Origin of the sequence: Hydrogenophaga palleronii NBRC 102513 (assembly GCF_001571225.1) — a bacterium.
In the GTDB taxonomy this organism is placed as follows: domain Bacteria; phylum Pseudomonadota; class Gammaproteobacteria; order Burkholderiales; family Burkholderiaceae_C; genus Hydrogenophaga; species Hydrogenophaga palleronii.
The window spans coordinates 1-41298 of record NZ_BCTJ01000032.1; the positions used below are offsets into that span (position 1 = coordinate 1).

Annotated in this window: 37 protein-coding genes; 23 read left to right on the plus strand and 14 right to left on the minus strand. The window is 67.1% G+C overall.

Annotation, left to right across the window (positions count from 1 at the left end; genetic code table 11):
• Positions 1-16: 16 nt before the first annotated feature.
• The 6 genes from HPA01S_RS17950 to HPA01S_RS17975 all read right to left on the minus strand — a co-directional run bounded on the left by HPA01S_RS17950 (position 17) and on the right by HPA01S_RS17975 (position 6607).
• Entirely contained in the window at positions 17-1150 is a 1134-nt protein-coding gene (locus HPA01S_RS17950) for an ABC transporter substrate-binding protein (RefSeq protein WP_066272148.1), read from the minus strand.
• Between the two features lie 62 nt (positions 1151-1212).
• Entirely contained in the window at positions 1213-1632 is a 420-nt protein-coding gene (locus HPA01S_RS17955; RefSeq protein WP_066272149.1) for an acyl-CoA thioesterase, read from the minus strand.
• Positions 1633-1696: 64 nt separating this feature from the next.
• On the minus strand, positions 1697-2461 hold the full coding sequence (locus HPA01S_RS17960) for an SDR family NAD(P)-dependent oxidoreductase (RefSeq protein WP_066272150.1): 765 nt from the start codon (positions 2459-2461) through the stop codon (positions 1697-1699).
• Positions 2462-2585: 124 nt separating this feature from the next.
• Positions 2586-3833 carry a thiolase family protein gene (locus HPA01S_RS17965; protein WP_066272151.1) on the minus strand — a complete coding sequence of 416 codons (1248 nt, stop codon included), beginning with the start codon at positions 3831-3833 and terminating at the stop codon, positions 2586-2588.
• A 12-nt stretch (positions 3834-3845) separates the two neighbouring features.
• Entirely contained in the window at positions 3846-5714 is a 1869-nt protein-coding gene (locus HPA01S_RS17970) for a feruloyl-CoA synthase (RefSeq protein ID WP_066272152.1), read from the minus strand.
• Between the two features lie 104 nt (positions 5715-5818).
• Positions 5819-6607: a crotonase/enoyl-CoA hydratase family protein gene (locus HPA01S_RS17975; RefSeq protein WP_066272153.1), complete on the minus strand. Its 789-nt coding sequence runs from the start codon at positions 6605-6607 to the stop codon at positions 5819-5821.
• Between the two features lie 149 nt (positions 6608-6756).
• Between HPA01S_RS17975 and HPA01S_RS17980 the strand changes: the two genes are divergently transcribed.
• Both HPA01S_RS17980 and HPA01S_RS17985 read left to right on the plus strand, forming a co-directional pair.
• Positions 6757-7620 (plus strand): amidohydrolase family protein, encoded by an 864-nt coding sequence (locus HPA01S_RS17980; protein ID WP_066272154.1) that lies wholly within the window; start codon positions 6757-6759, stop codon positions 7618-7620.
• An 85-nt stretch (positions 7621-7705) separates the two neighbouring features.
• Positions 7706-9547, plus strand: coding sequence for an AMP-binding protein (locus HPA01S_RS17985; RefSeq protein ID WP_066272155.1), 1842 nt, complete (start codon positions 7706-7708; stop codon positions 9545-9547).
• Between the two features lie 38 nt (positions 9548-9585).
• Here HPA01S_RS17985 and HPA01S_RS17990 read toward each other — a convergent pair whose 3' ends face one another.
• Complete coding sequence (locus HPA01S_RS17990) at positions 9586-10197, minus strand: 2-hydroxychromene-2-carboxylate isomerase (RefSeq protein ID WP_066272156.1); 612 nt, start codon at positions 10195-10197, stop codon at positions 9586-9588.
• Positions 10198-10420: 223 nt separating this feature from the next.
• Here HPA01S_RS17990 and HPA01S_RS17995 point away from each other — a divergent pair, with 223 nt between their 5' ends.
• Complete coding sequence (locus tag HPA01S_RS17995; RefSeq protein WP_066272157.1) at positions 10421-11461, plus strand: TRAP transporter substrate-binding protein; 1041 nt, start codon at positions 10421-10423, stop codon at positions 11459-11461.
• Positions 11462-11614: 153 nt separating this feature from the next.
• On the opposite strand, the gene HPA01S_RS18000 is transcribed toward HPA01S_RS17995, so the two are convergent.
• Entirely contained in the window at positions 11615-12742 is a 1128-nt protein-coding gene (locus HPA01S_RS18000) for a 5-methyltetrahydropteroyltriglutamate--homocysteine S-methyltransferase (protein ID WP_066272158.1), read from the minus strand.
• A 162-nt stretch (positions 12743-12904) separates the two neighbouring features.
• Here HPA01S_RS18000 and HPA01S_RS18005 point away from each other — a divergent pair, with 162 nt between their 5' ends.
• From HPA01S_RS18005 to HPA01S_RS18030, 6 genes are all read left to right on the plus strand, one after another.
• On the plus strand, positions 12905-13732 hold the full coding sequence (locus tag HPA01S_RS18005; RefSeq protein ID WP_084360800.1) for a GntR family transcriptional regulator: 828 nt from the start codon (positions 12905-12907) through the stop codon (positions 13730-13732).
• 184 nt (positions 13733-13916) lie between these two features.
• Entirely contained in the window at positions 13917-14954 is a 1038-nt protein-coding gene (locus HPA01S_RS18010; protein ID WP_066272159.1) for a TRAP transporter substrate-binding protein, read from the plus strand.
• 110 nt (positions 14955-15064) lie between these two features.
• Entirely contained in the window at positions 15065-15541 is a 477-nt protein-coding gene (locus HPA01S_RS18015; RefSeq protein ID WP_066272160.1) for a TRAP transporter small permease, read from the plus strand.
• On the plus strand, positions 15538-16857 hold the full coding sequence (locus HPA01S_RS18020; RefSeq protein ID WP_066272161.1) for a TRAP transporter large permease: 1320 nt from the start codon (positions 15538-15540) through the stop codon (positions 16855-16857). The genes HPA01S_RS18015 and HPA01S_RS18020 overlap by 4 nt, the downstream gene beginning before the upstream one ends.
• An 8-nt stretch (positions 16858-16865) precedes the next feature.
• The gene (locus HPA01S_RS18025) at positions 16866-17855 is read left to right on the plus strand and encodes a tripartite tricarboxylate transporter substrate binding protein (protein ID WP_066272162.1); all 990 of its coding nucleotides are present in this window, start codon (positions 16866-16868) and stop codon (positions 17853-17855) included.
• Positions 17856-17990: 135 nt separating this feature from the next.
• A complete protein-coding gene (locus HPA01S_RS18030; RefSeq protein WP_066272163.1) occupies positions 17991-18944 on the plus strand; it encodes an AEC family transporter in 954 nt (317 codons plus the stop codon).
• A gap of 36 nt (positions 18945-18980) precedes the next feature.
• On the opposite strand, the gene HPA01S_RS18035 is transcribed toward HPA01S_RS18030, so the two are convergent.
• Entirely contained in the window at positions 18981-19874 is an 894-nt protein-coding gene (locus HPA01S_RS18035; protein WP_066272164.1) for a LysR substrate-binding domain-containing protein, read from the minus strand.
• 126 nt (positions 19875-20000) lie between these two features.
• Between HPA01S_RS18035 and HPA01S_RS18040 the strand changes: the two genes are divergently transcribed.
• The 12 genes from HPA01S_RS18040 (at position 20001) to HPA01S_RS18095 (ending at position 30346) form a co-directional block, all read left to right on the plus strand.
• The gene (locus HPA01S_RS18040; RefSeq protein WP_245638698.1) at positions 20001-20714 is read left to right on the plus strand and encodes a substrate-binding domain-containing protein; all 714 of its coding nucleotides are present in this window, start codon (positions 20001-20003) and stop codon (positions 20712-20714) included.
• 56 nt (positions 20715-20770) lie between these two features.
• Positions 20771-21805, plus strand: a complete 1035-nt coding sequence (locus tag HPA01S_RS18045) for an amidohydrolase family protein (protein WP_066272166.1) — start codon at positions 20771-20773, stop codon at positions 21803-21805.
• Between the two features lie 134 nt (positions 21806-21939).
• On the plus strand, positions 21940-22623 hold the full coding sequence (gene ligK, locus HPA01S_RS18050; protein WP_066272167.1) for a 4-carboxy-4-hydroxy-2-oxoadipate aldolase/oxaloacetate decarboxylase: 684 nt from the start codon (positions 21940-21942) through the stop codon (positions 22621-22623).
• Between the two features lie 121 nt (positions 22624-22744).
• Positions 22745-23677 (plus strand): amidohydrolase family protein, encoded by a 933-nt coding sequence (locus HPA01S_RS18055; protein WP_066272168.1) that lies wholly within the window; start codon positions 22745-22747, stop codon positions 23675-23677.
• A 4-nt stretch (positions 23678-23681) separates the two neighbouring features.
• The gene (gene ligA / locus HPA01S_RS18060) at positions 23682-24107 is read left to right on the plus strand and encodes a protocatechuate 4,5-dioxygenase subunit alpha (protein ID WP_066272169.1); all 426 of its coding nucleotides are present in this window, start codon (positions 23682-23684) and stop codon (positions 24105-24107) included.
• A 2-nt stretch (positions 24108-24109) separates the two neighbouring features.
• The gene (locus HPA01S_RS18065; RefSeq protein WP_066272170.1) at positions 24110-24976 is read left to right on the plus strand and encodes a class III extradiol dioxygenase subunit beta; all 867 of its coding nucleotides are present in this window, start codon (positions 24110-24112) and stop codon (positions 24974-24976) included.
• A 1-nt stretch (position 24977) separates the two neighbouring features.
• On the plus strand, positions 24978-25934 hold the full coding sequence (locus HPA01S_RS18070) for a Gfo/Idh/MocA family oxidoreductase (protein WP_066272171.1): 957 nt from the start codon (positions 24978-24980) through the stop codon (positions 25932-25934).
• 145 nt (positions 25935-26079) lie between these two features.
• Entirely contained in the window at positions 26080-27081 is a 1002-nt protein-coding gene (locus tag HPA01S_RS18075; protein ID WP_066272172.1) for an aldo/keto reductase, read from the plus strand.
• A 330-nt stretch (positions 27082-27411) separates the two neighbouring features.
• Positions 27412-27879, plus strand: a complete 468-nt coding sequence (locus HPA01S_RS18080) for a Spy/CpxP family protein refolding chaperone (RefSeq protein WP_066272173.1) — start codon at positions 27412-27414, stop codon at positions 27877-27879.
• A gap of 14 nt (positions 27880-27893) precedes the next feature.
• Entirely contained in the window at positions 27894-28190 is a 297-nt protein-coding gene (locus HPA01S_RS18085; RefSeq protein WP_066272183.1) for a hypothetical protein, read from the plus strand.
• A 24-nt stretch (positions 28191-28214) separates the two neighbouring features.
• Complete coding sequence (locus tag HPA01S_RS18090) at positions 28215-28922, plus strand: response regulator transcription factor (RefSeq protein WP_066272174.1); 708 nt, start codon at positions 28215-28217, stop codon at positions 28920-28922.
• A complete protein-coding gene (locus tag HPA01S_RS18095; RefSeq protein ID WP_084360801.1) occupies positions 28919-30346 on the plus strand; it encodes a sensor histidine kinase in 1428 nt (475 codons plus the stop codon). Before HPA01S_RS18090 ends, HPA01S_RS18095 begins: the two co-directional genes overlap by 4 nt.
• Before the next feature lie 68 nt (positions 30347-30414).
• Here the strand turns inward: HPA01S_RS18095 and rpoD are convergent, their stop codons facing one another.
• From rpoD to HPA01S_RS18115, 4 genes are all read right to left on the minus strand, one after another.
• A complete protein-coding gene (gene rpoD, locus HPA01S_RS18100; RefSeq protein WP_066272175.1) occupies positions 30415-32763 on the minus strand; it encodes an RNA polymerase sigma factor RpoD in 2349 nt (782 codons plus the stop codon).
• Positions 32764-33081: 318 nt separating this feature from the next.
• Positions 33082-35106, minus strand: a complete 2025-nt coding sequence (gene dnaG, locus HPA01S_RS18105) for a DNA primase (protein WP_066272176.1) — start codon at positions 35104-35106, stop codon at positions 33082-33084.
• Between the two features lie 116 nt (positions 35107-35222).
• Entirely contained in the window at positions 35223-37025 is a 1803-nt protein-coding gene (locus HPA01S_RS18110) for a gamma-glutamyltransferase family protein (protein ID WP_066272177.1), read from the minus strand.
• 123 nt (positions 37026-37148) lie between these two features.
• Positions 37149-37907, minus strand: a complete 759-nt coding sequence (locus tag HPA01S_RS18115) for a 3-hydroxyacyl-CoA dehydrogenase (protein WP_066272178.1) — start codon at positions 37905-37907, stop codon at positions 37149-37151.
• Positions 37908-38052: 145 nt separating this feature from the next.
• On the opposite strand from HPA01S_RS18115, the gene ppk2 reads away from it, so the two are divergent.
• The gene (gene ppk2, locus HPA01S_RS18120) at positions 38053-38973 is read left to right on the plus strand and encodes a polyphosphate kinase 2 (RefSeq protein ID WP_066272179.1); all 921 of its coding nucleotides are present in this window, start codon (positions 38053-38055) and stop codon (positions 38971-38973) included.
• 217 nt (positions 38974-39190) lie between these two features.
• Here the strand turns inward: ppk2 and HPA01S_RS18125 are convergent, their stop codons facing one another.
• On the minus strand, positions 39191-40243 hold the full coding sequence (locus tag HPA01S_RS18125; RefSeq protein WP_066272180.1) for an extracellular solute-binding protein: 1053 nt from the start codon (positions 40241-40243) through the stop codon (positions 39191-39193).
• 162 nt (positions 40244-40405) lie between these two features.
• On the opposite strand from HPA01S_RS18125, the gene HPA01S_RS18130 reads away from it, so the two are divergent.
• Positions 40406-41298, plus strand: an 893-nt coding sequence (locus HPA01S_RS18130) for a patatin-like phospholipase family protein (RefSeq protein ID WP_066272181.1), incomplete at its 3' end; no start/stop codon positions are given.

Here is a 41298-nt window from a genome sequence, read left to right on the forward strand (position 1 = left end):
CAGGGGGAGTTCCGAATCACTCCACCTTGAACTTGCCGTCCACGACCTTGAGCATCACACCGGTTTCGTTGGTGTAGCCCCAGTGGTCGTCCTTGGTCCAGTTCATCACGCCGTGCGAGAACACGGTGCGGCCCATGGTTTCGAACGCGTCACGCAGACCGGCGCGGAACTCGGGCGTGCCGGGCTTGCCGTTCTTGAGTGCAATCGGCACCGCCTTGTTCATCGCAATCGCAGCGTCGTAGGCGTGGCCGGCGAACTGGTTGCGCATGCCGGGGCCCACCAGCTTTTCGTAGTTGGTGACGAAGTCCATGGCCAGCTTCTTGGACGGGTGGCTGTCTGGCAGCTGTTCGGCGATCACGGCCGGGCCGGACACCACGAACGAGCCTTCCACGTCCTTGCCACCGATGCGCACCAGGTCGGGCGTGGCCGCGGCGTGCGTCTGGTAGATCTTGCCCTTGTAGCCGCGTTCGACGATGGCCTTGTGCGGCATGGCAGCGCCAGAGCCGGTGGCCACCACCAGCATCGCATCGGGGTTGGCGGACGTGAGCTTGAGCGCCTGCGGCGTCACGCTGGTGTCGCTGCGGGCGAAGCGCTCTGCTGCCACGACTTTCATGCCGGCCTTCTCGGCCTGGGGCGTGATGGCCTTGAGCCACAGTTCGCCGTAGGCGTCGGTGTAGCCGAGGAAGCCGATGGTCTTGATGCCTTGCTTCTTCATGTGCTCGACCATGGCGTGGGCCATCACGTCGTTGCCCTGTGGCAGGCGGAACAGCCACTGGTCGGCACCGGGCGGCACGCCCACGGGCGAAGCGGCCAGTTGCACCGTCTTGGCTTCGGCAGCCACAGGGGCGATGGCCGCGGCCACCGGGGTCAGGGTCGAGCCGATGATCAGGTCGACCTTGTCGTCGGTCACCAGGCGGCGTGCGTTGGCCGCGCCCTTGCCCGGATCGCTTGCGTCGTCCAGGATGATCAGGTTGACCTTCTCACCGCCAATGGTCTGCGGGAACAGCTTGAACTGGTTCTGCATCGGGATGCCGAGGCCGGAGCCCGGGCCGGTGAGCGAGAGGATCACGCCCACGTTGATGTCGGCCAGGGCCGCGGTGCTGGCCAGGGCCGTGACGGCGACGGCGACTAGGGTTTTCACTTTTTTCATGGAAGGTCTCCTTCTTGGGGTGGTGGTGAAACGGACGGGGAACAGGGGTGGGAAAGCCGGCTTCAGGTGCACAGCGCCTTGATGTCTTCAGGCACGGGAATGGCCTTGATGCGGTCGGGTGCCTCGGGCGGGTGGATCACGAAGGCGCGCGTCTCACTGCCTTCGCACAACACGTCGTCGCCGCGCTTCACCACATGCCGGTGCATGAAGACCTTCTCGCGCCATTCGGTCACGCTGGTGTGGATCTGCAGGCGCTCGCCGTAGGTGGCCGGGCGCATGAACTTGGTGTGGATCTCCAGCAGCGGCGTACCGACGATGCCGCGCGTCTTCACCAGCTCGCGCCAGGGCGGCACACCGCACTTGACGAAGAAGTTCAGCGAAGAAGCGTCCATCCATTTGGAGAAGTTCGGGAAGAACACGATGCCTGCGGGATCGCAGTCACCGAACATCACTTCCACTTCGTAAATCACGGTCTTGGTCATCGATAAAAACGGTCGGAGAAAAATGTCTGGTCGGGAGATGCCGGGGTGGCACGGAGAGACGGTTTTATCGGGGCGCCATGCGAAGTGCGCCGTCCAGGCGGATCACTTCACCGTTCAGGTGCGTGTTGCTGACGATATGCGCCGCGAGCTGCGCGAACTCTTCGGGTTTTCCCAGGCGCGGCGGGAACGGAATGCTCGCGGCCAGCGAGGCCTGCACGGGTTCGGGCAACTGCTTCATCAGCGGCGTGGCAAACAGGCCGGGGGCGATGGTGCAGACGCGGATGCCGTGCTGCGCCAGGTCACGCGCCATCGGCAGCGTCATGCCCACCAGCCCGCCCTTGGACGCGCTGTAGGCCTGCTGGCCCACCTGGCCGTCGAACGCGGCCACGCTGGCGGTGAACATCATCACGCCGCGCTCGCCGTCTTCCAGCGGATCGAGCTTGGCGCAGGCGGCAGCGAACAGGCGGCTGGCGTTGTAGGTGCCGATCAGGTTGACGTTGATGACCTTGGCGAAATCTTCCAGCGGCGCGGGGTTGCCGTCCTTGCCGACCACGCGCTTGGCGGTGCCGATGCCGGCGATGTTCATCAGGATGCGAGCCGGGCCGTGCGCTGCCGCGGCCTGGTCGAGCGCGTTCTGCAGGCTGTCGGTGTCGGTGATGTCGCAACGCACCGCGACGCCGCCAATGTCGGCCGCCACGCGTTGTGCGTTGTCCAGGTTGACGTCGAGCACGGCGACCTTGGCGCCCAGGCGGGCCAGTTCGCGCGCGGTGGCTTCACCGAGACCGGAGCCACCACCGGTGACGAGGGCTGCTTGTCCTTGGATGTTCATGCTTGCTTCCTTGTTGGGACAGAAAAAATGGCGTGCGTGTGCGTCGGAAACACCGCGAAACCGGCTTTGCCGGGCCGCTGGTGTTGCCCCTTTGAGGGGGTGGCGCGAAGCGACGCGGGGGTGTTCATGCTGCGGGGTTTTCGATCAGCAATGCCATGCCTTGGCCACCGCCCACGCAGGCGCTGGAGATGCCGTAACGCTGGCCGCTGCGCTGCAGTTCGCGCGCCAGCGTGAGCGTGAGGCGCACGCCGGTGGCTGCCAGCGGGTGGCCCAGTGCGATGGCGCCGCCGTTGACGTTCAGACGCGCCAGGTCCATGCCGAGTTCACGCGCCACCGCCAGGGTTTGTGCCCCTTGCGCTTCGTTCACTTCGAAGCGAGCGATGTCGCTCAGCTGCAGGCCGGCGCGCTCCAGCAGCAGGCGGATCGCCGGCGCCGGGCCGATGCCCATGATCTCGGGCGGCACGCCCACGGCCGCCGCCGCCACCACGCGCGCCAGCGGTTTCTTGCCGTTCGCCTTCGCGTAGCTGCCAGAGGCCACCACGCAGGCCGCGGCCGCATCGACCAGTGCCGAGCTGTTGCCACCGGTCTGCACGCCGCCGTCGAACACCGCGCGCAGCCTGGCCAGCACCTCCACCGGTGAGATGCGCGGGTGGGTGTCGGTGGCCACTTCGGTGGTCTTGCCCTGCAGCTTGATGCCGCGTGGCTTGTAGCCCGCGAGCTCGAATTTTTCGCTGATCACCGGCACGATCTCGCCCGCCAGGAAGCCGCTCTCCTGTGCCGCCACGGCCTTGGCGAACGAGGCCGAGGCGAACGCATCCACCTCTTCGCGGGTGATGCCGTACTTGGCCGCCAGGTTTTCGGCGGTCTGGATCATGTTGATGCCGGCCGCCGGGTCTTTCAGGGCTTCCCACATGTAGTCCTTGAAGCCGACCGGCGCGCCCAGCTTGAAGCCGGTGCGGTGGTCGAAGGCGGCGATGGGGTTGCGCGTCATGTTCTCCGTGCCCACCACCAGCGCGGCGTCGCAGGCGCCGCCCTGGATGTGCTCACCGGCCTGGCGGAACAGCTCGAAGCCGGTGCCGCAGATGCGCTGCGCCATGATGGCCGGCACCTCCACCGGCACGCCGGCGTACAGGCCGATGTGGCGCGGCAGGAAGAACTGGTCGAAGTCGCCCGGCGCCATGTTGCCGGTGACCACCGAGCCGATGTGTTCGCCCGGCACGCCGGCGCGGGCCAGCGCTTCGCGCGCGGCCTTGATGCCCAGGTCGGTGGGCGAGATGTGGCCCAGCGCGCCGCAGTAGTCCACCATCGGCGTGCGCACGCCGTCCAGCAGCCAGACGTCGTTGAACGCGTTGAAGAATCCTCGGGAAGCCATGTGATCTCGTCTTTACTGTGGTTTCAGGATGGCGTGCAGCGTGTCGTCGTGCAGGTGCGCCACGGTCTCGGCCCGGTGCGCCAGCACCGCGCGCTGGTTGATGGAGCCCTTGTCGGTGATCTCGCCACGGTCGATGGTGGGCGCGTCGGCCAGCAGGCACAGGCGTGCGATGCGGCTGGCGCTGCCGGTGGAGGTCTTTGCCAGGTCGTTCACCACGCACTGGAAGTGCGCCAGCACCGGCGCGCTGTTGAGCACGTCGTGCAGCGAGGCGTCGGCGGGCAGGCCGCTGAGCGAGCGCACCGCGCCGGTGGGGAACACCATGGCGCCGACTTCCTTCATGTTCAGGCCGGTGATCACCACGTCCTGGATGTAGGGTGCGCCGGCCGCGATGATCTTCGCGCGCATCGGGCCCACGCTCACGAAGGTGCCGGTGGCGAGCTTGAAGTCTTCGGCAATGCGGCCGTCGAACTTCAGGCCCTGGTGGATGTCGGTCTCGTCGATCCACTTCACCGCGTCGCCGGTCTTGAAGAAACCTTCCTCGTCGAACGAGTCGGCGGTTTCTTCCGGCATGCGCCAGTAACCCGGCGTGATGTTCGGACCCTTGTAGCGCACCTCCGTCTTGCCGTCGGTGTCCACCAGTTTGAGCACCAGGCCCGGCGTGGGCAGGCCCAGGTCGCCGGCCTTCACGTTCGGGCTGGTGACGAAGATGCCGAAGGGGCCGGACTCGGTCATGCCCAGGCCGGTGCCCATCACGATGCGCTCGCCGACTTCCTGCTCCTGCACCGCGTGCAGCGCGTCCCACACCGGCTGCGCCAGCGCGGCACCGGCGTAGAAGAACATCTTCACGCGCGACAGCAGCATCTTGCGCAGGGCCTCGTCGGTCTTCATCGCGTTGGCGATGGCCTCGAAACCGGTGGGCACGTTGAAGTACACCGTGGGCGCGATCTCGCGCAGGTTGCGCAGCGTCTCGGCCATCAGCGCGGGCGTGGGCTTGCCGTCGTCGATGTAGAGCGTTCCGCCGTGGTACAGCACCATGCCGACATTGTGGTTGCCGCCGAAGGTGTGGTTCCAGGGCAGCCAGTCCACCAGCACCAGCGGGCTCTCGGCCAGCACCGGCATCGACTCTGTCATCTGCTGCTGGTTGGCACACCACATGTGCTGCGTGTTGATCACCGCCTTGGGCATCTTGGTCGAGCCCGAGGTGAAGAGGAACTTGGTGATGGTGTCCGGGCCGGTGGCGGCCATCGCGGCGTCCACGGCGGGCGTGGGTTCGGTGGCCAGCAGCGCAGCGAACGAGGTGGTGGCGCGGCCGGGCACCGTGCCTTCGGTGGTCACCAGCTCCACGTCGGGTGCCAGGGTGGCGAGCATGGCGCGGCTGTAGCGGTGCGCGTCGGCGGCGAACACCAGGCCGGGCGTGAGCGTCTTCACCACGTGGTGCAGCTTGTCGAAGTCCTGGCTCACCAGCGAGTAGGCGGGCGAGGTCGGGCAGTAGGCGATGCCGGCGTAGACGCAGCCCAGCGCCAGCAGCGCGTGCTCGATGTCGTTCTCGCTCAGGATCAGCACCGGGCGCTCGGCCGACAGGCCGCGGTTCAGCAGGCCCTGGCCGATGCGGCGCGCCGCATCCAGCGCCTGCGCGAATGTGACGTGGCGCCAGTCTCCGGTCGTGCCGTCGGCATTTTTCTCGCGGCGCGCGAACAGCGTCTGCTCGGGGCGCGTCTGAGCCCAATGCACCAGGCGGTCGGTGATGCGCGCGGGAAACGCGGGCAGCTCCTGCTGCGCGCTCAGGTAATGCACACCGGCGTCGCCGTCGCGCAGGGTGGCGCGGGTCACACCGAACGTCAGGGGCCGGTAACGGGCGGCCGTGGTGGGGTTCTGGCTCATGTCTCTCTCGGGCGGTTCTTCGTTATCAATCTGTCTCGTCGGCGCACGTGCCTGCATCCCCCCAGCGAGGGGTGATGCGGAAGGCGGCGCGGTGGGGAGCGACCTCAGTCGCTCTTCACCTTGTTCGCGCGGCCTTCCAGGAAGGCGCGCACGCGCTCCTTGGCCTCCGGGGCGTTCTGTGCGATGGCCGCCATCAGCGCTTCGGTGAAGAAGCCCTGGTCGGCCGGTTGTTCGGCGATGCGCGGCAGCGCGTGCATCAGCGCGTAGTTGGTGAGTGGTGCGTTGCCGGCGATGCGCGTGGCCAGCTCCAGCGCCTTCTCCAGCGCGGTGCCTTCGGGCACCAGGTACTGCGCCAGGCCGATGCGCTCGCCTTCTTCGGCTTTGTAGACGCGGCCGGTGAACATCATGTCGGCCATGCGCGCGGCGCCGATCAGGCGCGGGATGCGCACCGAACCGCCACCGCCCACGAAGATGCCGCGCGAGCCTTCGGGCAGCGCGAAGAACGCGCTGCTGTCGGCCACGCGGATGTGGCAGGCGCTGGCCAGTTCGAGGCCACCACCCACCACCGCGCCATGCAGCGCAGCGACCACGGGCACCGGGCCGTGCTGCACGCATTCCAGCGCCGCGTGCCACATGCGGGAGTGGTGCAGGCCCTGGCCGGCGTCGCGCTCCTGCAGTTCGGACAGATCCAGGCCGGCGCAGAAGTGGTCGCCCGAGCCGTGGATCACCGCCGCACGCACGGTGTTGGGCAGGCCCTGGAACACGTCGCGCAAGGCGAGAATGAGGCCGTCGTTGAGCGCATTGCGCTTGGCGGGCCGGGTGAGGGTGATCACGGCGATCTCGGAGGAAGCGCCTTGCAGTTTCAGGCTGATGTCGGTGGATGGTAGGTGCATGAAGGTTCTCGCTGGATCGGCCTGAAGTCGGGTCAGTGTGCTTGAAGTGTGCTCGTATTATTGTTATAAACAATAACCAAAAACAAGCGCGCTGATCGAAAACAGCCCCCGTGTTTACCCTAGGGACCGACCCCAACCCCGGAGACAAGATGGACCACAAGAACCTGATCGCGATCGACATCCACACCCACGCCGAGGTGAGCTGCCGCAACCCCTTCGACAACTACGGCGAAGAGTACGACCGCGCCGCCGACAAGTTCTTCGGCAGCAACCGCCGCCCCACCATTGCCGAGACCGTCGCCTACTACCGCGAGCACAAGCTCGGCCTGGTGATGTTCACGGTGGACAGCGAATCCAAGCTGGGCCGCCGGCGCATTCCCAACGAAGAGATCGCGCAGGCCGCGCGCGAGAACAGCGACATGATGATCGCCTTCGCCAGCATCGACCCGCACAAAGGCAAGATGGGTGCACGTGAAGCGGAGCGCCTCATCCAGGAAGAGGGCATCAAGGGCTTCAAGTTCCACCCCACGGTGCAGGGCTACCACCCCTACGACAAGATGGCCTGGCCGATCTACGAGGTGATCAACGCGCACAAGCTGCCGGCGATCTTCCACACCGGCCACAGCGGCATCGGTTCGGGCATGCGCTGCGGTGGCGGCTTGCGGCTGGAGTACAGCAACCCGATGCACCTGGACGACGTGGCGATCGACTTCCCTGACATGCAGATCGTCATGGCGCACCCCAGCTTCCCGTGGCAGGACGAGGCGCTCAGCGTGGCCACGCACAAGCCCAACGTCTGGATCGACCTCTCGGGCTGGAGCCCGAAGTACTTTCCGAAGCAGCTGGTGCAGTACGCCAACACCCTGCTGAAAGACCGCGTGCTGTTCGGCAGCGACTACCCGCTGATCACCCCCGAGCGCTGGATGAAGGACTTCGAGGTCGCCGGCTTCAAGCCCGAGGTGATGCCCGGCATCCTGAAGGGCAACGCGGTTCGCCTGCTGGGCCTGGAATGATCGTGCCCCCGTTCAGGGGGTGTTGCCTCTGCCCCGGCAAGGCCGGGTCCGGGGCATCTGCTAGGTTGCTTGTGACGGAGACGCCATGCTGACCGCCTTCACATCGCTGGCCGACATCGAGCGGCTCGAACAGACGCCGCGTGAGCAGACCGCGCCGCACCGCAGCCCCTACGCGCTGATCCGCGCGGCGGCCGGGCGCTTTCCCGAGCGCGAGGCCTTCACTTTCTTGCCCGACGCCGCGCTGGACAGCGCACCGCGCCGCGTGCGCTACCGCGAGCTGCTGGTCGACATCCACCGCGCGGCCAACCTGTTCCGCTCGCTCGGTGTCGGCCCGGACGATGCCGTGGCACTGCTGGCGCCGAACACACCCGAAGCGCACCTGGTGCTGTGGGGCGCTCAGCTCGCGGGCCGCGTGTGCCCGATCAACTACCTGCTGCAGCCCGATCACATCGCCGCGCTGCTCAAGGCATCCAACGCCAAACTGCTGGTGGCCCTGGGCCCCAATGGCGAACTCGCGGTGTGGCCGGTGGCCGAGCAGGTGGTGCAGCACCATGCGGTGCCGCTGCTGCAGATCCGCGTGGGCGACAGCGTGGCGCCCGGCGTGCCGGTGCTGCAGGATCTGCTGGCCGGGCAGCCTGACATGCTCACGTTTGAGCCCGACCTCGCGCCCGAACGCGTGGTGGCCCTGTTCCACACCGGCGGCACCACGGGTGCGCCCAAGCTGGCGCAGCACACCCAGGGCAACGAAGCCCACACGGCCTGGTTCGCGCACGCCTTCTACGACATCGACGAACACGCGGTCGAGATCAACGGCTTTCCGTTGTTCCATGTGGCCGGTGCTTTTGTTTACGGCCTGTCGCTGCTGGCCATCGGCGCGCGCCAGGTGCTGCCCACCCTCAGCGGCATGCGCAACAGCGGTTTCGTGCAGCGCTATTGGCATTTCTGCGAACGCGAGCAGGTGACGCACCTGGCCTGTGTGCCCACCGTGCTGGCCGCCCTGATGGCGGTGCCGGTGGATGCCGACATCCGCCGCGTGCGCGCCGCCTACACTGGTGGCTCACCGCTGCCGTCCGAACTGGCGGCGCGTTTCGAAGCCGCCACCGGCATCGCGGTGCGCAACATCCTGGGCATGACCGAATGTGCCGGCCTGGTGAGCATCGAGCCCTTACGTGGCCCGCGCACACCCGGTTCCGCCGGCCTGCGTCTGCCCTACACCGAGGTGCATGCCGTGCCCTGGCGCGACGGTGAAGCGGTGCTGGCGCAACGCTGCGCCGCCGGCGAGACCGGTGTGCTGGTGCTGCGTGGCCCGCACGTGAGCCCGGGCTACACCGACGCCGCGCGCAACGCCGGCCTGTTCGAGCAGGGCTGGATCGTCACCGGCGACCTCGGCCATCTCGACGAGGCCGGCCGCATCCACATCACCGGCCGCGCCAAGGACGTGATCATCCGCGGCTCGCACAACATCGATCCCGGCCTGGTGGAAGACGCCTTTCTCGCCCACCCGGCCGTGGCCCTGTGCGCGGTGGTGGCCGAGCCCGACGCCTATGCCGGCGAGCTGCCGGTGGCCTTTGTAGCGCTCAAGCCCGGCCACACCATCGGCGCGGACGATTTACTCGCCGCCGTGGCGCCGCAGGTTTACGAGCGGCCGGCCACGCCGAAGCGGGTGGTGCTGCTCGACACGCTGCCCATGACCGCGATCGGCAAGGTCTTCAAGCCCGAGCTGCGGTTGCGTGCCATCGAGATCAAGCTGGCCGAGGCCTTGCGCGAATGGGCACCCGGCGTGCCGGCGCGTGTGCAGGCGCTGGAGCGCGGCGGCCGGCAGACCGCGCTGATCACCGTCAGCGGGCCGCCTGATGAGGCGCTGCGGGAACGGCTGATGAAGGGCCTGGCCGCGATGGCGGTGCAGACCGAGCTGCGCTTCGAGTGAGGAACGCGGCCGCGCGGGGCGGCCGTTGCCGGTTTCCGTTACCAGCCGCCGCGCGTGAGCCAGCGGTCCACTTGCTCGAGCTTGTCCACGCCCCAGAAGGGTTCACCGTCCACCACCACGGTGGGCGAGCCGAACACACCGGCCTCCAGCGAGGCATTCACCATCGCGCGCAGCAGCGCCGCCGCTTCGTCGCCCGCGGCGGCCTCGGCCACTGCGTCGGCCGACAGGCCGGCAGGCAGTGTGAGGCCGCGCAGCGAAGCCGGGTCGCCCAGGTCCCGGCCTTCGCCCCAGTAGGCGGTGTAGATCGCGTGCGCCAGGGCCGCCGCGTGCGCCGGGTGGTGTTGTTTGACCCAGGCAAAGGCGCGCGCGCAGGGCAGGGGGTTCATCACCGGGTCGCCCGGCTGGCGCGCCATCACCAGGCCGTGTTCGCGGACGTAGCGGTGCACGTCGCGTTCGCTGTACGGGCCCTTGAGCGGTGTGTCCAGCAGGGGCTTGAGGCCCATCACCTTCATCACCGACACGCCCAGCAGCATCACGTTCCAGTCGACCGTGCGGCCGTGCCGCGCCGCCAGCGCCTCGATGCGCAGCGAGGCGAAGTACCCGTAGGGCGAGATGAAGTCGAAATGGAAGCGAAGCGGCGCAGGCGTCATGCCGGCATGGTACCCACCCGCCGTGGCGAGACTGTGTTGGTGCGCCGGAGTTTCATAACAACGCGGCATAGCTGTAAGTGTGCAAACAGGCTGGCGCGGGCACGCGGGCCGGGGCACAGTGCGTGCCTTGTGTCTGACGTGACACATGCCACGGTGTGCCCCTCTGTGCGGGCCAAACGCACCGAAGCCAGCTTTCCCCCCTTCTCACGACAGGAGTTTCTCCATGACTTTCCTCCGACGCCGCAAAGCCATCGTGGCGATGGCCGCCCTCGGTGCCGCTTCCCTGGCCGGCAACGCCCTGGCCCAGCAGACCGTGACGCTGCGCCTGCACCAGTTCCTGCCGCCCACGGCGACGATCCCGGCGCGTGCCCTCGTGCCCTGGGCCAAGAAGGTGGAAGCCGAGTCGGGTGGCCGCATCAAGGTGCAGCTGTTCCACGCCATGTCCATGGGTGGCTCGCCACCGCAGCTGTTTGACCAGGCGCGCGACGGCGTGGTCGATCTGACCTGGACCGTGCTGGGCTACACCCCGGGCCGTTTCAACAAGGCCGAAGTGTTCGAGCTGCCCTTCATGAGCGGCCAGGCCGAGCCGGCTTCGCGCGCCTTCCACGAGTACGTGGAGAAGTTCGCCGCCGACGAATTCAAGGACGTCAAGTTGCTGGCTGCCCACACGCACGGCCCCGGCCTGTTCCACACCAAGACGCCGGTGGCGGGCCTGGAAAGCCTCAAGGGCAAGAAGATCCGCGGCGGTTCGCGCGTGATCAACAACATGCTGCTCAAGCTCGGCGCCACGCCCGTGGGTATGCCGGTGCCGGCCGTGACCGAGGCCATCACCAAGGGCGTGCTGGACGGTACGACCATTCCCTGGGAAGTGACGCCTTCGCTGAAGATCGCCGACCTGGTGAAGAACCACACCACCTTCGCCGGCCCCACCGGCCTGTTCACCCAGACCTTTGCGCTGGTGATGAACCGCAACAGCTACGAGAAGCTGCCGGCCGACCTGAAGAAGGTCATCGACGCCAACTCGGGCGTGGAAACCGCAGCCTTCTTCGGCCGCGCCATGGACGAGGGCGACAAGGTGGGCCTGGAGGTGGCGAAGAAAGCCGGCAACAGCATCGTGACGCTGGACGCCGCCGAAACCCAGCGCTGGAAGACCACCGCCGCCGCAGTGGAAGCCGACTGGGTGAAGGAAGTGCAGGGCAAGAACATCGACGGCACCAAGCTGGTGGCCGAAGCGCGTGCGCTGATCGCCAAGCACAACAAGTAATTCAAGCTCGCGTTGAATGGCTTGCAGGCCGCCCGTTTTCGGGCGGCCTTTTTTGTGGGCGCCTGCGGGACGGGCGGGCGCCTTCGCAGGCCTGGGCCGTGGTTCAGGCCTGAACCGCGGCGACCGAAAAGCCGGCGGGGAAAGCGGAGGGACTCAGCCCCAGACTTCCTGCGCCGTCTCCACCACCAGGGCCAGCTTCTTGCGCTGGTCTTCCACGGCGATGTTGTTGCCGTGCACCGTGCTGGAGAAGCCGCACTGGGGCGACAGGCAGAGCTGGTCGAGCGGCGCGTACTTGGCCGCTTCTTCGATGCGGCGCTTGAGCGCGTCCTTGGTTTCGAGCTGGCCGAACTTGGTGGTCACCAGGCCCAGCACCACGATCTTGTCTTTCGACAGATAACGCAGCGGGCGGAAGTCGCCCGAGCGGTCGTCGTCGTACTCGAGGAAGAAGGCGTCCAGCTTCATCTCGGACAGCAGCGCCTCGGCCACCGGCTCGTAGTTGCCGGCCGCAGCGTGCGTGCTCTTGAAGTTGCCGCGGCACAGGTGCATGGCCAGGGTCATGCCGGCCGGTTTGTGTGCCACCACCTTGTTGATGAAGCTGGCGTAGCGGTGTGGCAGCTCGTTCGGGTCGTCGCCGCGCTGGCGAGCCGCTTCGCGCATGCGCTCGTCGCACAGGTAGGCCATGTTGGTGTCGTCCATCTGCACATAGGTGCAGCCGGCGTCGGCCAGGCTTTGCAGCTCGTCGCCATAGGCCTTGGCCACGTCGTCGTAGAACGCCGGGTCCAGATCGGGGTAAGCCTCCTTGCTGATGCCGGCGCGACCGCCGCGAAAGTGCAGCATGGTGGGCGAGGGGATGGTCACCTTGGGCGTGGCCGCCTTCAGGCCCAGGGCTTCCACTTGCGCCTTCAGGTATTGGAAGTCGGCCAGCTGGATGTTCTTGGCGTGGCGCACCTTGTCGATCACGCGGATCACCGGCGGCGCCAGCTCTTCGGTGCCGTCGGGTTTGACGATGGTCACCGGAATGTCGGTCTTCACACCACCGAGCTGCTCCAGGAAGTCGATGTGGAAGTAGGTGCGGCGGAACTCGCCGTCGGTTATGGCCTGCAGGCCCACGTCGGCCTGGAACTTCACGATCTCGGTGATGGCCCGGTCTTCCACCGCGCGCAACTGCTCCGCCGTGATGGCGCCTTTGGCCTTTTGCTCACGGGCTTCGAGCAGGTAGGCCGGACGCAGAAAACTGCCGACGTGGTCGGCGCGGAACGGGGCATGGGAGCGCAAGGTCATTGACGTGATCCTGTGGTGTTGGGAGAGAGGAGATGGCGGGCGTCTGGCCGCGGGCAGAGCCGCACTGTGCCAGCCTTTAATGGATACAGAAACTTATGGAAAACCCGAAATCGGGTCTGATTCTATTGAAGTCAGCCGGTTTCTGTATACATTGGCCCACCCATGAGCCCACAAGCCTTGCCCGCCACCGCCACCGCCACCGCCACCACGGACCGCCTCGCCCCGAACGCGGCCGTGCGCGCGGAAACGGGCGGTGGTGGCGAAAGCGTGCAGGTGCGGGCGCTGCTGCGGCTGCGCGAACTCATCCTGTCGGGTGAACTGGCCGGTGGTTCGCGCATCGCCGAACTGGCCATCGTCGAACGCCTGGGCGTTTCCCGCACGCCGGTGCGTGCCGCGCTGGCGCGGCTGGAGCAGGAGGGCCTGCTGGCCCCCTTGCCGCACGGTGGCTATGTGGTGCAGACCTTTTCCGAGCGCGACATCGCCGACGCCATCGAACTGCGTGGCACGCTCGAAGGCCTGCTGGCGCGCCTGGCGGCCGAGCGCGGTGTGTCGGCGGCGGTGCTGGCCGAGGCGCACGACTGCCTGCAGCAGCTCGACACCGTGCTGGCCGCGCACGCGCTCGACGACGAAGGCTTCTCGGCCTACGTCCTGCTCAACAGCCGCTTCCATGCCCTGATCTGGGCCATGGCCGAAAGCCCGACCATCAGCCGCCAGTTGGAGAAGGTGCTGAGCCTGCCATTTGCCTCGCCCTCGGGTTTCGTGGTGATGCAGGCGCACTCGCAGCGCGCGCGCGACATGCTGGTGGTGGCGCAGGACCAGCACCGCCAGGTGCTCGACGCCATCGAACAACGCGAAGGCGCGCGTGCAGAGGCCCTGCTGCGCGAACACTCGCGGTTGGCGCAACGCAACCTGCGCGAGGTGCTTGCCGGTGCTGCCACGGTGCACGCGCCGGGCGCGATGCCAGCCATCAAACTCATCCGCCGCCCCTGAACCGCTGGTGAGGTAACACGGAATTATCAAAAAACGGCATAACTGAAAGTGGGTTATTTGACTGGCGGCCAGACCGACAGCCATGCACAGTGTGGGTACAACTTCTTATAGCCAGCCGGATTCGGAGTGCGCCCACATGCTCCCGGGCCGGCAAAAAAACGTACAAACGTACTGGAGACATAGCATGAGATTCATCCAACGCCGCACCTTGCTGGCCCTGGGTGCCGTGGCCGCCGCCTCGCTGGCTGGCAACGCACTGGCCCAGCAGACCGTCACCCTGCGCCTGCACCAGATGCTGCCGCCGCAGGCCACCATCCCGGCGCGTGCGCTGGTGCCCTGGGCGCAGAAGGTCGAAGCCGAATCGGGTGGCCGCATCAAGGTGCAGCTGTTCCATGCCATGTCGCTCGGTGGCTCGCCACCGCAGCTGTTCGACCAGGCCCGTGACGGCGTGGTGGACCTGACCTGGACCGTGCTGGGCTACACGCCGGGCCGCTTCAACAGGTCAGAGGTGTTTGAGCTGCCGTTCATGAGCGGCTCGGCCGAAGAATCGTCGCGCGCCTTCCAGGAGTACGTGGAGAAGTTCGCCGCCGACGAGTTCAAGGACGTCAAGGTGATCGCGGTCCACACCCACGGCCCCGGGCTGTTCCACACCAAGTCCCCGGTGACCGGGCTGGAGAGCCTGCGTGGCATGAAGGTGCGCGGCGGCTCGCGCGTCATCAACAACATGCTGACCAAACTGGGCGCCACGCCGGTCGGCATGCCGGTGCCGGCGGTGACCGATGCGCTGTCCAAGGGCACCATCGAAGGCACCACCATTCCGTGGGAAGTGACCCCCTCGCTGAAGGTGACCGAGATGGTGAAGAACCACACCACCTTCGCCGGCAAGCAGGGCCTGTACACGCAGACCTTTGCTTTCACGATGAACCGGGCGTCTTACGACAAGCTGCCGGCCGACCTGAAGAAGGTGATCGACGCCAACTCCGGCATCGAGACCGCCGCGATGTTCGGCCGTGCCATGGACGACGGCGACAAGGCCGGCCGCGAGATCGCCGAGAAGGCGAAGAACAACATCGTGGCACTGGACCTCGCAGAGACGCAACGCTGGCGCCGCACCGCCGCCGCGGTGGAGACCGACTGGATCAACGAAATGAAGGGCAAGAACATCGACGGCGCCAAGCTGCTGTCCGAAGCCAGGGCCCTGATCGCGAAGTACCAGCGATAATCCCGCACCCGCCGCCGAGGCTTCCAGCCCGGCGGCTTGTAAGCCGTGAAACCCGATTCGCTGCCACCAGGCCCGGTGGCGTGGATGGGTTGTTTTTTTAAGGTGACAAGTTGAAATTGCTGTCTTTACTGGCCAGGTTCTGCGCCATCCTGGCCGGCGTGCTGCTCACGGTGATCACGATCATCACCTGCATCAGCCTCTTCGGCCGCAACACCATCGGCGTCACGCTGGTGGGTGACTACGAGCTCACTGCCGTCACCGCCGGGGCTGCCATTGCGCTGTTCATGCCGTGGTGCCAGCTCAAGCGCGAGAACATCATCGTCGACTTCTTCACCGCCAAGGTGTCGGGTCCCGGCATCGCCTTGCTGGACCGTTTTGGTTCCTTGCTGCTGGGCATCGTGATGGCCCTGCTGGCTTGGCGCACCGCCGTCGGTGGCCTGAGTGCCTACAACTCGCAAACCACCACCATGATGCTGGGCTTCCCCGAGTGGATCACCTACTGCTTCATGGTGCCGCCGTTTTTGCTGACCGCTTTGATCGCCCTGTACCAGGTGTTCTTTGGCAATTTTTCGGAGCAGGGTGAATGACTTCCTTGACGTTGGCGGGGTTGATCTTCGCAATCATGTTGGTGCTGATGGCGATCCGTGTGCCGATCGCGATCGCGATGTTCGCGGCCGGCTGTTTCGGCTACATCTACCAGGTGGGTCTGCCACCGTTCTTCAACAACCTCAACGGGGTGGCGTTCGCGCGTTTCGCCAGTTATGACCTGTCGGTGATCCCGCTGTTCATCCTGATGGGCAACTTCGCCACCCAGGGCGGCATCTCCAAGGCGTTGTTCCAGTTTGCAGCCGTGGTCATGGGCCGCTTCAAGGGCGGCCTGGCGATGGCCGCAGTGCTGGCCAGCGCGGGCTTCGGCGCCATCTGCGGCTCGTCCGTGGCCACCGCCGCCACCATCACCTCGGTGGCCTTGCCCGAGATGCGCCGCCACGGTTACTCCGGTCGTCTGTCCACCGGCACATTGGCTGCCGGCGGCACGCTGGGCATCCTGATCCCGCCGTCGGTGCCGCTGGTGATCTACGCCATCCTGACCGAGCAGAACATCGCCAAGCTGTTCGCCGCGGCCATGATCCCCGGCATCATCGCTGCGCTCGGCTACATGATTGCCATCGCGATCTATGTGCGCCTGGTGCCCGGCCACGCGCCCGAGCACAACGACAACGAGCAGAAGCTCACGATGCAGGCCCTGATGGGCGTGGCGCCGATCGCGATCGTGTTCCTGATCGTCTTCGGTGGCATTTATGGCGGCCTGTTCACGCCCACCGAAGGTGCCGGTGTGGGCGCGGGAGCCACCTTCATCGCTGCCTTGTTCAAGCGCGAACTGACCTGGGCCAAGGTCAAGCAGTGCTTCTATTCGACCGCCGCGGCCAGCGCCATGATCTTCATGATCTTCATCGGCGCCGACCTGATGAACTCCGCCCTGGCGCTCACGCAGGTGCCGACGCAGCTGGCCTCGGTGATCCAGGGCTGGGATGTGGCGCCGTTGATGGTGGTGGGCGGCATCCTGCTGTTCTACGTGGTGCTGGGTGCGGTGATGGACGAGCTGTCCATGATCCTGCTGACCATCCCGATCTTCTTCCCGGTCGTGATGGGCCTGGACTGGGGCATGCCGTCCGAATCCGTGGCGATCTGGTTCGGCATCATGGTGCTGATGACGGTGGGCTTCGGCCTGTTGGCACCTCCTGTCGGACTGAACGTTTACGTGGTCAATGGTCTGGCCAAAACCGTACCGATCGGCGAGAGCTACCGCGGCGTGCTGCCTTTCCTGGCCAGCGACGTGGTGCGCACTTTGCTGTTGTTGTTCTTCCCGCCAATCTCCTTGTGGTTGGTTCAATTTGTGGGGTAAATAAATACATGTCCGTTCGTTTCCTGAATCGCCGTAGCGTCGTTGCCGCTTCCCTGGCCGCCGCCGCACTGGGCCTGAGCCTGCCGGCCCAGGCGCAAGCCAGCTTCCCGTCCAAGGCCTTGCGCGTGGTCGTGCCGTTTGCGGCTGGCGGCGTGGCCGACCTGACCGCCCGTGTGGTGGCGCAGCGCCTGGCCGAGCTGCTCGGGCAGCCGGTGGTGATCGACAACCGCCCTGGTGCCGGTGGCGTGGTGGCCGCCGACGCGGTGGCCCGTGCCGAGCCCGATGGCCACACCATGTTCCTGATGTCCAACGGCACGGCCGTGACCGCCGGCCTGTTCAAGAGCCTGCCGTTCGACACCATCAAGGACTTCACGCCGGTGTCCACGCTGGGTTATTTCGACATCGTGGTGGTGGTGCCGGCGAACTCGCCCTACAAGAACCTGCGCGACCTGGTGGCCTTCGCCAAGGCCAACCCGGGCAAGCTCAATGTGGGCAGCATCAACATCGGCAGCACGCAGAACCTGGCGGCCGAGCTGTTCAAGAGCACCGCCGGCATCGAAGCCCAGGTGGTGCCGTTCAACGGCACGCCGGCCCTGGTGGGCGCGATCCGCGGCCAGCAGGTGGACGTGGCGGTGGAAATCCTGTCGCCACTGCTGACGCAGATCCAGGGCGGTGCGATCCGTGCCCTGGCGGTGACAGGTGAAAAACGCTCCATCGTGCTGCCCGAGGTGCCGACCGCTCAAGAAGCCGGCGTGAAGGACTTCATTGCTTCCTCCTGGAACGGCCTTGCCGTGCCTTCGAAGACGCCGCGCCCGGTGGTTGACCGCCTGCACCGCGACATCGCCACTGCCCTGGCCGACCCGGTCGTGCGCGAGAAGCTGCGCGCGCTGAGCATCGACGCGCGCTCCAGCACGCCCGAGCAGACCGCCGCGCTGCTGGCATCGGACATCCGTCGCTGGAGCGCGGTGATCGACCGCGCCGGCATTCCGAAGCAGTAAAGCTCCACTCCCGCCGCGCTGCGCGCGACCCCCTCGAGGGGGCGTGCCTGGCGGCCCGGCGGGGCCGGTTCCGCGGGCACTCTGGAGAAGGCCTCTCGCGCCGGACGCCGTTCCAATTCTTGCTGCGGACTTCTCTTGCTCGACATCCTCTCCATCACCGGCCCGATCTACCTCTGCATCGCGCTGGGTTATGCCTGTGTGCGTTTCGGGGTGTTCACCGGTGCCGACATGCGGGTGCTCGGGCGCTTCGTGATCCAGATCGCGCTGCCGGCCCTGTTGTTCAACGCACTGGCCTCGCGACCGCTCGGTGAGTTGCTGCAGCCGGCCTACCTGCTGGCCTTCGGTGTGGGTTCGATGGCCGTGCTGCTGCTCGGCCTGTGGCAGGCGCACCGTCTGCAGCGGCGTGGCCTGACCGAGAGTGCCTACATCGCGATGGGCATGACCTGCAGCAACAGCGCCTACATCGGTTACCCGGTGCTGCTGCTGACCATCGGCCCGCTGGCCGGCGTGGCGCTGGCCATGAACCTGCTGGTGGAGAACCTGCTCAAGCTGCCGCTGCTGATGACGCTGGCCGACATCGGGGCGTCCGGCACGGCGCGGACGACCTGGCGGGCCGCGCTGCGCCAGACCCTGCAGCGCCTGGTGCGCAACCCGATGATCGCTGCCATCGTGCTCGGCTTTGCGGTGGCGCTGCTGAAATGGCCGCTGCCTCCGGTGCTCTCGCGCACCATCCATTTGTTCGGCGCTGCCAGCGGCGGGCTGGCGCTGTTCATCATCGGTGGCACACTGGTCGGCCTGCAGGTGCGCGGCCTGCGCCGCCGCGTGAGCGAAATCACCATCGGCAAACTGGTGCTGCACCCGCTGGCGGTGTGGGCTGCCATCGTGTTGTTGCCGCTGGCCGGCCTGCCTGCGCTCAGCGGCGATCTGCGGCTGGCCGCGGTGCTGTCGGCCGCCATTCCCACCTTCGGCGTCTATCCGCTGATCGCGCAGCGGCATGGCCACGAAGGCTTCAGCGCTGCCGCCTTGCTGGCCACCACCGCCGCGTCCTTCGTCACGCTCAGCGCCGTGCTCTGGTTGTTGCAGGGTTGACGGCGGCGGCCAACGGTGGGGCCGCCGCGAAGGGCGTTACTCCACCAGCTGACGGATCAGATCGAGGGTGGTCTGCTGCGTCAGCGTGGCCGGACGCTGTGAGCTGACCGCCAGGCACAGCCGGGTGCGCAGCGGCGGGTTGCTGACCGGCCGCGTTCGGTAGGCCGAGGGCCGGATCGAGCTCGACACCGCGTTGCGCGAGAGCAGGGCGGCGCCGGCACCGTCGGCCACCAGGTCGAGGATGGCCGAGACACCGTCAATCTCCAGCACCACGTTGGGCCGGCAGCCGATGCTGGCCATTTCGGTCTCCACGTGCATGCGGATCGCGTTGGGCCGGCTGGGAATGATGAGCGGCAGCGCCGCCACCTCGCGCAGCGGAATCGCCGGCGGCGGCGGATCTTCCGGCAGGCCCGGCGGGCGCGGCTGCACCAGCACCAGCTCTTCGTCGGGCAGCGGGAGGATCTCCAGCTCGGGCGAGGGCTGCGCGTTGTAGAGCACCGCGATGTCCAGTCGGCCGGTGACCAGCGCTTCGTGCATCGACATCGACAGGCCTTCGCTGATCGACAGGCTGGCCTGCGGCAACTGCTGGCGGAAAGCGCGCGTGAGTGGCACCGTGAGCACCCGCGCCAGGCTGGGCGGCAGGCCGATGGCGACACGCCCGGCCAGCGCACCACGCACACGGCCGAGTTCTTCGCGCGCCCGCTCCACCTGGTGCAGGATGCCGCGGCCGTGCGCCAGCAGCAGCTTGCCGGCTTCGGTCGGCGTGGCGCCGCGGCCGTTACGCACCAGCAGGCTTTGCCGCAGCTCCACTTCGAGCAGGCGCACCTGGCGCGAGAGGGCGGGTTGTGCCACGCCGAGGGCCATGGCGGCGCGCGTGAAACTGCCGAGTTCGGCGACACGCACGAAGTATTCGAGTTGTTTCAGGTCCATGGGGGCGGCGGATGAAGGATGTGCCCCATTCTAGTTATGTGAATTCGTTCTAGCTGATAGCCGAGTCCACCACTTTTCTTGAGAGCAGGTGCGGGCGACAATGCCAAATCGTTCACAAATACAACCATGAGCACAGAGACAATCCCCACCCTCAAAGGCATTTCTTCCATGGCGACGCGCCAGGTGCTGGCCGAACTCGGCGCTGCGTTCGAGCAGCGCGCGGCCTGTGCGGTGGCGATCGAGGCGGTGGGGGGCGTGGACGCGGCCAAACGCGTGGCCGCTGGCGAGGCCTTCGACGTGGTCATCCTGGCCTCGGACGCGATCGACAAGCTGATCGCCGCCGGCCACCTGCAAGCCGGCAGCCGTGTGGACCTGGTGCGCTCCGAGGTGGCCATCGCTGTGCAAGCCGGCGCCGCCGTGCCCGATGTGGGTTCCGAAGAAGCGCTGCAGCGCGCCGTGCTGGCCGCGCGCAGCATCAGCTATTCCACCGGCCCCAGCGGCGTGGCGCTGGCGGCGCTGTTCGAGCGCTGGGGCATTGCCGAGCAGGTGCGTGCGCGCACCGTGCAGGCGCCACCCGGTGTGCCGGTGGGCACGCTGGTGGCGCGGGGCGAGGTCGAGCTCGGCTTCCAGCAGCTCAGCGAGCTGATCCACGTTGACGGCATCACGCTGGTGGGTGGCATGCCGGCCGGCGTGCAGATCACCACCACCTTCTCCGCCGGCCTGCCAGTGGGGCTGGCGCAGCAACCGGAGCAGGCCGCGCGCGTGCGTGACCTGCTGCAATTCATGACATCGCCCGATGCCGAGGCGGCCAAGCGCCGCCAGGGCATGGAGCCCGCCTGACGCCGGTGCAACGACCGCACCACACCCCATCCACAAAAACCGAGGAGCACAAGCACATGAGTCTCATCATCGACTGCCACGGCCACTACACCACCGCCCCGAAGGCGCTGGAGGCCTGGCGCAACCAGCAGATCGCCGGCATCAAGGACCCGGCGGCCATGCCCAAAGTGGCCGACCTGAAGATCAGCGACGACGAGCTGCGCGAGTCCATCGAGACCAACCAGCTCAAGCTGATGAAGGAACGCGGCAGCGACATCACGCTGTTCAGCCCGCGCGCGAGCTTCATGGCGCACCACATCGGCGACTTCAACGTCTCCAGCACCTGGGCCGCCATCTGCAACGAACTCTGCTTCCGCGTGAGCGAGCTGTTCCCGGACCACTTCGTGCCCGTGGCCATGCTGCCACAGTCGCCCGGTGTGGACCCGGCCACTTGCATCCCCGAGCTGGAGAAGTGCGTCAAGGAATACGGCGCGGTCGGCATCAACCTGAACCCCGATCCCTCGGGCGGCCACTGGACCAGCCCGCCGCTGACCGACAAGCACTGGTACCCCATCTACGAAAAGATGGCCGAGTACGACCTGCCGGCCATGATCCACGTGAGCACCAGCTGCAACGCCTGCTTCCACACCACCGGCGCGCACTACCTCAACGCCGACACCACGGCCTTCATGCAGCTCATTCAGGGTGACCTGTTCAAGGATTTCCCGACGCTGAAGTTCCTGATTCCGCACGGCGGCGGCGCGGTGCCATACCACTGGGGCCGTTTCCGTGGCCTGGCGCAGGAAATGAAGAAGCCGCTGCTCGACACGCACCTGATGAACAACGTGTTCTTCGACACCTGCGTGTACCACCAGCCGGGCATCGACCTGCTCAACACCGTGATCCCGGTGAAGAACGTGCTGTTCGCCAGCGAGATGATCGGCGCGGTGCGCGGCATCGACCCGACCACCGGCAACTACTACGACGACACCAAGCGCTACATCGAAGCGTCGAAGATCCTGAGTGCGGACGACAAGCACCAGATCTACGAAGGCAACGTGCGCCGCGTGTTCCCGCGCCTGGATGCGCGCTTGAAGGCGAAGGGCCTCTGAACGGGCCCACCCCCGCCGCGCTCCGCGCGACCCCCTGAAAGGGGCGGCACCAGCGGCCCGGCAAAGCCGGTTCCGCGGTGCCTCTGGATGAAAACACCGCACACTCACTGTGCCTGTGAACTGAGGAGAAAAAGATGTACGAACTAGGCGTTGTTTACCGCAACATCCACCGCGCCGACCGCGCTGCCGCCGACGGCCTGGCCGCGCTGGGCTCGGCCACGGTGCACGAAGCCATGGGCCGCGTGGGCCTGCTCAAGCCCTACATGCGCCCGATCTATGCGGGCCAGCAGGTCAGCGGCACCGCCGTCACCGTGCTGCTGCAGCCGGGCGACAACTGGATGATGCACGTGGCGGCAGAGCAGATCCAGCCGGGTGACATCGTGGTGGCTACCGTCACCGCCGAGTGCACCGACGGTTACTTCGGCGACCTGCTCGCCACCTCGTTCCAGGCGCGTGGCGCCCGTGCCCTGATCATCGACGCCGGCGTGCGCGACGTGAAGGAACTGCAGAAGATGGGCTTCCCGGTGTGGAGCAAGGCCATCAGCAGCAAGGGCACCATCAAGGCCACGCTGGGCTCGGTGAACATCCCCATCGTCTGCGCCGGCATGCTGGTGACGCCGGGTGACGTGATCGTGGCCGACGACGATGGCGTGGTCTGCGTGCCCGCCGCGCGCGCCGCCGCCACGCTGGAAGCCGCGCAGAAGCGTGAGAGCTTCGAGGGCGAAAAACGCGCCAAGCTCGCCAGCGGCGTGCTGGGGCTGGACATGTACAAGATGCGCGAGCCGCTGGCCGCCGCGGGCCTGAAATACATCGACTGAACAGGGCCTCAGCCCTGCCGCGCTTTTTCGCGCAACCCCTCAAGGGGCAACACCAGCGGCCCGGCACAGCCGGTTCCGCGGTGTTTCCTGACAGAGTCACTTCATGCAGAAAGATTTGCAAATGACAAAACCAACGTCTGGCGATTTCACCAAGACCGCGGGCTGGATGGACTGGTACGAAGGCCCGAGCAAGCCCCGTTTCCAGTTGCCCGCCGGCGCCGTGGACGCACACTGCCACGTGTTCGGCCCCGGTGCCGAGTTCCCCTACGCGCCCGAGCGCAAGTACACGCCTTGCGACGCGAGCAAGCAGCAGCTGTACGCACTGCGTGACCACCTGGGCTTCTCGCGCAACGTGGTGGTGCAGGCCACCTGCCACGGTGCGGACAACCGCGCCATGGTCGATGCCTGCCTCTCCAGCGGCGGCAAGGCGCGTGGCGTGGCCACCGTCAAGCGCAGCATCAGCGATGAAGAACTGCAGCAACTGCACGCCGCTGGCGTGCGTGGCGTGCGCTTCAACTTCGTCAAGCGCCTGGTGGACTTCACGCCCAAGGACGAGCTGATGGAGATCGCCGCGCGCATCCAGAAACTGGGCTGGCACGTGGTCATCTACTTCGAAGCGGTGGACCTGCCCGAGCTGTGGGACTTCTTCACCGCGCTGCCCACCACCGTGGTGGTGGACCACATGGGCCGCCCCGACGTGAGCAAGCCCATCGACGGCCCCGAGTTCGAGCTGTTCCTCAAGTTCATGCGCCAGCACCCCAACGTGTGGAGCAAGGTGAGCTGCCCCGAGCGCCTGAGCGTCACCGGCCCCAAGGCCCTGAATGGCGAGCAGGCGGCCTACCAGGACGTGGTGCCGTTCGCACGCAAGGTGGTCGAGGAGTTCCCCGACCGCGTGCTGTGGGGCACCGACTGGCCGCACCCGAATTTGAAGGACCACATGCCCGACGACGGCCTGCTGGTGGACTTCATTCCGCAGATCGCGCCAACCGCCGAAGCACAGCACAAGCTGCTGGTCGCGAACCCCATGAAGCTTTACTGGCCCGAGGAGGTCTGATCCCATGGCACTCGAAAAACCCTACCTGGACGTGCCTGGCACTACCATCTTCGACGCCGAGCAGAGCCGCAAGGGCTACTGGCTCAACCAGTTCTGCATGAGCCTGATGAAGGCCGAGAACCGCGAACGTTTCAAGAAAGACGAACGCGCCTACCTCGACGAATGGGCCATGACGGAAGAACAGAAGCAGGCCGTGCTCGCGCGCGACCTCAACTGGTGCATCCGCCTCGGCGGCAACATCTACTTCCTCGCCAAGATCGGCGCCACCGACGGCAAGAGCTTCCAGCAGATGGCGGGCTCGATGACCGGCATGACCGAAGACGAGTACCGCAACATGATGGTCGGCGGTGGCCGCTCGGCCGATGGCAACCGCGTCGTCGGTGAAGACGGCGACGCACAGACGCACCGCCAACCGCAAGGGAAACACTGAACATGGCACGCATCACCGCATCCGTCTACACCTCGCACGTTCCGGCCATTGGCGCCGCGCTCGACCACGGCAAGACCGAGGAGGCCTACTGGCAACCGGTGTTCCAGGGCTACGAGTTCGGCAAACAGTGGATGAAGGACAACAAGCCCGACGTGATCTTCCTGGTCTACAACGACCACGCGACCGCGTTCAGCCTGGACATCATTCCCACCTTCGCCATCGGCACCGCCGCCGTGTACCAGCCGGCCGACGAAGGCTGGGGCCCGCGCCCGGTCCCCAAGGTGGTGGGCCATCCCGATCTGGCAGGCCACATTGCGCAGTCCGTGATCCAACAGGACTTTGACCTCACCATCGTCAACAAGATGGACGTGGACCACGGCCTGACCGTGCCGCTGTCGCTGATGTGCGGCCAGCAGGACCCGGCCCAGGGTGCCTGGCCTTGCCCGGTGATTCCGTTCGCCGTCAACGTGGTGCAGTACCCGGTGCCCAGCGGCCGGCGCTGCTACAACCTCGGCAAGGCGATTGCCAAGGCGGTGGCGAGCTACGACGAAGACATCAACGTGCACATCTGGGGCACGGGCGGCATGAGCCACCAGTTGCAGGGGCCGCGTGCGGGCCTGATCAACAAGGACTTCGACAACGCCTTCCTCGACAAGCTCATCAACGACCCCGAAGCCGCGGCCGACATCTCGCACATCGACTACGTGCGCGAAGCGGGCAGCGAAGGCATCGAACTCGTGATGTGGCTGATCGCGCGCGGCGCGATGGCCGACGCGGCCGGTGGGCCCGCGCCCAAGGCGGTGAACCGCTTCTACCATGTGCCCGCGAGCAACACCGCAGTGGGCCACCTCATTCTGGAGAACACCTGACATGACCAAAACCATCAAAGTCGCCCTCGCGGGCGCGGGCGCCTTCGGTATCAAGCACCTGGACGGCATCAAGAACATCGACGGTGTCGAGGTGATCTCGCTGATCGGCCGTGAGCTGGACAAGACGAAGGAAGTGGCCGCCAAGTACGGCATCGGCCACGTCACCACCGAGCTGTCCGAATCGCTCGCGCTGAAGGAACTCGACGCCGTCATCCTCTGCACCCCGACGCAGATGCACGCCGAGCAGACGCTCGCCTGCCTGCAAGCCGGCAAGCACGTGCAGGTGGAGATTCCGCTGTCCGACAACCTCGCCGGTGCGCAGGCGGTGGTCGACCTGCAGAAGAAGACGGGCCTGGTTGCCATGTGCGGCCACACGCGCCGCTTCAACCCCAGCCACCAGTACGTGCACAACGAGATCACGGCGGGCAAGTTCAACATCCAGCAGATGGATGTGCAGACCTATTTCTTCCGCCGCACCAACACCAACGCGCTGGGCCAGGCGCGCAGCTGGACCGACCACCTGCTGTGGCACCACGCCGCGCACACCGTGGACCTGTTCGCCTACCAGGCCAACAGCCCCATCGTGCAGGCCAACGCGGTGCAAGGCCCGATCCATCCCACGCTGGGCATCGCCATGGACATGAGCATCCAGCTCAAGGCCGCCAACGGCGCCATCTGCACGCTCTCGCTCTCGTTCAACAACGACGGCCCGCTCGGCACCTTCTTCCGCTACATCGGTGACACCGCGACCTATCTCGCGCGTTACGACGACCTGTTCAACGGCAAGGACGAACAGATCGACGTGTCCCACGTGGCCGTGAGCATGAACGGCATCGAGCTGCAGGACCGCGAGTTCTTCGCCGCCATCCGCGAAGGCCGTGAGCCCAACTCCAGCGTGGCCAAGGTGTTCGCCTGCTACCAGGTGCTGCACCAGCTCGAACAGCAACTCAACGGCTGAAGCCGCCAGCCCTTCGCGAGGGGCTGACGCGCCCACCCCGCCGACTAGAATCAGCCGGCACATGGGGTGGGCGTTTTCCATGGCGAGGCCGGCGGCCCGTTTCCCACCCACTTACCCACACACCCACGCACTGGGAGCTTCATCGATGCAACAACGCCAACTCGGTTCCTTCAGCGTCTCGGCCATCGGCCTGGGCTGCATGAACATCTGCCATGCCTATGGGGCACCGGTGTCCCGGGAGCAGGCCGAGCGAGTGCTGCTCACCGCGCTCGACCGCGGCGTGACGCACTTCGACACCGCCGCGCTGTATGGCTTTGGCGTCAGCGAGACGCTGGTGGGCGAGGTGTTGGGCAAGCACCGCAACCAGTTCACGCTCGCCAGCAAGTGCGGCATGCAGGGCGTGGACGTGGGCGGTGACGGCAAGCTGGTGCGCGTGATCGATGGCCGCCCGGCCACCCTGCGCGCCACCTGCGAGGCCGCGCTCAAGCGCCTCAAGACCGACGTGATCGACCTCTACTACCTGCACCGCTGGGACAAGCAGGTGCCGATTGAAGACAGCGTGGGCGCGCTCAGCGACCTGGTGCGCGCGGGCAAGATCCAGAGCATCGGCCTGAGCGAAGTGTCGGCCGACACGCTGCGCAAGGCGCATGCGGTGCACCCGATTGCCGCGCTGCAGACCGAGTACTCGCTGTGGTCGCGCAACGCCGAAATCGCGGTGCTGAAAGCCTGCCGCGAACTGGGCGTGTCCTTCGTCGCCTTCAGCCCGGTGGCGCGTGGTTTCCTGTGTGGCGAGATCGATATCGGCGCCTTCGACGCCAAGGACATCCGCCGCGCCATGCCGCGTTTCACACCCGAGAACTACGCCGCCAACCTCAAGCTGCTGGCGCCGTTCCAGGCCATCGCGCGCGAGGTGGGTTGCACACCGGCGCAGCTCGCCATTGCCTGGCTGCTGCACCAGGGCCAGGACATCCTGCCCATTCCCGGCACCGCCAACCCGGCCCACGTGCGCGACAACGTGGGTGCGGCCGATGTGCGCCTGGACGCGGCCACGCTGGGCCAGCTCGATGCGCTGATCAACCAGCGCACGGTGAGCGGCAACCGCTACAACGAGCAGGCGAACCGCGAAGTCGACACCGAAGCGTATTGACGCTCCCCCCGCCGCGCTGCGCGCGACCCCCTAGGGGGCGCTCTCTGGGGCCGGCGGAGCCGGATTCTCGAGAGCCCTGGATCAGGCCCTTCGCTCCGGAGCGGCGAGGCAGAAAGCGACTGATGGGCGGCGTGGGAGGTGCCATCCAGGACACACAAGGATCCGGCTTTGCCAGTCCGAGGGTGCGCCTCCTTGAGGGGGCCGCGCGCAGCGCGGCGGGGGTGGACCGAAATCTACTGAAACAAAACGAGACGTCGGCGAGACGACGCGGGGCAAGGTGCCCGGCACCATGACGGTCATGTTCAACAGTCCCTTTGAAAGGACACCGTCATGAAACACTGGATCAAGCGTTCCCTCATGGCCTTCACCGGCGCGTCCATCGCCGTGGGTGGTCTGGCCGCCTGCGGCACGCGGCACCACGACCGTGCGCCCATGAGCGCCGAGAAGATCGCCGAAGTGCGCGGCAAGGTGGTCAACCGCATCACCAGCAAGCTCGACCTGAATGCTGAGCAGCAGCAGAAACTCAACCTGCTGGCCGACAAGGTGCAGGCCCAGCGCACCGCCCTCATGGGGCAGACAACCGACCCGCGCGGCGACGTGCGGGCCCTGGTGGCGGGCGAGAAGTTCGACCGCGCCCGCGCCCTGAGCCTGCTCGACGAAAAGACCCGCGTGGTGCAGGTGAGCACGCCCGAGGTGATCAACGCCTTTGCCGATTTCTACGACAGCCTGAACCCCACGCAACAGGCCGAACTGCGCGAGCGCCTGCAGAAGCGCCGCGGCTGGTGGTCGCGCGGCTGAGCGGGGTGGGCCGCATGTCGCCCGCCTTGCGCACGCTTGCGCACCCGTGGCGTGAGCATGGGCCGGCGCTGCTGGCCGGGGTGCCCGACCCGCACGACGAACTGCTGGCCCTGGTCTGGGGCCCGCGCTTCGACCGCCAGCACGCGCTCGGCCTGTGGGCCCGGCTGTCGCGCCGCCAGCCGCACGCGGCGGTGCTCACGCTGCCCGCCATCCTCTCGGCCGCCGACCGCTTCGACGGCCTCGACCGCCCCAGCCAGCAACGGCTGCGCCGCCTCATCGTGCGCCACCGCGCGCTGAGCAGCGCCGCCTGAGCGTGGCCTGATCCACAATGCCGCATGCACCGCGTTCTGCTGATTGACGACGACGAACAGCTGGGTCCGCCGCTGGCGACCTACTTCCAGCGCTTCGAGCTGGCGCTCAGCCACGCGTTGCGCCCCAGCGAGGGCCTGGCGCGCCTGCGTGCCGAGGCGTTCGACGCAGCCATCCTCGACGTGATGCTGCCCGAGACGGACGGCTTCGAGCTGTGCCGCACCATCCGGCAGGAGAGCGACATCCCCATCGTCATGCTGACCGCGCGCGGCGATGTGATGGACCGTGTGGTCGGCCTTGAACTGGGCGCCGACGCCTACCTGCCCAAACCGTTCGAGCCGCGTGAGCTGGTGGCCCACATCCAGACCGTGCTGCGCCGGCGCCACGGTGGCAATGGGCGGCCCGTATCGGCGGCTGCCGCGATGGCGCCCGACGTGCTGGCCTTCGAGGGCCTCACCGTGGACCCGACGCGCCGCAGCGTGTTGCGCCTGGGCGAGCCGGTGGAACTCACCAGCACCGAGTTTGACCTGCTGCACCTGCTGGCGCGCGACAGCGGCCGGGTGTTCAGCCGCGACGACATCCTCAACCAGCTGCGTGGCCACGACGCCGACCTGTACACGCGCGCGGTCGACATCGTGGTGAGCCGCCTGCGCAAGAAGCTGGAGCCGCTGGACTGCATCAAGACGCTGCGCAATGCGGGTTATTCGCTGGCCCTGCGTAAGCTCGTGCCATGAGCACAGGCACGAGTGAAGGCAAGCGTGCACCGGTGAGCGCGCCCACCCCGCCGCGCCCACCCTGGTACCGCCGGGCCGTGCAGAAACTGCGCTGCTCGCTCAAGCTGCGCCTGGTGATGGTGTTCCTGCTGCTGGCGATGGCGATGTCGTTCACCTTCATCAGCGGCGCACAGAAGGCGTTCTCGGTGGGCTGGCGCGAGGCCGCTCGGCCGCTGCTGCAGGACTACGTGACCCGGCTCGCCACCGAGGTCGCGCCGGCGGGCACGCCCAGCGTCGAGCGCGCCCAGGCCCTGGTGCAGCGCCTGCCGCTCACCATCGACATCACCGGTCCGCAGACCCAGTGGCGCTCGCACCCCGAGCAGGCCCACGCATACTGGCGGCGCGACCGTTCCCGCGCGCTGCACACCGATGCCGACGACGCCGGGTGGGGCGATGAGCAGGACTGGCAGGCGCTGCTGGTGCGCAAGACCGCCGATGGCCACCGCATCGAGTTCGGCGTCGATGAAGCCGTGTTCGACCGGCGGCCCAGACTCATCGGCTACACCCTCGTGGCCTTGCTCGTCCTCACGCTGCTGGCCTTCCTGTACGTGCGCCGCCTGCTGCGCCCGCTCGACGACATCCGCCAGGGCGCCCAGCGCTTCGGCGCGGGCGAGTTCCAGCAGCCCATTGCCGTCCGCCACCCCGAGGGGCCCGACGAACTGGGCGAGCTCGCCGCCACCATCAACACCATGGGTCAGGACATCCAGCAGATGCTCGAAGCCCAGCGCGCCTTGCTGCTGGCCATCAGCCACGAGCTGCGCAGCCCGCTCACACGCGCGCGCCTGAACGTCGAGCTGCTGCCCGAGTCAAACGAGGTGCAACCGCAGCGCGAGGCCTTGCTGCGCGACCTGAGCGAAATGGCCCGCCTCATCAGCGACCTGCTGGAAAGCGAGCGCCTGGCCGGGCGCCACCAGGCACTGCAGCGCGAACCCACCGACCCGGCGGCGCTGGCGCGCGAGGTGCTGGACGAACTGGCCGTCACGCAGGCCGCGGCGCGCGGCATCGTGCTGCACGCCGAGTCCGGCCTGCCCACGCTGGCGCTGGACCGCATCCGCGTGCGCCTGCTGCTGCGCAACCTGCTGGACAACGCGCTGCGCCACAGCGCCGGCGCGCCACAACCGGTGGCACTCCACCTGCGCGCGCTGCCGACAGGGCAGGGCATCGAGCTGGAAGTGCGCGACCACGGCGCGGGCGTGCCCGAGGAGCAGCTGCCACAACTCGGCCAGGCCTTCTTCCGCCCCGACAGCGCACGCACACGCAGCGCCGGCGGCGTCGGCCTGGGCCTGTACCTGTGCCGGCTGGTGGCGCAGGCGCACGGCGGCACGTTCGTGGTGCGCAATGCGCGGCCTGGCTTGTCGGTGACAGTGACCCTGCGCGACGGCTGACGCTGCCTGCGCCGCGTCATGAAAAAAGGGAGCCGATGGCTCCCTTTTTTGTTGTCGTCGACGGCCGCTTACAGCGTGTCGATGAAGCTGCGCAGCTTGTCCGAGCGGCTCGGGTGCTTGAGCTTGCGCACCGCCTTGCTTTCGATCTGGCGGATGCGTTCGCGCGTCACGTCGAACTGCTTGCCCACTTCTTCCAGCGTGTGGTCGGTGGACATCTCGATGCCGAAGCGCATGCGCAGCACCTTGGCTTCGCGCGGCGTCAGGCTGTCGAGGATTTCCTTCACCACTTCGCGCAGGCCGGCCTGCATCGCGGCCTCGATTGGCGCGGTGTTGGCCTGGTCTTCGATGAAGTCGCCCAGGTGCGAATCGTCGTCGTCGCCGATCGGCGTTTCCATGGAGATCGGCTCTTTCGCGATCTTCATGATCTTGCGGATCTTGTCTTCCGGCATCTCCATCTTTTCGGCCAGGATGGACGCATCGGGTTCAAAGCCGAACTCCTGCAAATGCTGGCGACTGATGCGGTTCATCTTGTTGATGGTTTCGATCATGTGCACCGGGATGCGGATGGTGCGCGCCTGGTCGGCGATCGAACGCGTGATGGCCTGGCGGATCCACCACGTGGCGTACGTGGAGAACTTGTAGCCGCGGCGGTATTCGAACTTGTCCACCGCCTTCATCAGGCCGATGTTGCCTTCCTGGATCAGGTCGAGGAACTGCAGGCCGCGGTTGGTGTATTTCTTCGCGATGGAGATCACCAGGCGCAAGTTGGCCTCGATCATTTCCTTCTTCGCGTCGCGCGAGGTGGACTCGCCCTGGTTCATCCGCTTGTGGATGTCCTTCAGGTGCGCCAGCGGCACGACCACGCTGCTCTGGATGTTGATCAGGCCTTGCTGCAGTTCCTGCACCGGCGGGATGTTGCGCTCGAGCACCACGCTCCAGGGCTTGCCGGCGGCGGCCTGCTTCTCGACCCACTTGAGGTTGAGCAGGTTGGGCGGGAAATCCTTGATGAAGGTTTCTTGCGGCATGCCGCACTTGTCCACGATGATGCGGCGCAGCTCGCGCTCTTTCTTGCGCACGTCGTCAACCTGGGTGCGCATGGTGCCGCACAGCTTCTCGATCGCCTTGGCGGTGAAGCGGATCGACATCAGCGTGTCGGTGATGGCAACCTGGGTCTTCAGGTAGGTGGGCGTGCCGTAGCCTTCCTTGTCGTAGGTCTTGTGCAGCTTCTCGAACAGGCCACGCATGGTGTCGAAGCGGGCGAGGGCTTCGCGCTTGAGTTCTTCGAGCTTGCGGGTCAGCGCCTTGGAGCCGCCCTTGCCGTCGTCGTCGTCGGCTTCGTCGTAATCGTCGAAGTCTTCTTCGGCCACGTAGTCGTCGGCCGCATCGGCGTCGGCGAAACCGTCCACCACGGTGGAGATCACGACCTTGCCTTCGCGAATTTCCTCGGCCATGGCCAGGATGTCGGCGATGGTGGCGGGGCTTTCGCTGATGGCGGCCATCATGTCGTTCAGGCCGCCTTCGATGCGCTTGGCGATTTCGATTTCGCCTTCGCGCGTGAGCAGCTCCACCGTGCCCATTTCACGCATGTACATGCGCACCGGGTCGGTGGTGCGGCCGAACTCGCTGTCCACGGTGGACAGGGCGGCTTCGGCTTCTTCTTCGGCTTCTTCTTCGGTCGCGGCGGTCGGGCCGGTGTTGTTCAGCAGCAGGGTTTCGGCGTCGGGCGTCTGTTCGTAGACGGCCACACCCATGTCGTTGAGCAGCGAGACCACCACTTCCAGCGTTTCGGCCTCGACCAGCTTGTCGGGCAAGTGGTCGTTGATTTCGCCGTGCGTGAGGTAGCCGCGCGTCTTGCCCAGCTTGATCAGGGTCTTCAGGCGTTCGCGGCGGTTGCGCGCTTCTTCTTCGGACAGGACGGTTTCGTCCAGGCCGAATTCCTTCATCAGCGCGCGCTCTTTCGCCTTGCTGATCTTCATGCGCAGCGGTTTGACCTTCTCCGCAGGCGCGGCGGCGGTGTCAACCACTTCGGCCTCGCCTTCGTCACCGGTCAGGTCGTCTTCGATGTCGCTCAGGTCTGCGTCGTCCAGGTCGGCGCCGCCCTTGGCATCGGCCTTGGGCTTGCGGCCACGTTTGGCGGCGGGCTTGCCGGACGCATCGGTCTTGGCGGGACGGCCGGCCTTCTTCTTGGCCGGTGCACCTTCTTCGAGCAATTCGGTGTCGGCCGCGTCGGGCTTGGCCTTGGCGGCGGTCTTCTTGGCGGGCGCGGCCTTGGCGGCGGCTTTGGCAGGAGTCTTCAGGGTCACAGCAGGGGCTTTCTTCGGGGGCGAAGCCGGGGCGGCGGCCGCGCGCGGGCTGGCCTTCTTGGCGGTGGCTTTGGTGCTGGACACGACGGGCGTACTGGATTTCTTCGCGGGCATGAGGACCTCAAAAAAATGTCGAACTGGAACCGGCAGAACACACAAAAACCGCCTGAAAGGCCGCGCGACGCGGACCACCCCGGTGATTTTGTTGGGCACAACGCCTGCCTTTCGCCGGAAAGGGCAGGCCTGCAAGCTGTAGGGCGAACATTTGGTGTGCAGTCCTTGCGGGGTTCCGTCAGGACCTGGGGTGGGTCGCTGAGGTGGCCAGGAAGGTGTTCCATCTAGCCCCGTACAGGGGCCGGGCCGATGCCGGAGGTGCTGCTGTCGCGCTTGCGGTGCAAAGCCGTGGATTATACCGCCGGCCCGGTGTTTGTGTCAGGCGGCCGGGCTGGCGATCAGGGCCTGGAGCTGGTCGAGCACGCGCTTGTAGGCCTCCATGGCGCCGGCTTCGCCGCGGGCCACCCGTTCGGCGAGTTCCCGGGCCTGGGCTTCCAGGTGGTCGCGCCGCAGGCGGTGCATCACGTCCAGCAGTTCGGCGCGCTCGGCCGCCTGGTCGGTGGCCAGCATGGTGACCTGTTCAACCTGGACACAGGCAAACGCCTCGTGCTCGTGGCCGCGCAAGGCCTCGCGCATGGCGGCCCAGGGCTGGTGGCCGTGTTCGTGCAGTTGCGCTTCGAGCCAGCCGAACAGCGGGCCGTGCGGCGCCGGCAGGTGGGCCAGCAGGGCGTGGTCGTCGGCCGACAGGGTGTCCCAGGCTTCGGGGTTGGCCAACAGCAGACCGGTGGCGCGGTCGGCCCGGCTGCCGCCGGCGCGGCGCGTGCCCAGCATGCGTGGCGGCGGTGGCGGGTTCTTGCGCCACTTGCCACCCTTGCCACCGAAGCTCTTTCCGCCGTACTTGCTGCCGCCGCCACCGCCACCGCCACCGCTTGCGCCGTAGCCGCCGCTGTGGTTGTCGTAGCCTGCGCTGAAGTCGGCGGGCTCGTCGTAGGAGGCCGGCGCACTGCCACCACCGTCGTAGCCGCCATCGCGCGGGGCCGAGGGCGGCGGTGCATGGCCGGCGGCGCGCGGTGCGCGGTGGCCGCCACCGCTTTGTTGCCAGAGCTGCAGCAGGTCGGCGCTGCCGATGCCGATGCCGGTGGACAGCTCGCCGATGAGCTGGCGCTTGAGCGCGCCGTCGGGCAGGGCGCTCCAGAGTGGGCGTGCCTGGCTCGCCATGCGCGCGCGGCCTTCGGCGGTGCTCAGGTCGCAGTCGGCGCTGGCGGCTTCGATCAGGAAGCGCGACAGCGGCACGGCCTCTTTCACGCACTGGGCGAAGGCGGCCTCGCCGTGGGCGCGCACGTAGCTGTCGGGGTCGTGTTCGGCCGGCAGGAACAGGAACTTCACGCTGCGCGTGTCGCTGGCCAGGGGCAGGGCGGCGTCGAGCGCCTTGCGCGCGGCGCGCCGCCCGGCACCGTCGCCGTCGAAGCTGAACACCACCGAGTCGGTAAACCGGAACAGCTTCTGCACGTGGTCGGGCGTGCAGGCCGTGCCGAGCGTGGCCACGGCGTTGCCAAAGCCCAGCTGGGCGAGCGCCACCACGTCCATGTAGCCCTCGGTGACCAGCGCATAACCCGCGACGCGGATGGCGGTGCGCGCCTCGAACAGGCCGTAGAGCTCGCGGCCCTTGCTGAACACCGGGGTCTCGGGCGAGTTGAGGTACTTGGGTTCGCCCTTGTCGAGCACGCGTCCGCCAAAGCCGATGCACTCGCCCTTGACGTTGCGGATCGGGAACATGATGCGATCGCGGAAGCGGTCGTAGCGCTTGGCCTGGCCGTCCGCGCCCTTTTCGTCCTCGTGTTCGATCACCATGCCGGACTCGACCAGCAAGGGCTCCTGGTAGTCGGGGAAGACGCCGGCCAGGTGCCGCCAGCCTTCGGGCGCATAACCCAGGCCGAAGGTCTTGGCGATCTGGCCCGACAGGCCGCGGCCCTTTAGGTAACCGACCGCGCGCGACGCCCCCTTGAGTTCCTTCTGGTAGGCGAGCGCGGCTTTTTCGAGCACGCTGGTCAGCGTGGCCTGCTTCTGGCGCTGCTGCGCGGCGCGCTCGCGGTCTTGCGGCGAGGCGTCGTCTTCGGGCATCTGCATGCCGGTCTGCTGGGCCAGGTCTTTCACGGCCTCGATGAAGCTCATGCCGGCGTGGTCCATCAGGAAACCGATGGCGTTGCCGTTGGCCCCGCAGCCGAAGCAGTGATAGAACTGCTTGGTCGGGCTGACGCTGAACGACGGCGATTTTTCGCCATGGAAGGGGCACAGGCCCATCAGGTTGGCGCCGCCCTTCTTGAGCTGCACGTAGCGGCCAACCACGTCGACCACGTCGACACGGTTGAGCAATTCCTGAATGAAGGTCTGGGGGATGGCCATGGGGAGGGCGTTAGCTTAACTCCCCCCTGCACAGCTTTGCGGCTTCCCCTCTCTGCGTGCTTTCGGCGCAGAGAGGGGGCGCCAGCTCGGGTGTGTGCAGCGCCTCGCGCCCCCGTTCAATCTCCGGCCACGATGCCCTCGCGGCGCGGGTCGGCGCCACCCAGCCAGACCCGCTGGCCCCTTTGTGTGCCGCGCTGGATGGCTTGCAGGCCGCTGGTCATGACCGGTGTGTCCACCGTGTGGCCACGCGCGCGCAGGCCCTCGATGGTGGCGGCCGGAAAACGTTTTTCCTCCAGCAGCAGCGGGCCGCCGGTGGTGCCGAAGTTCGGCAGGTCGATGGCGGCCTGCGGCGTCAGGCCCCATTGCAGGGTGCCGTGCAGCGTCTTGGCGGTGAAGTGGATGATGAGCGCGCCACCCGGGCTGCCGGCGCTCATCAGCACCTCGCCGCTGCTGCGGTCGAACACCAGGGTGGGTGACATCGAGGAACGCGGCCGCTTGCCGGGTTCGACCCGGTTGGCAATGGGCCGGCCCTGGGCGTCGCGCGGCGCGAAGCTGAAATCGGTCAGCTCGTTGTTGAGCAGGAAACCGCCAGGGCGCTTCGGGTCGGTGGTGACCATCATGCGCGATCCGAAGGCGGCCTCGATGGTGGTGGTCATGGCCAGCGCGTTGCCGAAGGTGTCGACGATGCTGATGTGGCTGGTGCCGTACTCGGGCTGGTCCGGCATCGTCGCCCAGGCCGCCTGCACGCCGGCCGGTTGCCCGGCCGGTGCCTGCGGCATGCGTGCCGAGGTGATCAGGCGTGCGCGTTCGTCGAGGTAGCGCGCATCGAGCAGGCTGCTCCAGCGCCCGCCCGGGGCGGCGACGAAATCGGGGTCGGCCACGTACTGGGCGCGGTCGGCGAAGGCCAGGCGCGAGGCTTCGGTGTAGCTGTGCAGCCAGTCGGTGCCGGGCAGGCCACCCACCAGCGGGGCCTTGGCCTGTGGGGTGCGCGCCATCAGACCGAGGATCTGGCCGACCGCGATCGCGCCCGAACTCGGCGGGGGAAACCCGCAGACGCGCACCGTGCGCTGCGCCGCGGCCTGGTCGTCGCACAGGGCTTCGCGTTCGCGCGGCTGGTATTGCTTGAGATCGTTCAGGCTCAGCTGGCCCGGGCGCACCGGGTGTTGCCGCACCTTGTCGACGATGGCCTGCGCCACCGGTCCTTCGTGCAGCGCGATCGGGCCTTGCGCCGCGATGTTGCGCAGCACCAGGGCCAGCTCGGGGTTGCGCAGCACATGGCCCACCGGGTGGGGCTGGCCGTCGGGGCGGTAGAAGTAGGCCGCTGCCACCGGGTCGCTCTTGAGCGCGGTTTCGGCTTGCAGCAGCGTGTTCAGGCGCGGGCTGACCGCAAAGCCCTGTTCGGCCAGGGTGATGGCGGGCTCGAACAGGCGCGCCCAGGGCAGCTTGCCGTGCTGGCGGTGGGCCAGCGCGAGCATCGCCACCGCGCCCGGCACGCCGACCGACAGCCCGCTGGCCACGCCGTCCATGAAGGGCAGGGGCTTGCCCTGGGCGTCGAGGAAGAGGTTTTCGGTGGCCGCTGCCGGGGTCGTCTCGCGGCCGTCGTAGGCCTGGATGCGGCTGCCGTCGTGGTGCAGCAGGAAGGCACCACCACCGATGCCGCTGGACTGCGGCTCCACCAGGGTGAGCACCATCTGCACCGCAATGGCGGCGTCAACAGCACTGCCGCCCGCACGCAGGATGCGTGCACCGGCCTCGGTGGCCAGCGGGTTGGCGGCGGCCACCGCCTGGCGCTGAAAGGTCCAGCCGGGTTTGGGCGTCCAGCCGGAGCCGCCTTCGGGTTGTTGAACCGATGGCGTGGGCGGGGTTCCACAGGCGCTTAACAGGGCAAACGAGGCGATCAAACAGGCAAGGCGTCTCATGGCATGTCTCCTCTGAAGATCGGTTGCAAGGGCGTTTACCGTACCCCAGAAACGCCTGTGGACCGGCAGCGCCGGTCCACAGATGTAAGAAGCCGTTTCGATGCCGCAGTGCGGCGCCCCGGCTTACTTGGGTGCCAGGCGGATTGCGCCATCGAGGCGAATCACCTCACCGTTGAGCATGTCGTTTTCGAAGATGTGTTTGGCCAGCTTGGCATAGTCTTGCGGCGTGCCGAGGCGGCTCGGGAAGGGCACGCCGGCGGCCAGCGCGTCCTGCACTTCCTGCGGCATGCCGAACAGCATGGGCGTGCCGAAGATGCCGGGGGCGATGGTCATGTTGCGGATGCCGTTGCGCGACAGGTCGCGTGCGATCGGCAGCGTCATGCCGACGATGCCGCCCTTGGAGGCCGAGTACGCCGCCTGGCCGATCTGGCCGTCATACGCTGCCACGCTGGCGGTGGAGATCATCACGCCGCGCTCGCCGGTGGCCTCCGGCTCGTTCTTGCTCATGGCTTCGGCGGCCAGGCGGATCATGTTGAAGCTGCCCACCAGGTTGACCATGATGGTCTTGGTGTACACGCCGAGGTTGTGCGCGCCGTTCTTGCCCACGGTCTTCTCGGCCGGCGCGATGCCGGCGCAGTTCACCAGGCCCATGAGCTTGCCCAGGGACACCGCCTTGGCCACCACGGCCTGGCCATCGGCCTCGCTGCTCACGTCGCACTTCACGAAGGCGCCGCCAATGTCCTTGACCACCGCCTCGCCCTTGTCGGCCTGCATGTCCGCGATCACCACCGTGCCGCCGTTGGCCGCCAGCATGCGCGCCGTGCCTTCGCCCAGGCCCGATGCGCCGCCGGTGACGATGAATACCTTGCCTTGAATGTCCATGTTGTGCTCCTGTTGGATTGGGTTGAATTCTGGTGTGACGTTGACGTAAACGTCAACCTGGGGTGGATTATGCGACACCCGTTTGTCACGCCGCTGTCACGCGCTGCACCTAGCCTGAGCGCTTTGCCCCCTTCACGGAGTTCCCATGTTTGACAGCCCTGACGAGCTGATGCGCCGCATTCACACCGACCTCATGGACGGTTACGACGAAGAGTTGGAAATGGAACTGGAAGACCGCCAGCTGGACGCGCAGTCCGACGCCTTGCTCGGCGACGTCGCGCTGGCCGCGGAGAAGGAAGCGCGCCGCACCTACTTCCGCGAACTGTTCCGCCTGCAGGCCGAACTGGTGAAGCTGCAGGACTGGGTGGTGGCCACCGGCCACAAGGTGGTGATCGTGTTCGAAGGCCGCGATGCGGCGGGCAAGGGTGGCGCGATCAAACGCATCACGCAGCGCCTGAACCCGCGCGTTTGCCGCGTGGCTGCGCTGCCCGCACCGAACGACCGCGAGCGCACGCAGTGGTATTTCCAGCGTTACGCCGCCCACCTGCCGGCCGCGGGTGAGATGGTGCTGTTCGACCGCAGCTGGTACAACCGCGCCGGCGTCGAACGCGTCATGGGTTTCTGCACCGACGAACAGTACGAAGAGTTCTTCCGCTCGGTGCCCGATTTCGAGCGCATGCTGGTGCGCTCCGGCATCCAGCTCATCAAGTACTGGTTCTCGATCTCAGACGAAGAGCAGCACTTGCGTTTTCTGGGCCGCATCCACGACCCGTTGAAGCAATGGAAACTCAGCCCGATGGATCTGGAAAGCCGCCGCCGCTGGGAGCTCTACACGCAAGCGAAAGAGACCATGCTGGAGCGCACCCACATCCCCGAATCGCCCTGGTGGGTGGTGCAGGCCGACGACAAGAAAAAGGCGCGGCTGAATTGCATTCACCACTTGCTCAAGCAGATGCCGTATGGCGAAGTGGAACGCGCCACCATCACGCTGCCCGAGCGCGTGCGCCACGAAGGTTATCGCCGCCACCAGGTGCCCGGCGAGATCCACGTGCCGAAGGTGTACTGACTTCTCCCCGCTGCGCTGCGCGCAGCCCCACCAAGGGGGAGGGGCCTGTGGACACCACCATTCGCTCAAAAAGAAAGCCCTCGGCATTCACCGAGGGCTTTCTTCTTTGGTCGATCCGCCCCCAGTCCGGAATGCCGCGGAGCCGGCTGCGCCGGTCTGCAGGCATGCCCCATTGGCGGGGTGACGGCCCGAGCATCGGGCCGGCGCGGGGGTGTTTTTACTTGTAGCCGACGCGGTCCATCATCTGCTGGACCTTGCCCATGTTCTTCGCCACCACACCCAGCGGCACGGTTTCGGCCTTGAAGTTGTCGCCGCCCATGGCCTTGATGGCCGGGTTGTCGATCTTCAGGCCCTTGACGGTGGGGAACTCGTTGTTGCCGTTGGCAAAGTAGTCCTGCGCGTAGGGGCTGGCCAGGAACTCCATGAACTGGATCGCGTTGTCGCGGTTCTTGGCGTAACGCGCCACACCGGCTCCTGCAATGTTCACGTGCGTGCCGCTCGTGCCCTGGTTGGGGAACATCACGCGCACCTTGTTGACCACGGCTTTGTCTTCGGCCTTTTCCGACTTGATCAGGCGCGCGAGGTAGTAGGTGTTGGTGAGTGCCACGCCGCATTCGCCCGAGGCCACGGCCTTGATCTGGTCGGTGTCGCCGCCCTTGGGTGCGCGCGCCATGTTGTCCACCACACCCTTGAGCCAGGCTTCACCCTTCTGGTCGCCCAGGTGTTCCACCACGGTGGAGAACAGCGACAGGTTGTAGGGGTGCGAGCCGGAGCGCGTGCAGACCATGCCCTTGAGTTTGGGGTCGGCGAGTTGTTCGTAGGTGGCCACGTCTTCGGCCTTGACACGCGCCGGGTCGTAAACGATGACGCGGGCACGGGTGGAGAAGCCGGTCCAGGTCACGCCGTCGGCGGTGGCCGTGGCGCGCAGATTGGCGGGGATGGCGGTGTCCAGTTTGGCCGACTTGATCGGCTGGAACAGGCCCTGGGAGTCGGCCACGGCCAGGCGTGCGGCGTCCACCAGCAAGATCACATCGGCCGGCGATGCAGCACCTTCGGCGCGCAGGCGGGCGATGATGCCGGCGTCGTCCGCGTCCACGCGGTTGATCTTGATGCCGGTGGTCTTGGTGAAGGTGTCGTACATGGCCTCGTCGGTCTGGTAGTGACGGGCGGAGTACAGGTTGAGCACCTTGTCCTGCGCGAAGGCCGGCGCCTGAGCCACGGCGGCGACTGCGGCAAAGACCAGAGAGAGCTTGAGGGTGGAGGTTGTCATGAACGTCTTGCTGTGTGGGTTGTGAAGGGCGATGTCTGCGAGACAGGCCTCGGTTCGGCTGGGCGGTGCACCGCGGATAATCGAAAAAGATGCTAGCACAGACACGAATGGTTCTTAATGACGTTTGACAGATGGGCGGACCCGGTCCGCCGCGCGGGATGGATGGGTTTGCTGGCACTGCTCGCAGCCTGCGGCAGTGCACCCGTGAAGGGGCCCGACACCCCGCCATTGACACCCGTGGTGACCCCGGAGGCCGCAACACGGGCGCCGCGCCTCGGGTTGGCGCTGGGCGGTGGCGCGGCGCGGGGCTTTGCCCACGTCGGCGTGATCCAGGTGCTGGAGCAGAACGGCCTGCGCCCCGATCTGGTGACCGGCACGTCTGCCGGCAGCCTGGTGGGCGCGCTCTACGCAAGCGGCAAGACCGCCGCCGAACTGGAGGCCACGGCCCTGAGCATGGAAGAGGCCACGCTGACCGACTGGGCGCTGCCGATCTGGGGCCGCGGCATGCTGCGCGGCGAAGCGCTCACGCGTTTCGTGCGCCAGGGCGTGGGCGGCAAGGTGCTGGAAGACATGCGCCTGCCACTGGGTGTGCTGGCCACCGACCTGGGCACCGGGCAGGGCGTGTTGTTCCGCCGCGGTGACACGGCGCAGGCGGTGCGCGCCTCCAGTGCCGTGCCGGGTGTGTTTGCGCCAGTGCGCATTGCGGGACGCGACTACGTGGACGGCGGCCTGGTGGCGCCGGTGCCAGTGCGCTACGCGCGCGAGATGGGCGCCGAGGTGGTGCTCGCGGTGGACATTTCCAGCGCGCTCGACGGCAATGCCGCCACCGGCAGCGTGCAGATCCTGCTGCAGACCTTTGCCATCATGGGCCAGAGCATCAACCGCAACGAACTGACCGGGGCGGATGTGCTGGTGGTGCGCCCGGCGCTGGTGGGCGTGAGCGGTGCCGACTTTTCGGCCCGCCTGCGCTCCATCGAAGCCGGCCGTGCGGCCATGCAGGCGGCGCTGCCGCAACTGCGCAGCATGCTGGCCAAACGCCTGCCGGTGCCGGCAGG

Bases quoted from the DNA above. Each gene is read 5' to 3' on its own strand.
- HPA01S_RS17950 (WP_066272148.1), bottom strand. From the start codon at position 1,150: ATGAAAAAAGTGAAAACCCTAGTCGCCGTCGCCGTCACGGCCCTGGCC.
- HPA01S_RS17955 (WP_066272149.1), bottom strand. From the start codon at position 1,632: ATGACCAAGACCGTGATTTACGAAGTGGAAGTGATGTTCGGTGACTGC.
- HPA01S_RS17960 (WP_066272150.1), bottom strand. From the start codon at position 2,461: ATGAACATCCAAGGACAAGCAGCCCTCGTCACCGGTGGTGGCTCCGGT.
- HPA01S_RS17965 (WP_066272151.1), bottom strand. From the start codon at position 3,833: ATGGCTTCCCGAGGATTCTTCAACGCGTTCAACGACGTCTGGCTGCTG.
- HPA01S_RS17970 (WP_066272152.1), bottom strand. From the start codon at position 5,714: ATGAGCCAGAACCCCACCACGGCCGCCCGTTACCGGCCCCTGACGTTC.
- HPA01S_RS17975 (WP_066272153.1), bottom strand. From the start codon at position 6,607: ATGCACCTACCATCCACCGACATCAGCCTGAAACTGCAAGGCGCTTCC.
- HPA01S_RS17980 (WP_066272154.1), top strand. From the start codon at position 6,757: ATGGACCACAAGAACCTGATCGCGATCGACATCCACACCCACGCCGAG.
- HPA01S_RS17985 (WP_066272155.1), top strand. From the start codon at position 7,706: ATGCTGACCGCCTTCACATCGCTGGCCGACATCGAGCGGCTCGAACAG.
- HPA01S_RS17990 (WP_066272156.1), bottom strand. From the start codon at position 10,197: ATGACGCCTGCGCCGCTTCGCTTCCATTTCGACTTCATCTCGCCCTAC.
- HPA01S_RS17995 (WP_066272157.1), top strand. From the start codon at position 10,421: ATGACTTTCCTCCGACGCCGCAAAGCCATCGTGGCGATGGCCGCCCTC.
- HPA01S_RS18000 (WP_066272158.1), bottom strand. From the start codon at position 12,742: ATGACCTTGCGCTCCCATGCCCCGTTCCGCGCCGACCACGTCGGCAGT.
- HPA01S_RS18005 (WP_084360800.1), top strand. From the start codon at position 12,905: ATGAGCCCACAAGCCTTGCCCGCCACCGCCACCGCCACCGCCACCACG.
- HPA01S_RS18010 (WP_066272159.1), top strand. From the start codon at position 13,917: ATGAGATTCATCCAACGCCGCACCTTGCTGGCCCTGGGTGCCGTGGCC.
- HPA01S_RS18020 (WP_066272161.1), top strand. From the start codon at position 15,538: ATGACTTCCTTGACGTTGGCGGGGTTGATCTTCGCAATCATGTTGGTG.
- HPA01S_RS18025 (WP_066272162.1), top strand. From the start codon at position 16,866: ATGTCCGTTCGTTTCCTGAATCGCCGTAGCGTCGTTGCCGCTTCCCTG.
- HPA01S_RS18035 (WP_066272164.1), bottom strand. From the start codon at position 19,874: ATGGACCTGAAACAACTCGAATACTTCGTGCGTGTCGCCGAACTCGGC.
- HPA01S_RS18040 (WP_245638698.1), top strand. From the start codon at position 20,001: ATGAGCACAGAGACAATCCCCACCCTCAAAGGCATTTCTTCCATGGCG.
- HPA01S_RS18045 (WP_066272166.1), top strand. From the start codon at position 20,771: ATGAGTCTCATCATCGACTGCCACGGCCACTACACCACCGCCCCGAAG.
- ligK (WP_066272167.1), top strand. From the start codon at position 21,940: ATGTACGAACTAGGCGTTGTTTACCGCAACATCCACCGCGCCGACCGC.
- HPA01S_RS18055 (WP_066272168.1), top strand. From the start codon at position 22,745: ATGACAAAACCAACGTCTGGCGATTTCACCAAGACCGCGGGCTGGATG.
- ligA (WP_066272169.1), top strand. From the start codon at position 23,682: ATGGCACTCGAAAAACCCTACCTGGACGTGCCTGGCACTACCATCTTC.
- HPA01S_RS18065 (WP_066272170.1), top strand. From the start codon at position 24,110: ATGGCACGCATCACCGCATCCGTCTACACCTCGCACGTTCCGGCCATT.
- HPA01S_RS18070 (WP_066272171.1), top strand. From the start codon at position 24,978: ATGACCAAAACCATCAAAGTCGCCCTCGCGGGCGCGGGCGCCTTCGGT.
- HPA01S_RS18075 (WP_066272172.1), top strand. From the start codon at position 26,080: ATGCAACAACGCCAACTCGGTTCCTTCAGCGTCTCGGCCATCGGCCTG.
- HPA01S_RS18080 (WP_066272173.1), top strand. From the start codon at position 27,412: ATGAAACACTGGATCAAGCGTTCCCTCATGGCCTTCACCGGCGCGTCC.
- HPA01S_RS18085 (WP_066272183.1), top strand. From the start codon at position 27,894: ATGTCGCCCGCCTTGCGCACGCTTGCGCACCCGTGGCGTGAGCATGGG.
- HPA01S_RS18090 (WP_066272174.1), top strand. From the start codon at position 28,215: ATGCACCGCGTTCTGCTGATTGACGACGACGAACAGCTGGGTCCGCCG.
- HPA01S_RS18095 (WP_084360801.1), top strand. From the start codon at position 28,919: ATGAGCACAGGCACGAGTGAAGGCAAGCGTGCACCGGTGAGCGCGCCC.
- rpoD (WP_066272175.1), bottom strand. From the start codon at position 32,763: ATGCCCGCGAAGAAATCCAGTACGCCCGTCGTGTCCAGCACCAAAGCC.
- dnaG (WP_066272176.1), bottom strand. From the start codon at position 35,106: ATGGCCATCCCCCAGACCTTCATTCAGGAATTGCTCAACCGTGTCGAC.
- HPA01S_RS18110 (WP_066272177.1), bottom strand. From the start codon at position 37,025: ATGAGACGCCTTGCCTGTTTGATCGCCTCGTTTGCCCTGTTAAGCGCC.
- HPA01S_RS18115 (WP_066272178.1), bottom strand. From the start codon at position 37,907: ATGGACATTCAAGGCAAGGTATTCATCGTCACCGGCGGCGCATCGGGC.
- ppk2 (WP_066272179.1), top strand. From the start codon at position 38,053: ATGTTTGACAGCCCTGACGAGCTGATGCGCCGCATTCACACCGACCTC.
- HPA01S_RS18125 (WP_066272180.1), bottom strand. From the start codon at position 40,243: ATGACAACCTCCACCCTCAAGCTCTCTCTGGTCTTTGCCGCAGTCGCC.